Raw genomic sequence first — 49,934 nt, 5'->3', positions numbered from 1 at the left:
TCACAGTATGCCAGCACAGACTTCCAGTCGTTACTGGTCAAGCATGGCATGCGCTGCAGCATGAGCCGCAAGGGCGATTGCTGGGACAACGCCCCGGTTGAAAGTTTCTTTGGCAGCCTGAAGCAGGAGGTGGTATTTCACCAGAGATATCCGACCCGCTTCCACGCTCGCCAGAGCATTTTTGAGTACATCGAGCGGTTCTATAACCGGCGCCGTCTGCACTCAACGCTGGGCTATAAAAGCCCGGCTGAATACGAGGCGGCCTATTTTGAACTTGCAGCCTAACCCGGTGTCCACTAAACCGGGGGAAGGTCAGAATCAGCTTGCGGTTCGGGTCGGTTCGGCGGGCGATCTGTTGCAGGATGTCGTCCAGTTGCTGCTGGTTGATGGGGGTCTGCAGAAAGCGGCAGCCGAGTTCGCGCGCCATCTCTTCTTCGTGCGCCGACCAGGGTTGGCAGACCAGAAACATGTTGCGCACCAGCCCGTGACAGTTGCCATGGAGGCGCTGGCGGATGAACTCGATGCCGCGGGTGCCGGAGAGGTGCTGACCGATGAAGAGGACGTCGGCGCAGGTGTGGCCCCTTGGACAGGCACAGACGTTGTCGCGAAAGCCGGAGCAGAAATCGGGGGCGGCGCAGGGGACGACCTCGTGGCCGAGGGTGTAGAGCAGCATCGCGAGGGATTCGCGGGTGCTCTCGACAGGATCGATGACAATGACGCGCAATCGGACCATGGCCCCCTCCGGGATGCGCTTTGGTCTATCTGAATCAGCGTTTTATTTTTTAAATAGCATGAAGCTCTGTTCAATGTAAATAAAATAAACTCTTGTTAATTTTATGGTGGTCCCGGTGTGGAGTCACTATTTCGGTTCATTCCGGTTCGGCTGACCGGCATCCGGCGCCAGATAGCGTGTTACACTGAATGAAAATGCCTGCCAAGGGGGTCTGGACCATGCCTGTATCGATTCGTCTGTTCTGTTTCTGTCTTTTGCTGTTCTTGCTGCCGGCCTGCGAGCAGCCGTCTCCGGAGCCGGCCGGCAAGGTCAATGCCGATGCCGCTTACCGGGAGTTTTTCGGCGCGGCGCCGAAAGTCCGGGCCGGCACCGCCTGGGCGCGGGTCGGTTTTCTGCCGCGCACCGACGGATCGGGGCGTCTGCAGCCGCTTCCCTTCTTTCTCTACCGGCAGGACGGCCAGCTGCAGCTGCTGCTCGACCAGCTGACCGGCCCTTTGCTCCGTCCTTCCGCTGCCAGCGGCCTGTTCAACCCCTTTCCGCCGGGTAGCCGGGCGGTGACGGCCAACCGCGTGGGAAACAGCCGGGAGATCAACCTGACCCTGCCGGCCGGGGCAAGTGGAGATCTGGATGCCATGGCGGCGGTGCTGATCGAGACGGCGGCGCGTTTTGCCGGGGTCGAACGAGTCGCCCTCACTCTCGACGGTCGACCCTGGCCGGGGATGCCGGAAGGCGGGTTCGTGCCCCGTCCCGACCGCATCGCCGATCCGGGTCCGCCCCGGCCGCTGGCGGCCTATGCCTCCCTGGCGGCGGGGCAGGGGCATCCACCGGAGATTCTGGTCTATTTCGACCGGCCGGTCTCCATCGAACGGTTCCGGCTGTTCGATGCCGACGGCGCGCAGGTAACGGGGGATTCTTTTCAGTCGGTCTTCGACATGGCGGTGGTGATCCATACGAAACAGCCGTCGAGGCTGCAGGTCGGAGCGCCGCTGAAGATCGGCTGGCAGGCGCGGGATGCCAAGGGCCGCCAGGGGCGCGGCGAGGTTGTGTTGCCGCTTCAGGGGCGCGGCGGGTAGCAGGGCGATGACGGCCACCGCTGGCGGCCGTCATCGCCCCAAAGACTTATTGACGAAAGGTTATCCGGTATTTGAATGTCGCCGGATCGAGCCAGTCGAGGGTCTCATTGCCAATCTGGGCGAAGGGATACATCAGGTAGTTGACTGCCGGTCCCTGCTGCGGAGGGTTGAGCTGCAGGTCGCGCCCTTCCGAGAGACGGATGCGGTAGGCGTCGACGCCACCCCAGAAATATTCCCGCAGTTCGGCCACCTTCGGGTCGTCCAGAGAGAGGTTCTGTTTCAGCATTGCCTTGCGCACGTCCGCCGGATCGACCGGAATCCAGCCGGTTCCCGGCAGGTAGAACTCGGCCCAGCAGTGCTGCCACTGGCTGATGTCCTGCCCGTCCTTTTTGCCCAGGCGCAGTCCGAGGATGTCCCGGGCTGGCACGCCGGCGGCCCGGGACAGGGCGACGAAGAGCGAGCTGATGTCGGCGCACTTGCCGCCGGGGCGCTCGAGCAGATGCGGTACGTCGCCGAGGCCGCAGCCGCGGGTTTGCGGATCACGGAAGGTGTTGTCCACCGTCCAGTCGTAGATGGCGCGGGCCTTCTCCAGAATGGTCTTTTTGCCGGCGGTGATCTGTTCGGCCAGGGCCCGGACCGGACCGTCGACCGGACCGAGGGAGGTGGCGGCCAGGTAGGGAGCGGCAAAGGCCGGATCGAGAGGGATGTTGCTGTCCGCGAGGTCGCGTCGCGCCTGTTCGCGTCGCTCGGCGCGGAAACGGAAGGTCAGCTGGCGGCTTTTGGCGTTTTTGTCCCAGCGGACGAAAAGCATGCTGACGCCGTGCCGCCGGTCGGTATAGACTGCAGCTTCGCTGTAGTCCCCCTGCCAGGAGATGTCGGAAATCAGCTGGTTGGCGTCCGATACCGGGTAGGGAATCCAGAGTCTGGCCTCGGCTCCGGGCTGGTGGGCCGACAGGTCGAAGCTCCAGGTGACGGTTCCGGCGGCATTGGCTCCCAAGGCGGGAGTGGCGAGCAGCAGGATGAGAAGGCTGAGCAACAGGCGGTACATGCTATCCTCCGTGAATTTGTTGTTATCGGCAAGGTACGACAAAAAAGCCGGCAAGTCCAATAAGTTAAATCGAAAAAATCAATAAGACAAATCGTAAAATCCTATTCATTGTCGACTCCGGAGTTGAATTCATGCTGAAGCGTCTGTCCCAGCATCTGGCTGTCGTTCTGGTCGAACCGCAGCAGCCCGGCAATATCGGTATGGTCTGCCGGGCGATGGCCAACTTCGGCATCCGCGATCTGCGTCTGGTCAATCCCTGCCAGTATCTGCATCCGGAGGCGCGCAAGTTCGCCGTCGCCGGTCATTCGCTGCTCGGTGATGCTGCCACCTTTTCCGATCTGGCCGCCGCCCTGGCCGATGTGCATCTGGCTGTCGCCGCCACCCGTCGTGGTGGACGGCTGCGTGGAACCCTGCATCCGAGCTGCATGCTGCCGGACCTGGTGGCGGAGCTGCCGCCGGGCGGGAAGGCGGCGCTGGTATTCGGGCGCGAGGATCACGGTCTGACCAACGAAGAGCTGGCCCTGTGCACGGCGGGGGTGAGGATTCCCAGCAGCGAGGATGTCGGTTCCCTCAACCTGGCGCAGGCGGTTCTGGCGCTGCTCTACGAACTGCATCGCCAGCCGGCGCCGGCAGCGGTTCCGGCCCCGGCTGCCGACCTGCCCGAACATGCCGAACTGGAGGCGATGTTCCGGCAGATGGAGGAGGTGCTCGACCGGGTCGGCTTCAGCAATCCGGCCTGCCCGGGAGCCACCTTCTTCCGCCTGCGGCGCCTGCTTGCCCGGGCACGTCCCGACCGGGAGGAGCTGGCCCTGCTGCGCGGCCTGTGGCGGCAGCTGGCCGAGAGCGTGAACGACTGGCCGGGCCGGCGGCGCGGCGAGGGGCCACGGAAGGGTTAGCAGCCGGCTGTCGCACCGGCGGCGGAGAGCTTGACGCGGCCGGCGGCGTATGGTTCATTCCTTGCATCATTCAGTCGGACATTCACCATCATCCCCTGAAGGAGGTTTTTCATGCACGCACGTTTCATGCTGACAATGCTGGCGGCTCTGCTGCTGGCCGCCGGACCGGCGCTGGCAGACGAGATGGTATCGTTCAAGGCCGGCTATCTGATGCTCTCCCCCGAAGGCAAGGTGGCGGTCGACCAGCTCTCCCTGAGCGACCAGATCGACCTGGAAAAGGATCTCGGCTTCGACGACAGCGAAGAGTATTTTGCCGAGGCGGCGCTGCAGTTCGGTGATTTCCGGCTGGGGCTGGCCTATGTGCCGCTCGAGTTTTCCGGCCAGGGAACGCTCAACCGCTCCATCAATTTCAACGGCCAGACCTTCGATGCCGGCGTGCCGACCAGCAGCGAGGTCAGCATCGATCTGCTCGACGCCGGTCTGACCTGGTACCTGGTCAATGTCGACGATCTGCCGGTGCGGGTACAGGTCGGCCCGGAAGTGTCAGTGAAGTGGGTGCAGGCCGAGGCGACTCTGAAGGGCGAGGTCGGCGGGGTGTCGACGACCGAGACCGAGTCGGTCGATGTGCCGGTGCCGACGATCGGGGCGCGGGTGCGGATCGGACTGGCCGATTTTGTCAGCGTTTCCGGGCGGGTCGGCTATCTTGAGTACGATGACAACAGTTTCCTCGATGCCGATGCCCAGGTCGAACTTTCGCCTCTGCCCCTGGTCGGCATCTTCGGCGGCTACCGCTACCTGGAACTGGACGTGGACGATTCCGGCGTCTTCGTCGACGCCACCTTTTCCGGTCCCTATGTCGGGGCGTTTGTCCGCTTCTGAGTGAAAAAGGCGCCCATCCCCCGGGGGATGGGCGCCAGGCTGCAAAAAAGCTTGCTACCGGGTCTTTGGGCGACCTGTTTTGTCGCCGGGCCCGGTCTTTTTACGAAACCGGGCCGTCGACCTGCCGGATTTCGTCCCCCGGGCGGATCGTCCCGCCTTCGATCACCCTGGCGAAAATTCCTTCCTTCGGCATGACGCAATCGCCGGCCTGGTAGTAGATGGCGCAGCGGTTGTGGCACTCCTTGCCGATCTGGGTCACTTCGAGCAGAACTTCCCCGATTCTCAGCCGCGCTCCCACCGGCAGGCCGACCAGGTCGATCCCCCGGGTGGTCAGGTTTTCAGCGAAATCCCCCTTGTCGACATCGAGCCCGAGGGCGCGCATCTTGTCGATGCTCTCCTGGGCCAGCAGGCTGACCTGGCGGTGCCAGTCGCCGGCGTGGGCGTCGCCGACGATCCCGTGATCCGGCCGCAGTTCGACCCGGTCGACCGGGGTCTTGCGTTCTCCCTTGTTTCTGCTGATGCAGGTTGCGACGATCGTGGCTGGCATCATGATGCTCTCCTTGCTTTCAGACATTCATCACCCGCGCCTCCTGCGCCTTGAAGACGGCGTGAAGCCGGGTTCCTTCCCTGAATCTGCCCATCTGCTCCCAGGAGCGCAGGCTGATTTCGGCGACGATCTTCTCGCGGCCGGTCAGGGTGACGCGCACCCGGTCGCCGAGCACCACCAGCTCCTGTACCTGGCCGGCAATGACGTTGCGCGGGCTGCCGCCGGGGGGCTGGTGGAAGAGGGCGACCTCCCAGGGGGCGACGGCGAGGGTCGCCGGTCCCGGTTCGCCGGTGCAAAAGTCTCCCTGCAGGCGCAGGCCGTTGTCGCTGACGAAACTGCGACCGTCACCGTTGTCGACCACCCGGCCGGCGATGACGTTGATGCCGGCGAAGCGGGCGACGAAATCGCTCTGCGGTTCGCGCAGCAGCTGGTGGTAGCTGCCGTGCTGGACGATGCGTCCCTGCTCCATGACCGCCACCCGCTTGCGGAAGTGGGCGACCTCCTCGGCGTCGTGGGTTACCAGCAGGGTCGGAATCCGCAGACCGAGAAGAACGCCCTGCAGCCAGCGGCGGATTTCGCCGCGCGCCGCCGGATCGAGGGCGGCGGTCGGCTCGTCGAGCAGCAGCAGCTGCGGGCCGGTGGCCAGTGTCCGGGCCAGGGCGACCTTCTGCCGCTCGCCGCCGGAAAGGGTGGTGACCCGGCGACCGGCCAGGTGGGCGATGCCAAGCTGCCGCAGCAGTTCCGCCACCTTTTCCCGCCGAGGTCCTCCACCGATGCCGCGCAACTTCAGGCCGAATTCGATATTACCCCTGACGTCGAGATGGGGGAAGAGGGCCAGGTCCTGAAAGACCATGCCGACAGCGCGTCTTTCCGGCGGCAGGCAGATCCCCCGCTCGGCGTCGAACAGGATCCGCTCCCCGAGCCTGATCCGTCCATGCCGGGGCCGGTCCAGCCCCGCCAGCAGGCGCAGCAGGCTGCTTTTGCCGGCGCCGTTCGGTCCGAGCAGGACGGTGACGCCCGGCTCGATCTGCAGCTCGACATCGAGCACGAAGTGCGGCAATGGCCGTTGCAGCTGGCAGAGCAGGCGACTCATGGCTTCGGCCCCCGCGGGGTGACAAGGCGCACGGCGCCGAGCAGCAGCAACGATATCAGCAACAGCAGGGAACCGAGGGCGAAGGCCCGCGGCGGGTCCGACTCAAAAGCGCTGTAGATGGCCAGCGACAGGGTCTGGGTGCGTCCCGGCAGGTTGCCGGCGAAGAGGATGACGGCGCCGAACAGGCCGATGCCCTGGGCCTGGGCCATGATCGTTTCGGCGACCAGGCCGCGACGCGCCAGCGGCAGGCTGACGCGGAAGAAGACCTGGTGCGGCGTGGCCCCCAGCAGCAGGGCCGCCTCTTCCAGCCGGTGATCGAGACTGTCGAACAGCAGACTGCAGCGCCGCACGAAGGAGGGGGTGACGATGAAGAGGATGGCGATCACCACCGCCGCCAGGGTAAAGGGAAGGCGCAGGCCGACGCCGGCCAGCAAATCGCCGAGCAGGCCGCGGCGGCCGAAGGCGAGCAGCAGCGCCAGGCCGGCGACCACAGGCGGCATCACCAGCGGCAGTTCGAGCAGCATCTCCAACCCCCGGCGCCGGCGCCGGTCGAGGCGCGACAGGCCGTAGGCGGCGGGGAGGCCGAACAGCAGAATCGGCGGCAGGGCCAGCAGCGAGGCGAGCAGGGTGATCCGGATCGCCTGCAGCACCTCGTGATCGCCGAGCAGGTGCGCCAGTTCCATCGGCGAGCTGGCCAGCAGCAGGGCACCGATCGGCAGCAGTATCAGCAGGGCGATCAGCATCCCGCTGCCGGCCAGGTAGAGGTGGAAGGGCCCCGGCCGTCTCATGGGCCGTCTCCTGGCGGCAGGAAGCCGTGGCGTCGCATGATGTCGGTCCCCGGTGGCGTGGCGAGGAAGGCGAGAAACTCTCTCGCCGGCCGCCGGTTGCCACCTGTCAGCACTGCCGCCGGATAGCGGGCGACGGGCAGGTCGCCGCAGGGAAAGGCGCGACCGACCAGGCGTCGGGCCGCGGGGGCGGTCAGATCGCTCTGGTAGACGATGCCGGCATCGGCCTCGCCGAGCAGCAGCTTGGCGACGATCGCCTTTACCTGGGTCTCTTCGCTGACCACGTTGTTGCGGATGGCGGCCACCCGGGCGGCGCCGAAACCGGGATCGCCGGCAAGACGCTCGAACAGCCGGCGGGTGTAGGCGCCGATCGGAACCTGCGGATTGCCGACGACGAGCAGCAGCCCGGGGCGGGCGAGGTCGGCTGGTGTGCGGATCTGTTCCGCCATGTCGGCTGTTACCGCCAGCACCAGGCGGTTACGGGCGATGAAGGCCGGCTGCTCGACCAGGCCGGCCCTTTCCAGGCGCGCCATGGCGTCCTGACTGGCGGCGATGAAGAGATCGGCCGGGGCTCCCTGCTCTATCTGGGCGGCGAGGGTCTGGCTGCCGGCGAAGTGGAGCCGGATGCGGACGCCGGGGTGTCTGTCGCCGTAGACGGTCGCCGCTTCGCCGAGGGGTTCGGTCAGGGACGAGGCGGCGAAGATCCGCAGCTCGTCCGCGCCGGCCACCGTCGGCGCCAGGAGCAGTATCAGGCAAACCAGAAGCCGTTTCATTCACCGTCTCCGAACCGTTCGTCGACCAGCCGCTGCAGTTCGGTCCTGATGCGGGCGTAGCGGTCCAGCAGCCGTTCCGCTTCGCCGGTCAGCCGGGTCGACCCACCCCCTCTGCCGCCTTTGCTGCGCACCACCAGCCGGAAGGGCGCGTGCTCCTCCATCTGTTTCAGTTGTGCCCAGGCCTTGCGATAGGAGAGGCCGAGGCGGGCCGCCGCGGCGTTGAGGGAGCCGGTGTCGCGGATCGCCAGCAGCAGCCGTTCCCGGCCGTCGCCGAGCAGTGGACGGCCGTCGAATTCCAGCCAGATCTTGCTGCGCACGCGGATGGTTTTCATGGTTTCAAATCATTCAGCCACAAAGAGGTCTAACGCAAAAAACGCTCCTCAAGAAAATCGGCGACGGCCGCCGGGTCGTCGAGGTCGAAACAGGGAACGTCCAGTTCGAGCCGGACGTCGCTGGCAACGGCGATCAGGGTCGGGTCGTGTGTTTCACCCCGGCAGAGCAGCGGTTCGCCGCGCGCCTTGCGATGCACCTCGATCTTCGGCATCTCGCTGCGTTTGAAACCTTCGGTAAGGACGATGTCGACATCGCCGCAGTAGGCGGCGATGCATTCGGCGAGGGGCGGCTCGACGCCTTCGGGATTCTGCCGGACCATGGCGATCTGCTGCGGCGAGGCGATCAGCATGGTGTCGGCGCCGGCCCGGGTCAGCCGCCAGGAATCCTTCCCCTCGTGATCGATGCTGAAGCTGTGCGCGTCGTGCTTGATGGCGGCGACCCGGTAGCCGCGTCGTTTCAGTTCGGCGATCAGTTTTTCCAGCAGGGTGGTCTTGCCGGTGCCGCTGCGGGCGACGACGGTGACGACGGGCGGCATCATGACTCTTCCTCCAGCAGCCGGGCCAGCTGTTCGGGGGTGTTGATGTTGACCAGGGAACGCTGCCAGCCGTCCGGCAGCTCCGGCGGGTCGAGATAGCGGATGTCGATGCGCCGGTAGAAGTCGTAGATGCGGTACTGACCCTGCCGCAGCATCTCTTCCATCCGGCCGAGGCAGTTCTTGTGATAAAGGGCGAAGACCGGCTCGTATCCGTCCGGCGTGCGCGGGACGACGGCATCGTGCCCCTGGCGCACGGTGAGCATCCTTTCGACGATCCGTGCGTCGGGCCAGGGCATGTCACAGGGGGCGACCAGGATCCAGTCGGTTGTCGCTGCCAGCAGCCCGGTGTACAGACCGCCCAGGGCGCTGCCGGGGTAGCGGTCGGGGAGGGATGGCAGCCCGGGTCTTTCCAGGTCGGGACGGCTGCCGGCGATCAGGACATGGCGGCAGAAGCGGTGCAGCAGCTCGAGGGCGCGCTGGTAGAGAGGCTGGCCGGCAAAGAACAGCCGCGCCTTGTCGCGGCCCATGCGGCGGCTTCGGCCGCCGGCCAGCAGCACGCCGGTGAGGTCGGCCTGCCGGGGAGTGCTTTCTTCGATATGCGGATTGTGCATAACGACAGAAAGTTTACGCGGCCGCGTGGAGGTTGACAAGAGAAATGCACCGGTTTTTCGAGCGTCAACCGGGGAAGAGCCCTGTCCGGATGGAGAGTGTGCAGACCGGCGTCGTTGATGCGGCTTTTTTGACCGGCGTCAAGGAACGGAGTCAAAAACTATTTTAGAAAACATTCTTGATTGTTTTTCTATTCAATCAGGTGGCGAACTGTTGCACAGGTGAAAAAACGTGGTTTGCTTGGAACAGGCCAATCTCGGGACATTCCGTTGCCGGAGTGGGTCGGTGATGAATCCGGGTGGATAAAACTATGTTTTAAGCAGCCTGGTGGTTCGGCGGCTGGCAGCTCTGGTGGTAAGTGTCCGTTCTGGATGGTCTTTTTGGAACTGTCGGCTTCGATTGTGGTGATGGTTGACTCTTCTCCCGAAAGGAGATGCGCGATGGACAGACGACGTGGAACGAAGCAGTGGCAGCTGCTCGCTCCCTTCCTGGTGTTGCTGGTTGTGCTGGCGGCGGGGGAGGTTTTCGCCGTCGCCGGTGACGCGGCGCGCGGCGCGCGCCTCTTTGCCGGCGGACAGGCGCTGGCCAACGGCGGTGCCGCCTGTATCGCCTGCCACGGTTTTGCCGCCAGCGGCTTCGGTGCTGCCGGCGGGGCGAATTTCGGCCCGGATCTGAGCGGTCTGTATGCCGACTTCGGTGATGAAGGGGTGGCCGAGGTGCTGGCCGAACTGGCCTTTCCGAGCATGGAGCCGATCTATGCCGAACGGCCCCTGACCGAGCAGGAGCAGGCCGATCTCGGCGCCTTCTTCGCCGCGGTGCAGCCGGGCCCGGCGGTGGGCAGTGGGACATTGCTGGTCATGGCGCTGGTCGCCCTGGGTATCTTCATGGGCCTCATCGGCCTGCTCGGTCAGCGCCGGCTGCGGGCCGTGCGGCAACCTCTGGTGGAACAATCCCGGAAACAGGGAGGGAATCAGGTATGAGCTGGATCAAGGATATCGTCGACCCGAAGTCGCGCGCCTGGGAGGAGTTCTATCGCAACCGCAACCAGTGCGACAAGGTGGTGCGCAGCACCCACGGGGTCAACTGTACCGGCAGCTGCTCGTGGAACGTGCATGTCAAGGACGGCATCGTCGGCTGGGAGCTGCAGGCGACCGACTATCCCGAACTGGAAGAGGGGATTCCCCCCTACGAGCCGCGCGGCTGTCAGCGCGGCATCTCCTTCTCCTGGTATCTCTACAGTCCGCTGCGGATCAAGTACCCCTATCTGCGTGGGGTTCTGGCCGATCTCTGGCGCCAGGCCAGAGCCGAGCACGATGATCCGGTCGCCGCCTGGGCCTCGATCGTCGAGAACGAGGCGAGCCGCAAGAGCTATCAGCAGGCCCGCGGCAAGGGCGGTTTCCGCCGTTCCAGCTGGGACGAGGTCGAAGAGATCATCGCCGCATCGTCGATTTATATCATCAAGAAGTACGGGGCCGACCGGATGGTCGGCTTCTCGCCGATTCCGGCCATGTCGATGCTCAGCTTTGCCGGGGGGGCCCGTTTCATGCAGCTGATGGGCGGCGTCAACCTGAGCTTCTACGACTGGTATTGCGATCTGCCGAACGCTTCCCCGGAGATCTGGGGCGAGCAGACCGACGTGGCGGAGAGCGCCGACTGGTACAACAGCAAGTATATCGCGGTGATGGGCTCCAACCTGGACATGACCCGGACCCCGGACGCCCACTACCTGACCGAAGCCCGCCACAACGGTTCCAAGGTCACGGTCCTCTCTCCCGATTTCAATATCACCGCCAAGCACGCCGACTGGTGGCTGCCCGCGCATGCCGGTCAGGACGGCGCCTTCTGGATGGCGGTCAATCATGTCATCCTCAGCGAATTTCATCACAAGGCGCAGACCCCCTATTTTCTCAATTACCTGAAGCGCTACACCGATACCCCCTTCCTGATCGAGATCGAGCAGAAAGGGGAGGTCCGCACCGCCGGCCGGATGGTGCGGGCCGGGGATCTGAAGCGTTACGCCGGGGAAGAGAACGCTTCCTTCAAGTTTCTGGTCTGGGACGAAACGGCGGATCAGCCGCGTATGCCGCTCGGCACTCTCGGCTTTCGCTGGCAGCAGCAGAAAGGACAGTGGAACCTGCAGATGAAGGATGGCCAGGACGGCAGCGACATCGTTCCCCGGCTCTCTCTGCAGGCAGGCAGCGATGCGGTGCTGCAGGTCGCCTTCGACGATTTCGCCGCGGGCAAAAGGGTGCAGCGCGGAGTGCCGGTCCGTTACCTGGAGACCGTCCGGGGGCGAATTGCGGTGACCACGGTCTTCGATCTGCTGATGGCGCAGTTCGGCGTCGATCGCGGCCTGGCGGGGGACTATCCGCTGAACTACGATGACGACGCCCCCTACACCCCGGCCTGGCAGGAGAAGTTCACCGGCATCGACCGGGCCAACGTCATCCAGTTCGCCCGCGAGTGGGCCTCGACAGCCGAACGGACCGAAGGCAAGTGTTCGATCATCATCGGCGCCGGCATCAACCACTGGTATCACGCCAACCTGACCTACCGGGCCGGCATCGTCGCCCTGATGCTTTGCGGCTGTGTCGGCAAGAACGGCGGCGGCCTCAATCACTACGTCGGCCAGGAAAAGCTCGCTCCGGTGGCGCCCTGGGCGACCATCATGGGCGCCCTCGACTGGTCGAAGCCGCCCCGCTTCCAGAACTCCCCCTCCTACCATTACGTGCATACCGACCAGTGGCGCTACGAGCGCACTTCCGACGAGGCGCGGATCAACCCGGTGGCCGAGGAGAGCCCGATCACCCAGGGGCACACCATCGACCATCAGATCCGGGCGGTGCGCAACGGCTGGCTCCCCTTCTATCCGCAGTTCGACCGCAATCCCGCCGAGGTGGTCCGGCAGGCCGAGGCCGCCGGCGCCGGCAGCAATCAGGAGATCGTCGACTGGACGGTCAGACAGTTGGCCGAGAAGAAGATGAAGTTCGCCGTCGAGGATCCGGACGCGCCGGAGAACTGGCCGCGGCTTTGGATCATCTGGCGCGGCAACGCGCTGATGTCGAGCGCCAAGGGGCACGAGTACTTCCTCAAGCACTATCTCGGTACCCACACCAACAGCATCGCCCCGGAGACGGCCAGGGAGTTCGTCAAGGAGGTCACCTGGCGCGACCAGGCGCCCGAAGGAAAGCTCGACCTGGTGGTCGACATCAACTTCCGCATGGATACCTCGGCGCTCTATTCGGACATCATTCTGCCGACCGCGACCTGGTACGAGAAAGACGATCTCAACACCACCGACATGCACTCTTTCATCCACCCCCTGCAGCAGGCGGTGCCGCCCTGCTGGGAGTCGAAGAGTGACTGGGACATCTTCAAGGGCCTGGCGAAAAAGGTCAGCGAGCTGGCCGCAACCCACCTGCCCGAGCCGGTGCGGGAGATCGTTGCGGTGCCGCTGCAGCACGACACCCCGGCCGAGATGGCCCAGCCGGAAATCAGGGACTGGAGCAAGGGCGAGTGCGAGCCGATCCCCGGCAAGACCATGCCCGCCCTGGTGGTGGTCGAGCGGGACTATGTCAATCTCTACAGGCGCTTCATCTCCTACGGGCCGCAGGTGCGCAAGAACGGCATCGGTGCTCACGGGCTCAGTTTTTCGGTCGCCGATTTCTACGATGAACTGAAACGGATTGCCCCGACCCAGAAATGGGGCGGCGAGGAATATCCTTCCCTGGAGGAGGCTGTCGATGCGGCCAACGTCATTCTGCATCTGGCTCCGGAAACCAACGGCGAGATCGCCTATCGTGCCTTCGAGGCCGAGGAGAAGAAGGTCGGATTGCCGCTGACCGACCTGGCGGAGAAGAACCGCAGTGTACGTATGACCTTCGCCGATCTCGACCGGCAGCCGCGGCGGCTGCTGACCAGCCCGATCTGGAGCGGCCTGAGCAACAACGGCCGGGCCTATTCCGCCTTCTGCCTCAATGTCGAGAAACTGGTTCCCTGGCGAACCCTGACCGGCCGCCAGCACTTCTACCTCGACCACCAGGGCTATATCGCCGCCGGCGAGCATCTGCCGACCTACAAGCCGAAGCCGGACCACGGCACCCTGCAGGACTTTCTGGCCACCGGGACCGGCGACGGCGGGAGTATCATGCTCAACTACCTGACCCCGCACGGCAAGTGGAGCATCCACAGCACCTACGGCGACAACCACCAGATGCTGACCCTGTCGCGCGGCTGTCATCCCTTCTGGATCAACGACCAGGACGCCGCCGAGATCGGCGTCGCCGACAACGACTGGGTGGAGATCTACAACGACCACGGGGTGGTGGTGACCCGGGCGATCGTCAGCTCGCGGCTGCCGCGCGGCATCTGTTTTCTCTACCACTCCCCGGAGCGGACCGTCGGCGTACCCAAATCACCGTTGCGCGGCAACAGGCGGGCCGGCGGTCACAACAGCCTGAACCGGGTGAGGCTCAAGCCGAACCTGATGCTGGGCGGCTATGGCCAGTTCACCTACGGCTGGAACTACTGGGGACCGACCGGTGCCAACCGGGACACCTACATCATGGTGCGCAAACTCGACGGCGAGCCGAACTGGTAAAGGAGCTAGGCAATGAACATACGGGCACAGGTGTCATCGGTTTTTCACCTCGACAAATGCATCGGCTGCCACACCTGCAGCATCGCCTGCAAGAACCTCTGGACCGATCGCCAGGGCACCGAATACATGTGGTGGAACAACGTGGAGACCAAGCCGGGGACCGGCTATCCGACCCGCTGGGAAGACCAGGATTGTTACCGGGGCGGCTGGGAAAAACAGAGAGACGGGCTGCGGCTGAAGCTTGGCAGCCGGACGGGACTGCTGGGGAAGATCTTTCACAATCCGCACCTGCCGGGAATGGACGACTACTACGAGCCCTTCACCTTCCGCTATGGCGACCTGACCAGTGCCCCGGCTGGTGACGACCAGCCGACCGCCCGGCCGGTGTCGATGGTCAGCGGCAGGCCGATGAAGATCGAAGCCGGCCCCAACTGGGACGACGACCTTTCCGGCTCCACCATCTACGCTGCCAACGACCCCGGGGTGCTCAGACTCAGTGCCGAGGAGCGGCAGCAGCTGTTCGCCATCGAGAAGATGGTCTTCTTCCACATGCCGCGGATCTGCAATCACTGCCTCAATCCCGGCTGCGTCGCCAGCTGCCCTTCCGGGGCCATCTACAAGCGCGGCGAGGATGGCATCGTCCTGATCAACCAGGACAAGTGCCGCGGCTGGCGGATGTGCGTCTCCGCCTGTCCCTACAAGAAGGCCTATTACGGCTGGACCACCGGCAAGTCGGAAAAATGCATCCTCTGCTACCCGCGCCAGGAGGCCGGGGAGGCACCGGCCTGCTTCCATTCCTGCGTCGGCCGGATCCGCTACCTGGGGGTGCTGCTCTACGACGCCGACCGGATCGAGGCGACCGCGATGAAAAACGACGGCGAACTGGCCGCGGCCCAGCGGGAGATGATTCTCGATCCCAACGATCCGCAGGTGCAGGCCGAGGCCCGCAAGGCCGGCGTTCCCGAGCAGGTTCTCAAGGCGGCGCAGAAATCCCCGGTCTACAAATTCGTCAAGGAGTGGGGCATCGCCCTGCCGCTCCATCCCGAATTCCGCACCCTGCCGATGCTCTTCTACGTACCGCCGCTGCTGCCCCTGCTGTCGATGGAGAACCAGGGGACCCAGAAGATCGCCGCTGATTTCTTCACCACCCTGGAGCGGGCCCGGTTGCCGCTGCAGTACCTGGCAGGCCTGTTCGCCGGCGGCAACGAGGACGAGGTCAAGGCGGTCTACCGGCGGCTGATCGCGGTGCGCATTCAGCGCCGAAACAAGAGCGTTGGCGATCTTTCCGCCGAGGAGCTGCGCAAGGCCTGCGAGATCGCCGGGCTGAGCGTCGAGCAGACCGAGGCGATCTACCGGATGACCTCGCTGACCCGGATCAATGAGCGCATCGTCGTGCCGCCGATGCTGCGGGAACAGGCGATCGAAGCCGGGATGGACCCCGAGCAATACAGGCAGGAGATGGGCTTCGGCAGCCGTCGCCCGCCGAAGAGGCGCTGGTAGCCATGAGCGGACTTCGCCAACACCAGGATCTCTGCCTGCAGTTTGCCAGCCTGCTCGACTATCCCGGGCCGGATATCGCCGGGCGGAGCGCGGCCTGCGTTGCGGCCCTGCGACAGGTCAGCTCGGCGGCGGCCGCCGCCCTGGAGGAGTTCGCCCGCTTTGTCGAGCAGGGCGAACCGAACCGGATCGAGGAAACGTTCATCGCCACTTTCGAGCTGCAGGCGCTCTGCCAGCCCTATGTCGGTTACCAGTTGTGCGGCGAGAGCCAGCAGCGCACCCTGTTTATGATCAGGCTGCAGCAGCTCTACCGGCAGCATGGCTTTACGCCGGGGAAGGAACTTCCGGATCACCTGGGTGAAATGCTGCGCTTCATCGGTTCGATCGATGACCGGAGCTGTCGGGACGAAATCATCGCGGACGGCCTGCTGCCGGCGCTGGAAAAACTCGTCGACGGGGGCGAGGCCGACGCCCACCCCTACCTGGCCCTGCTCCGGTCCCTGCGGATCTTTCTGGCCGAAACGGTCGTTGCCGGGGACGAGCGACCAGCCGCCGACCCGCCAAAGGAGTGTGTATCATGATGGACCTGATTCTGTTTGGCATCTTTCCCTATGTCGCCGTCGCCCTGGCGGTTGCCGTCGGTATCTACCGCTATGCTGTCGACCGCTACTCCTGGTCGTCCCAGTCATCCCAGTTTCTCGAGAACCAGACCCTGTTCTGGGGCTCGGTTCCCTGGCATTACGCCATTCTGCTGATTCTGCTTGCCCACCTGCTCGCCTTTCTGGTCCCCGGTGCCTGGGATGCGCTGCTCGGTGCTCCGGCGCGGCTGCTGGTGCTGGAGGCGACCGGCATCGCCCTGGGGATCTGTACGGTCTTTGCCCTGCTGCTGCTGATCAGCCGCCGGGCCGGCAGCCCGCGGGTTGCCGTGGTCACCACGAAAGTCGACTGGCTGCTGCTGGTTCTGCTGCTGATTCAGGTGATCTCCGGGGTCGTCATCGCCCTGACTCTGCGTTGGGGCGGGCTCTGGTACACCCACACAGTCTCCCCCTGGCTCTGGTCGCTGGTACGGCTGCAGCCCGATGTCCAATATCTGGCGGTGATGCCGGCGCTGGTCAAGCTGCACGCCTTCAACGGTTTTCTGCTGCTGGCGGTTTTCCCCTTCTCGCGCCTGGTGCATGTGGTCAGCGTGCCCGTCACCTACCTGAGTCGTCCCTACCAGGTAGTGGTCTGGTATCGCCGTCGCATGCGCCAGGGCTGAGGGAGGCCGGCCGCTGCGCGAGATCGACGACTCTGTTGATTACAGACTAAAAAGGTTTTTTTTATGATGGAGCAAAAGGCAACGGCCACATCCCACAAGGTCCTGTTTCTCAACACCCTGGCGTTTACGGTCTGTTTCGCCGCCTGGATGTTCAACGGCGTGCTGGTCACCTTTCTGGCCGACAACCAGGTTTTCGACTGGGGGCCGGTCGAGATCGGCTGGCTGATGGGGATTCCGGTGCTGACCGGTTCGATCTTTCGCCTGCCGGCCGGGATGCTGACCGACAAGTTCGGCGGCAAGCCGGTCTACGGCACCCTGCTGTTTCTCTGCGCCATACCAATGTTTCTGCTGTCGAAGGTCGACAGTTTCTGGACCTTCGCCCTGTGCAGCTTCGGTTTCGGTCTGGCCGGGGTCAGCTTTTCCATCGGCATCGCCTTCTCCTCGGTCTGGTACCCGCGCGAACGCCAGGGAACGGCGCTGGGAATCTTCGGCGCCGGCAACGCCGGAGCGGCCCTGACCACCCTGTTCGCCCCGACCATTCTCAACCGGCTGACCGACAACGGCGCCAATCTCGAAGCCTGGCGGCAGCTGCCGGTCTACTACGCCATCATGCTGGCGACAATGGGGGTGATCTTCTTCATCTTCTCCGAGAACAAGAAACCGGCCTCGTCGACCAAGACCTTCACCCAGATGCTGACTCCGCTGAAGAATGTCCGGGTCTGGCGCTTCGGGCTCTACTACTTTCTGGTTTTCGGCTGCTTTGTCGCCTTCTCGCAGTGGCTGGTTCCCTACTTCGTCAACGTCTACTATCTGCCGCTGGTGACCGCCGGGCTGTTCGCCTCGGCCTTCAGTCTCCCTTCCGGGGTGATCCGGGCCCTGGGCGGCTGGCTTTCCGACCTGTTCGGCGGCCGGACCGTCATGTACTGGGTGCTGGGTGCCTCGGTGGTGATCAGTTTCCTGGTGATTATCCCGAAGATGGAAATCTATTCGCCGGGCCGTGGGGTGATGGCCAAGCGGGCCGGTGTAGTCACCGCAGTCAGTCCGGAAGCGATCACGGTCGACGGCATGACCTACCGGCTGAAACTCAAGCCGCGGGATCTGGAGACCTACGACGATCAGATGCTGATCCTGCCGACCAAGCAGGCCTGGCATGAGCCGGTGGTCGAGGTCGGTCAGAAGGTGAAGAAGAAGGAGCTGCTGGCCAAGGGGGTCACCCGGATCTTCTTTCAGGCCAATGTCTGGATCTTCGCCATCCTGATCATTCTGCTCGGCAGTATCTGGGGGATCGGCAAGGCGGCAGTCTACAAGCTGATCCCCGACTATTTCCCCGACGAGGTCGGCGTGGTCGGCGGTATGGTCGGGGTGCTGGGGGGACTGGGCGGCTTCTTCTGTCCGATCATCTTCGGCTACCTGCTCGAATGGACCGGGCTGTGGACCAGCTGCTGGGTTTTTATGTGCGCTCTGTCGCTGTTCTGTCTGCTCTGGCTGCATCTCACGGTGCAGAAACTGATGCGCGAAAAACACCCTGAAGATATGAAGAAAATCGAACAGGACAAATTCACCGTTATTGAAGACGCCTTCAAGGAGTAACCATCATGCCAATCAATCTGGACAAGTGGGATGTCGAGGACGAACAGTTCTGGAATTCCCAGGGCAAGAAGATCGCCAACCGCAACCTGTGGATCTCGATACCGAGCCTGCTCTGCGGCTTCGCTGTCTGGCTCTACTGGGGGATCATCACCGTTCAGATGATCAACCTCGGCTATCCGTTCAGCCAGTCGCAGCTCTTCACCCTTTCGGCCATCGCCGGTCTGACCGGAGCCACCCTGCGGATTCCGAGCTCTTTTCTCATCCGCATCGCCGGCGGCCGCAACACCATCTTCCTGACCACGGCGCTGCTGATGATTCCGGCGATCGGCACCGGACTCGCCCTGCAGAACCGGTCCACACCGATCGAGGTCTACTACCTGCTCGCCCTGCTGTCTGGGATCGGCGGCGGCAACTTCGCCTCGTCGATGTCGAACATCAGCTTCTTCTTTCCCAAGCGGGTTCAGGGTACCTCGCTCGGTCTGAACGCGGGACTGGGCAACTTCGGCGTCACCACCATGCAGATCCTGATTCCGCTGGTGATGACCGTCGGCATCTTCGGCGGCGAGCCTCAGACCCTGATCAACACCAGCGGCACCCTGATCGGCAAGATTCCGGCCGGCACCGAAACCTACATTCACAACGCCGGCTTCGTCTGGCTGCTCTTTCTGGTGCCGCTTGCTTTCGCCAGTTTCTTCGGCATGAACAATATCACCACCGAAACCGTGTCGCCGAACCTGGCCTCGACGCCGAAGTGCTTCGCCATGATCCTCGGCCTGCTGGGAATCGCTTTCGTCACCGCCTCGGCCGGGCTCTATCTGATGCTGCCTCCCCCGGTTGGGCTGGGACTGCTGAGCAAGTGGATCGTGCTGCCGCTGGTGATCGCCGCCACCGTCTACGGGATGAAATTCCTGACCACCGGCGGGCTGCGCGAGAACCTGAACCGCCAGTACCGGATCTTCCGCAACAAGCACACCTGGGCGATGACCATCATCTACACCATGACCTTCGGCTCCTTCATCGGCTATTCGGCGGCCTTCGCCCTGTCGATCAAGGTCATCTTCGGCTTCTCGCACATCATGGTCGACGGGGTGATGACCCACAACACCACCAATCCGAACGGTCCCAGCGCCCTGATGTTCGCCTGGATGGGACCCTTCATCGGCGCCCTGATCCGCCCGGTCGGCGGCAAGATAGCCGACAAGCTCGGCGGCGCCATCGTCACCCAGTGGGTGTCGATCGTGATGGTGGTTTCGGCCCTGGGCTGCGCCTATTTCATGAAGGCCGCCTACGCCTCGCCGACCCCCGAGGACTATTTCGTGCCCTTCCTGCTCCTGTTCATCGTGCTGTTCGCCGCCACCGGAGTCGGCAACGGTTCGACCTTCCGCTCGATCGCGATCATCTTCGACAAGGAGCAGGCCGGGCCGGTGCTGGGCTGGACCTCGGCGGTTGCTGCCTACGGCGCTTTCATCATTCCCAAGGTGTTCGGCGAGCAGATCAAGGCGACCACGCCGGAGTACGCGCTCTACGGCTTCGCGATCTTCTACTTCATCTGCCTGGTCATCAACTGGTGGTTCTATACCCGCAAGGACGCCTACATCCAGAACCCGTAAATGAAACCGGAATCCGTAAGCCTCCGCCTCAAGCGCGCCGGCGAGCCGCCGGCACCGTCGGACGGCCTGCGGATTCTGGTCGACCGACTCTGGCCGCGCGGCATCAGCAAGGACGCTGCCCGGCTCGATGCCTGGGTCCGGGAGATTGCGCCGTCGCACGAATTGCGTAAATGGTACGGGCACGACCCGGCGCGCTGGGCGGAGTTTCGGCGCCGCTATGTCGCCGAACTGGACGCCAATCCGGAGGGCGTGGCCGGACTCTGCCGGCTGATCGCTGGCCGCGAGGCGACCTTCGTCCATGCTTCCCGCAGCCCGCGCAACAACGCCCGGGTGCTGAAGGAATACCTGGAAAGCCGCTGCTTGGGCCTGCTATTGGCCGGGCGGCAAGCCGGAAACGGAGAAAACTCCATGACCGATTTCGATACGAACAAGCTCTGTGAGCGGATCGTCCGGCAGGCCCCGGATGCCATCCTGTTCGCCGACAACCGGGGCATCATCCAGCTCTGGAACCAGGGCGCGGAACGGATTTTCGGCTACCCGGCCGCCGAGGCGATCGGCCAGTCTCTCGACCTGATCATTCCCGAGAAGCTGCGTAACCGGCACGGAGAAGGCTATGCCCGCGTGATGGAGAGCGGCGAGTCAAAATACGGAACTGACCTGCTTTCGGTGCCGGCGATGCACCGCGACGGCCGCCGTCTGTCGGTCGATTTCTGCATCGTCATGCTCAAGGACGATCAGGGGCGGGTCGAAGGGATCGCCGCCGTCATGCGCGACGTCAGCGAGCGGCACACCGAAATGCGCCGGCTCAGGGAGAGAATTGCCGAACTGGAGGGGACTCCGGAATAGTTCCGGGCGCAACCGATAGCGACCCTGCGGAGGCGACCGCTTGTCGCGCAGGGGCGTAGTGGCCGGTCAGGACGTGGAAACGAGCAGTCCTTCGGCCAGGGCGAAGGCGAGCATTTCCTGTCCCTGTTCCGTTTCGATGCCGCCGGCGAAGATTGTCTCCGGGCTGTGGATGCCGTCGCTGCCTTTGAGCAGGCGCTGAAAATCCTCCTCGAGCGATTCGCACCAGACCTCAGAGCCCCGGCGGATGAACAGGGCGACCGACCCGACCGGCCGCAGCATGGCGGCGATCTCCTCCAGCTCGGCGCCTTCCATGTCGAGCAGGTCGACGATTTCGTAGTGAAAGGGAATCAGCCGGGCCCCCGCCGCCAGGCGCCAGGGGCGCCGCCAGGCTTCGGCCGGCTCGGGAGTGCTTTCGGCCGGCAGGACTTCCGGGCCCAGGCTGGTTTCGGCATGATGAAAATGGTAGCGCAGCAGGTCGAGGGCGGCCGGCAGCAGGTCGAGCCGCTGCCGCTGCATGAGCAGGTGCTGGATGTAGCTTTCCTGCATGGCCAGCACCTCGGGACTGGTCCAGGATTCGGTGTCGAGCAGCGCTTCACGGAAAATCCCCTGTTCTTCTTTCAGCCAGCGGGTGAAGTCCTGAAAGAAATCGACCGCCTCGACGCCGAGGCTTTGCAGCAGTCCCGGCAGCAGGCCGACGGCCCGCCCGGTGTTGTAGAACAGGTCGACGGCCGCCGCCAGCTCGCGGCAGCGTTCCAGGTCTTCTTCCGGCAGCTGTGGTGTCGCCCTGATTTCGTAGGGCGGTTCCTGCTGCCAGACGATCCCTTCCCGTTCGGCGCGGGATGCCAGGTCGGTTCCCGGCAGGATGGCCAGGGGGAAGATGTCGAGATGATTGGGGGCGAAGCCGAGGGCGAAGTCGAGGCTGCGGCAGAAGCCCGCGAAATCGTCTCCCGGCAGGCCATAGATGAGGTCGAGGCCGTAGGTGACCTGTTCGCTGTTGAGCAGATTCATCGCCTGGACGAAGACGCGGGGATTGAAGGGGCGGTGAACCCGGCGCAGCACGTCGGGGTCGGCCGATTGCAGCCCGACCTGCACCGAGCAGTCGATCTCCGCCAGCAGGGCGGCGGTCTCACGGTCGAGAAAATCGGCCTTGGCTTCCAGGTGAAAGTGGATGCCGGGCGCTCTGTCCCGCAGCAGTTGCAGCAATTTTTTGCCTCGCTGCGGAGGATGGTTGAAGGTCGAGTCGAGGATCCAGACCTGTCCCACCCCCGCCTCGCAAAACAGTTCGAGCTCCGCCTCCAGGCGTTCATCCGGCAGGGGACGAACCCGGCGCTGGCCGCCGGCGTCGAAGCAGAAATCGCAGCCGAAGGCGCAGCCGCGTGCCGTTTCCCAGAGCACGCCGCCGCCAGGCTGCGGCTTCAGGACGCCGGAAAGCCAGGGGGAAGGGAGCTGCTCCGGAGCGAGCGGGGTCGCAGGGAAAGGATTCACCCGCATCCCTTCCGCCTCCAGCCAGCACAGTCCCGCCATTTGCTGCCAGCCGTCATCTCGGTCGAGTGCGTCCACCAGTTCGGGAAAAGTCGTCTCTCCCTCGCCGCGCAGGACCAGGTCGCAGATCCCTTCCGCCAGCAGAGCCGCCGGCCGGGCGGAGGCCTCCGGGCCGCCGGCCAGAATTTTCAGTTGCGGGCGGTTGCGCCTGATGTTGCGTACCACGGCGGCCAGCTGCCGACGGTTCCAGACATAGACCGGCAGTACCAGCAGGTCGGGATCGGTGTCTACCACCGCCGCGACAATCCGTTCGATCGGGTCCCTGAGGGTGAAGTCGAGCAGCCGGCAATCTCGTTGGCGCTCCGGCGGCAGGGCAGCCGCCAGGCATCCTGCCGCCAGCGGGACGGCCTGGGCCGAGGGCCTGACATGAAGGGTCAGAAATGTGATGCTGCCGATGCCCATCGTTTTCTCCCTGGTGGTCAGACCGTCAGTTCGGCCGCCCGGTCGGTCAGCGGACCGTCCTCGACCGGAATCCGGTGTTTTTCGAGCAGACGCTGCAGCTTCTGGTGACGGTTGTTGAGCTGCCCCAGGGTCAGGTGGTAGCCGTAGTGCATGGTCTGGTTGCGCGCCTGCTGACTCATCGGGCTCTGAAAGAAGAGGAGCGATTCTTCCGGGCCGGGCTCGAAGGTGACGATATCGACATCCGGATGCGCCCGTCGGTAGTAAGCCATGGCAAGTTCGAGCTTCTCCCTGGTTTCGATCCGTTGCGCCTGCTCCCAGCTGACGCTGATGCCCAGTTCGGTGATGCTGGCGCAGTGTCCGTAGGAAAGGGAGGGCAGGCAGATGCGTGCCGGATCGTTGACCATGGGCACCCGCGGGTTGACCAGAAAGATCAGTTTTGCCCCCTGTTCGATGGCGATGTCGATGTGGCTGATGCGACCGATGTTGCCATCGATGTAGTAGCGGCCGCCGACCTTCTGCGGCTGGAAGAAGAAGGGGATGGCACTGGAGGCGGTGATCGCCTCGCAGATATGGACGTTGCTGTGTTCCTTGTCGCCGAACACCACCCGCCGGCCGCTGTCGAGATCATAGCTCGGGATGAAAAGGGGGCGCTTAAGCCGGCGAAAATCGTCGCACAGTCCTTCTTTCTGGAAGGAGCGGCAGAGAAACTGCTGCATCGGCCTGAGCGAGAAGATGCCTGCGGGAAACTGTTCCTGCAGAATGTAGAAGAGGTCGTGCAGGCTGAAACGGGAACGGTTGCGGCGATAGCTGCGCCAGATGTGCCAGCTTCTGGTCAGTACCCGGCCGCAGCAGGCGAGCAGGCCGAGGGTGTCGAGGCGGTAGATGTCGCGTCGCTGCCAGTTGAAGACCGTTTTTTCGTCCCGCGAAATGGCCCGGAACAGGGTGGCTGGCGGAATGTCGTTGGCGATGAGGCTGGCGATGACCGAACCGGCGCTGACGCCGACGTAGAAATCGAACCGGTTAACGTTGAACGGCTCGGCGAAGAGCTGGTCGAGCGCGGTCAGGCAGCCTATTTCGTAGGCTGCGCCCATGATGCCGCCGCCGGCGAGCACCAGCGCTGTTCTGCTTGAACGTCGGAACATCGTTCAGGTCGCTTTTTTCGCCCGGACCTTCAGTTTGGGTTTGCCGCCGTCGGTGACGACGATGAAGTCGATTTCGCGGTCGCCGAATTTCTGGCGGATTTTCTCCTTCTGTCGTTCGAGCAGGGCCTGGACCTGTTCGCGGGTGGGAATTCGACCGCTGCCGGTCTGCTCGTAGGCGGAGACCAGTTCCCGGTAGACGCGCTCGGTCGGGTCGGATGTCGTTTCCGGCTGCGACGCCCGGGGCGGAGCCGGAGGCGGGATGCGGCCGGTGCCCCGTTCGAATTTCCCTTCGTCCATCAGCCGCAGGATGCGGTCCCAGTAGTTGGTGTAGGTGTGAAAGCGGGTGGCCAGGCCCTGCAGGCGAAAGCGTACGTCCGTCTGCACCACGTGGCGGCTGGTCAGCTGCCGGATGCGCCGGGCCAGGGCGTCCCGCTGTTTCATCGGTTCCCTTTTTTCGATGCCGCTGAAGTACTGGTCGTAGCGGATTTCGAGTTTGCGCATTTCCTGCTCCAGCTCGTCCAGCTGCAGCAGCATCTTCCGACGTTCGTCCATGGACTCGCTATCCTCCTTGTCCAACTATACTGGACGGACCTGTTATTGAAAAGAAAAAGAGTGGTTACGCACCCTTGGCTGCGGCCGGCCGGCGGCGCTTGACTGCCTGCGGCGGGGGCGTATAATAAACCGTTTCTCGACCTTTTCAGGGGGTGAACATGGAGCAGCAAACTCTGGCGGCGGTGATTCTTGCGGCGGGACAGGGCACCCGCATGAAGTCCTCCCGGCCCAAGGTCCTGCATCCCCTTGCCGGCCGGCCGATGGTTGCCTTTCCGCTCGGCCTGGCCGAGGAGCTGGGCTGCGATCCGACGGTTCTGGTCGTAGGCCATGGCGCCGACCGGGTCAGGGAGGCCATGGCCGAAAGAAACTGCCTCTTCGTCGAGCAGCGGCAGCAGCTCGGGACAGGGCATGCCCTGCTCTGTGCCGGGGAGGCCCTGGCCGGATTCTCCGGCGACCTGCTGCTGCTTTGCGGCGATGTCCCCCTGCTGCGCACGGCAACCCTGCGTGGACTGCTCGACCTGCATCGCCGGCAACAGGCGCTGGTGACCGTGCTGACGGCCCACATGGAAGACCCGACCGGCTATGGCCGCATCGTGCGCGATGCCGAAGGCAGCGTGCAGGCCATTGTTGAGGAGAAGGATGCCAGCGAGGCGCAGCGGGCCCTGCACGAAGTGAACACCGGTATCTATCTCTTCCGGGCGCCCTTTGTTTTTGAGGTGTTGGCCGGACTCGGCTGCGACAACGCCCAGGGTGAATACTATCTGACGGACGTCGTCGCGGCGGCGGTCGATGCCGGCGGCCGGGTGTGCGCGCTGCAGCTGACGGATGCCGAGGAGGCGATGGGTGTCAACGACCGGCGCCAGCTGGCGGTCGCCGAAGCGGTCCTGCGCCGGCGCATCAATGAGGCACTGATGCGCTCCGGCGTCGGCATGACCGACCCGCAGGCCACCTATGTCGATGCCGGGGTCGAAATCGGGCCCGACACCCAGCTTCTGCCCGGCACTGTCATTCGCGGAGCCACCCGCATCGGGGCCGGCTGCACCATCGGCCCGCATGTCGTCATCGACAACTGCCGTATCGCCGACAACGTGCGGATCAAGGCCGGTTCGGTACTGGCCGAAAGCGAGGTCGGGCCGGAAACAGATATCGGTCCCATGGCCCACCTGCGGCCGGGAACGGTGCTGGCGGGAGAGAACAAGATCGGCAACTTCGTCGAGACCAAGAAGGCGCAGATCGGCCGGGGGAGCAAGGCGAGCCACCTGACCTACCTGGGGGACTGTGAGCTGGGAACCGGGGTCAATATCGGCTGCGGCACCATCACCTGCAACTACGACGGGGTCAACAAGTATCGCACCGTCATCGAGGACGATGTCTTCGTCGGTTCCGACACCCAGTTCATAGCGCCGGTGACCATCGGCCGCAACAGTCTCATCGGCGCTGGTTCGACCATCACCAAGGACGTTCCCCCCGACTCCCTCGCCCTGTCGCGGGCGGAGCAGAAGGTGATCGAAGGCTGGCGTCTGCGGCGCAGAAAGAAACGGAAAAACGGATAAGAATCGTCCAGCCAACGGCCTGATGGCTGCTAGATACGGAGGGGTTTTTTCTTCTTATGTGTGGAATCGTCGGTTATATCGGCAGCCGGGAAGCTGCCGGAATCGTTCTTGACGGGCTGCGGCGGCTCGAATATCGCGGCTACGACTCGGCGGGGATTGCCGCCCTCGACGGCGGCGTTATCGAGATCCGCCGCGCCGAGGGCAAGCTGGTCAACCTGGAAAACCTGCTGCGCAGCAGGCCGGTCAGCGGCAGCCTCGGTATCGGCCACACCCGCTGGGCCACCCATGGACGCCCCTCCGAGACCAATGCCCATCCGCACCATGCCGGCGGCATCGTGGTCGTGCACAACGGTATCATCGAAAACTACCTCGAGCTCAAGGCCCGCCTCAAGAAACAGGGACACACCTTCCGCTCCGAAACCGACACCGAGATCATCGCCCACCTGATCGAGCAGTACCGCAAGGAAGGGTGTGATTTCGAAACGTCCGTGCGCCGGGCACTGGGGGATGTGCGCGGCGCCTATGCCGTCGCCGTCATCTGCGAACAGGAGCCGGATCACCTCATCGCCGCCCGTTACGGTTCGCCCCTGGTGATCGGTTGCGGCGAGGGGGAGTTTTTCGTCGCTTCCGACATCCCGGCCATGCTGAGCCACACCCGCGAGATGATCTTTCTCGAGGACGGGGAGATGGCGGTCTTCGACCGGCAGCGGATGCGGCTGTTGACCCTGGCCGGCGAGCCGGTGGAGCGGGCACCGAAGATCATCACCTGGAGTCCCACCATGGCCGAGAAGGGTGGGTACCGGCACTTCATGCTCAAGGAGATCTACGAGCAGCCGCGTGCCGTCGCCGACACCATCGCCGGGCGGCTCAAGGATGACGAAGGGGACGTCTATCTCGAGGACCTGGGGCTGGAGGCCGAAGAACTGGGACGGATCCGGCGGATCTTCATTATCGCCTGCGGCACCTCCTGGCATGCCGGCCTGGTCGGCAAGTTCTACATCGAGAAGCTGGCCCGGGTACCGGTCGAGGTCGACATCGCCAGCGAGTTCCGCTACCGCGACCCGATCATCGGCGAAGGGGACCTGGCGGTGCTGATCAGCCAGAGCGGCGAGACGGCGGATACCCTGGCCGCCCTGCGCGAGGCCCGCGCCAAGGGGGGAAAGGCGGTCAGCATCTGCAACGTGGTCGATTCATCGATCGCCCGGGAGAGTGACGGCGTCATCTACACCCATGCCGGGCCGGAGATCGGGGTCGCCTCGACCAAGGCCTTCACCACCCAGCTGGTGGCGCTCTATTTGCTGGCCCTGCGTCTCGGCCGGGTGCGCGGTACCCTGAGCGCCGAGGACTGCCGGCGACAGGTCGCCGAACTGCTCAGCCTGCCGCGCAAGATCGAGACGGCGCTCGAGCTCGACAGCGCCATCGAGGAGATCGCCCGCACCTTCGTCAGCGCCCGCGATTTTCTCTATCTCGGCCGTGGCAACCAGTACCCGATTGCTCTGGAAGGGGCGCTGAAGCTGAAGGAAATCTCCTATATCCATGCCGAGGGCTATCCGGCCGGCGAGATGAAGCATGGGCCGATCGCCCTGATCGACGAGAATCTGCCGGTGGTGGTGCTGGCGCCACGCAACGAAACCTACGAGAAGGTGGTCTCCAACATGGAGGAAGTCCGGGCCCGGGGGGGCCGGGTGATCGCCGTCGCCACCCGCGCCGACGAGAGCCTGCGCCGCTCGTGCGACGCCCTGGTCGAGCTGCCGGAGACGACCGACGACCTGATGCCGGTGCTGACCTCCATTCCCATGCAGCTCATCGCCTATCATGTCGCCGTGCTCAAGGGGACCGACGTCGACCAGCCGCGCAATCTGGCCAAGAGTGTAACCGTGGAGTGACTCAGGCAGGCTGCTGAAAACGGCCCGTCCAGCTGTGCTATCCTTATTTCTCGGCATTCGACGCACGAGTTTACAGGTACGCCGCATGCCTTGAAATTTCGGATGCCTTGTATCTGCCATTTTCAGCAGCCTGGCTTGTTGGCAAACGCAAATACTGTCCGCCGCGTCTTGGGCGCGGCCACGAGGAGCTGTTTTCCGTTTTGTCCCTCGCCGCTCGTCTGTTCAGGCTGATTCAGAAACTGCTGACCGCCGCCATCCCCCGGCTGCATATCAGCGAGAACACCTTTCTCATCGCTCTGGCGGTGATCATCGGGGTGCTCGGTGGACTCGGCAACTACCTCTTCCGCCAGACCATCGAACTGGTTCACCTGCTGGTGGTGGAACAGGGACTGGCGTTTTTTCACATCGCTTTCGACCAGTGGGCACCGCAGCGCCTGCTGCTGGTTCTCTTTCCGGCTGTCGGCGGCCTGTTGGTGCTGCCGCTGTGGATCTTTTTCGGCAAGGACCTGAAGAGCGGGTTCGCCGGTTTTCTGGTCAAGGTCAACCTGCAGGGCGCCAAGCTTCCCCTGCGCCCCATCTTCACCCGCGGACTCGGCGCCGCCATCACCCTGGGAACCGGCGGCAGCGCCGGACAGGAAGGGCCGATCGCCGTCATCGGCGGTACCATCGGCAGCCAGTTCGGCAAGCTGTTCCGCATGAGCGGCGACCGGCTCAAGGTGCTGGTCGCCTGCGGCGCCGCCGCCGGCGTGGCGGCGACCTTCAACGCGCCCATCGCCGGGGTCTTCTTCGCCACCGAGATCGTGCTGCTCTCATCGTTCGAGCTGGCCAGCTTCACCTCCATCGTCATCGCCAGCGGCATGGCGACGGTGGTGTCTCGCGCCCTGCTGGGCAACATCTCCGAACTGACCGCTCCTCCCTACTTCATGCACAGCTTCTGGGAGCTGGTGCTCTATCTGCTGCTCGGCGGCCTGATCGGCGCCTTGGCGACGGGCTTCATCGAGCTTCACTTTCGCATCAAGGACCTGATCGACGCCGTCAGGATTCCCCGCCTGGCCAAGCCCGTTCTCGGCGGCCTGGTCGTCGGGGCGATCGGCGTCGGTTTGCCACAGGTGTTCGGCAACGGCTACGAGTTCATGGAGACGGTGCTGCACGGCGAACACGCCTGGGCCCTGCTGGCGCTGCTGGTGCTGGCCAAGGCGGTGGCCACCTCCATTACCCTCGGCTCCGGCCTGCCGGGCGGCATGTTCGCCCCCTGTCTCTTTCTCGGTGCCGTCGCCGGTGGCGCCTTCGGCCACCTGGCGGCCCTGGCCTTTCCCGATGTCGGCCTGTCGCCGGGCGCCTACGCCCTGGTCGGCATGGGGGCCTTTCTGTCGGCCGCCACCCATGCGCCGATGACCGCCATCTTTCTGCTGTTCGAGATTACCGACAGCTACCAGGTCATCATTCCGATCATGCTGACCTGCGTCATCGGCACCTCCATCGCCCGTCATTTCAAGAAGGACAGCCTGGAGACGGTCGAACTCTCCCGGGCCGGCATCGACCTGGAGGCGGGCAAGGAGCGGAACATCATGAAGGCGTTGCTGGTCCGCGACGTCATGGCCCGCGACGTCGAGACGGTGCCGGAAAACATGACCCTCGGCCAGTTCGCCGAGTTCACCGCCAGTACCCGGCATACCAACTTTCCCCTGGTCAACGCCGAGGGGGAGATGACCGGCATCATTTCGGTGCAGGACTTCATGGGCGTGGTCTTCGAGCGGGAGCTGAAGGATCTGGTGGTCATCAAGGAGCTGGCCACCACCGATGTCATCACCGTCACCGAGGAGGAAAATCTCGACCAGGCGCTGCGCAAGATAGGCTACCGCAACATCGAGCAGCTGCCGGTGGTCGCCGCGGACAATCCCCGGCGGCTGGTGGGCATCATCTCCCGCAAGGACATCATTTCCGCCTACAATCGCGCCCTGATGTCGCGCAACCTGGAGGACGAGGATGAGTGACCTGCTGGCCGGACTCAACCCGCCCCAGCGGCAGGCGGTGACCCACGGCGACGGCCCGCTGCTGGTGCTGGCCGGTGCCGGCTCGGGCAAGACCCGGACCCTGATTCATCGCATCGCCTGGCTGGTCCGCGAGCACCGGGTCGAGCCCTGGCGCATTCTGGCCGTCACCTTCACCAACAAGGCGGCCGCCGAGATGAAGGAGCGGCTCGAGCGGCTGCTGGGAACGGAAGAGCTGCCCTGGGTGGCGACCTTTCACGCCACCTGCGTGCGCATCCTGCGGCAGGAGATCGAGGCCCTGGGTTACTCGCGGCAGTTTCTCATCTACGACGACCAGGACCAGCGGCGGCTGATCCGCGACCTGCTGGCCGAGAGGAACATCAGCGAAAAAACCCTGAAGCCGGCGACCCTGGCGGCGGCCATCGACCGGGCCAAGAACCACGGCCTGCTGCCCGATCAGCTGCCGACCGACGGCTACCAGGAAGAACTGATTGCCGATCTCTACGGTTTTTACCAGCAGCGGATGCGGCAGGCCGACGCCGTCGATTTCGGCGATCTGCTGCTGCTGACGGTCTACCTGTTCGAACATCGTCCCGACATTCTCGACCGCTGGCGGCAGCGGTTCCGCCACATTCTGGTGGACGAGTTCCAGGATACCAACGTGGTGCAGTACCGGCTGGTCAATCTGCTGGCGGCCGAGCATCGCAATCTCTGCGTGGTTGGCGACGACGACCAGTCGATTTACGCCTGGCGCGGCGCCGAGATCGGCAACATTCTCGGTTTCGAGCGGGACTATCCCGGCGCCGCGGTCGTCCGGCTGGAGCAGAACTACCGCTCGAGCGGCAACATCCTGGCGGCCGCCGGGGAAGTGGTGGCCCGAAACGTCGGCCGCAAGGGCAAGACGCTCTGGACCGACAACCCGCCGGGCGAACCGCTGGTGCTGCAGGGGCTGCCCGACGATCTGGAGGAGGCCCGCTTTGTTACCCGCGAGATCGCGCGGCTGCGGGATGAGGGACGGCATCTGCGGGACGTGGCCGTCTTCTACCGCACCAATGCCCAGTCGCGGGTGCTGGAAGAGGCGCTGGTGCGGGAGAAGATTCCCTACGTCATGTTCGGCGGCCTGAAGTTCTTCGCCCGCATGGAGGTCAAGGACATCCTGGCCTATCTGCGGCTGCTGGTCAATCCGGCCGACTCGGTGTCCGCCCGCAGGATCATCAACGTGCCGGCCCGCGGCATCGGCAAGACCACCGTCGGCCGCATCCAGCAGCTTCAGGAGCGGGCGGGGGGCTTTCTGCCCGCCTGCCGGCTGGCTCTCGAGGAAGGAGAGCTCGGCACGGCGGCCGCCCGCAAGGTGGCGGCCTTTGTCGAGATGATGGAACAGTTCGGCAGGCTGGCCGAACGGCTCTCCTACCCGCAGCTGGCGGCCGAGATCATCGAGCGGACCGGCTACGGGGCCGGGCTGCAGCAGGAAAAGACGCGCGAGGCCGCCGACCGGCTGCGCAACCTCGAGGAACTGCTGCGCGGCATGGAGGAGGCCCAGTCGCAGGCGCCGACCCTGGCCGACTACCTGGAGCAGGTGTCCCTGGTGACCGACATCGACGCCTACGACAGCAGCCTTGACCGGGTGACCCTGATGACCCTGCATGCGGCCAAGGGACTGGAGTTTCCCGTGGTCTTCATGACCGGTATGGAAGAGGGCATCTTCCCGCACGGGCGGGTCGAAGCCGAGGGAGGTGATCTCGAGGAGGAGCGGCGGCTCTGCTACGTCGGCATGACCCGGGCCATGGAGCGGCTCTACCTGACCCATGCCCGTCGCCGGCGGGTGTTCGGCAGTTATCAGTACAATCCGCGCAGCCGGTTTCTCGACGAGATTCCCGAACATCTTCTGGCCGGAGACACCGGCGGCCTGCGGCGGACATCCGGACACAATCTGGCCTCGATTTTCGAGCAGATGCCGCAACCGGAAGCCGATGCCGACGTCAACGCCGACGAAGATCAGGACGAGGTGCGGCTGGTGCCGGTCGCCGAAGAGGGGCTGCGCCTCGGCATGCGGGTGCGGCACGTGCGTTTCGGCGTCGGCGTGGTACGGCGTATCGAGGGGCGGGGGGACAACCAGAAGGTCATCGTCTATTTCAACAGCGTCGGTCCGAAGAAGCTGCTGCTCAGGTTTGCCGGCCTCGAACCGGCCTGAACCGGTCTCGGCCAGTCGTCATTGACAGTCGTCGGCGTCCGCGTGCTATAAACGTAGAAAGTTGAACGATCTGTTGCGTTTGGCCGCACCGTTGCTGTTTGCATCCGGGTCTGTCGTTGACGGGGCCGCAAGCCGGTCGACCGCCAGAGCCTGAAAGAGGAAATCGACCGCCTGCTCGCCTCGCCGGCGGTCCGCCATCATTCCCAGATCCGCCACCGCCAACTGGAAAGGCAGCGAGCCATGAACGATTTCAGCCGTTCCGTCCGCCAGCATACCGGCCGCGACCTGACGGCCGCGGCGCCGTCCCTCATTCAGGTCAACATCGGTTTCAGGTGCAATCTGGCCTGCCGCCACTGTCATGTCGAGGGGGCGCCGACCCGGAGCGAAAACATGGACTGGCCAACCATGGAGTCGGTTCTGCGGCTGGTGGATGCCTTCCCCGGCATCCAGGTCGATATCACCGGCGGCGCTCCCGAACTCAATCCGCATTTCCGGAAGTTTGTCGGGATACTGCGCGAGAAGGGGCATCCGGTGCAGGTGCGGACCAACCTGACGGTTTTGTTCGAACCGGGGCAGGAGGCGACGGCCGCTTTCTTCCGGGAGCAGCAGGTGCAGCTGGTGGCCTCCCTGCCCTGTTATCTCGACCGCAATGTCGATACCCAGCGCGGGCAGGGGGTCTACGAACGCAGCATTGACGCCATCCGGCTGCTCAACGAGCTCGGTTACGGCCGGCAGCCGGAGCTTCCCCTCAGCCTGGTCTACAATCCCGGCGGGCCGTTCCTGCCACCGGCCCAGCAGGCGTTGGAGAAGGACTACCGCGACCATCTTGGACGGGAGCACGGCATCGTCTTTACCCGGTTGCTGACCATCGCCAACATGCCCATCGGGCGTTTTCTGGAAGATTTGCAGCGTCAGCAGAAGGCGGAGGCGTATCGCGCCCTGCTCGAGGAGGCGTTCAATCCGGCCACGGTCGAGGGCCTGATGTGCCGCCACCAGATCTGTATCGCCTGGGACGGCACACTGGCGGATTGCGATTTCAACCTGGTGCTCGGCCTGGGGCTGGCCGAAGGCCTGCCGCGGCATATCGACCAGCTCGATCCGGCGCAGCTCGCCGGGCGTCCCATCTCGACCGGAGGGCACTGTTTCGGCTGTACCGCCGGTTGCGGTTCGTCCTGCGGCGGGGCGCTGGTCGCCTGAGTCCGGCATGATTTTCGTCTTGTGGGAGGGTTTGCCATGACGTTGGTCCGAATGTTTCGCGGCTGCGGCCTGCTCTGTCTCATGCTTCTGCTGGTCGCGGCCTGTTCGTCCCGGCCGGAGGTGCACAAGAAGAGCACCTTCACCGTCGTTCCTTCCGAGGAAACCCTCTACGTGGTCCCTTTCACCACCATCATGGTGCCGCAGGCGGTCAGCGAAGGCATTTTCGACCGCTTTGTTGATGCCCTGATCGAAAAGGGTGTCGACAGAAAATACAACGTCGTCATTCTCAAGCAGGGGCTGAAAGAGATCGCCCCCGACTGGCTGGCGTCACACTATTACATCACCGGGGATCTCTTCGCCTACGTCGAGGAATCGGGGTGCTGCAGCACCACCATCCGCTCGCGCAGCCGGATCAGACTCTTTCAGCCCGGCAGTACAGAGCCCGTACTGATGATGGAATATCCCCGTGAGGTCTTTTTCGACCACGATTACTCGACCATCGAACAGCAGCGCCGGCTGCTTGCCAGGGACATCGCCGATACCCTGGCCGGCTACCTCATCGACGCCCTGTCCAAGGGCTGATTTGCCCCAAATCCACTCCCCATTTCGGGATTCGGCTGCCGCAACAGGCCCATCTGCTGCGTTGCCGGCGTCGCTTCGGTGCTCGACGTGGCTCGTGCCGCGCCTGCGCCCGAATCGGCCGGTCGCCTTGCATCCGGACCCGTTCCGGCATCCTCGGTCCACAAAACAGGTGATGGATTTGGGGCCGTCCGAAAAACCCTTGACAATCAGAATTGCCTGATTATATTTAGCCCTGTCCTTTGTTAGCACTCATCTATGGTGAGTGCTAACAAAGGACTGCCCTTTTTCCGGTCGGCGGGCAAGGGCGATCTGCTTTTTTTCGCTGAACACTGGCGAGATGCCAGTCATAACGCATTGCAGAAAGGAGTTGAGAAGATGAACATCAGACCTCTGCACGACCGTATCATCGTCGAGCGCCTGGAAGAGGAGACCAAGACCGTCGGCGGCATCATCATTCCCGATACCGCCAAGGAGAAGCCCCAGCAGGGCAAGGTCATCGCCGTCGGCAACGGCAAGAAGACCGAGGACGGCAAGGTGCTGCCCCTGGATGTCAAGGTCGGCGACAAGGTTCTCTTCGGCAAGTACGCCGGCACCGAGGTCAAGATCGAAGGCAAGGAATACCTCATGATGCGCGAAGACGACATCATGGGCATCATCGAGTAAGAGCGACCAACCCGATTCGAGGAGGTAACAGAATATGGCTGCCAAAGAGATCAAGTTCGGACAGGAGGCCCGCGCCCAGATCCTCGCCGGGGTCAACAGCCTGGCCAATGCTGTCAAGGTGACTCTCGGTCCCAAGGGCCGCAACGTCGTGATCGAAAAATCCTTCGGCGCCCCGCTGATCACCAAGGACGGCGTCACCGTCGCCAAGGAGATCGAGCTCGAGGGCAAGTTCGAGAACATGGGCGCCCAGCTGGTGAAAGAGGTCGCTTCCAAGACCTCCGATGTCGCCGGTGACGGCACCACCACCGCCACCGTCCTGGCCCAGGCCATCTATCGTGAAGGCGTCAAGCTGGTCACCGCCGGTCACAACCCGATGGAAATCAAGCGCGGCATCGACAAGGCCGTGGAAGCCGCTGTCGCCGATCTGAAGGAACTTTCCAAGCCGGTCAAGGATCACAAGGAGATCGCCCAGGTTGGCACCATCTCCGCCAACTCCGACGAGACCATCGGCAACATCCTCGCCGAGGCGATGGAGAAGGTCGGCAAGGAAGGGGTGATCACCGTCGAGGAAGCCAAGTCGATGGAAACCACCCTGGAGACCGTCGAGGGGATGCAGTTCGATCGCGGCTATCTCTCCCCCTACTTCGTGACCGACGCCGAGCGCATGGAGACCGTGCTCGAGGACGCTCTGATCCTGATCCACGACAAGAAGATCAGCAACATGAAGGACCTGCTGCCGGTGCTCGAGCCGGTCGCCAAGCAGGGCCGTCCGCTGCTGATCATCGCCGAGGACGTCGAGGGCGAGGCCCTGGCCACCCTGGTGGTCAACAAGCTGCGCGGCACCCTCAACATCGCCGCCGTCAAGGCTCCCGGCTTCGGTGACCGCCGCAAGGCCATGCTCGAGGACATCGCCATTCTGACCGGCGGCCGGGTGATCTCCGAAGAAGTCGGCTTCAAGCTGGAGAACGCCACCATCGACATGCTCGGCCGCGCCAAGCGCATCGTCATCGACAAGGACAACACCACCATCATCGACGGTGCCGGCACCGAGGCCGACATCGAGGCCCGGGTCAAGCAGATCCGTGCCCAGATCGAGGAGACCACCAGCGACTACGACCGCGAGAAGCTGCAGGAGCGGCTGGCCAAGCTGGTCGGCGGCGTTGCCGTGATCAAGGTCGGTGCCGCCACCGAGACCGAGATGAAGGAGAAGAAGGCCCGTGTCGAGGACGCCCTGCACGCCACCCGCGCCGCTGTCGAGGAGGGCATCGTCCCTGGTGGTGGTGTCGCCCTGCTGCGCGCCGGCGCCGTTCTCGACAAGCTGGAAGTCGAAGGTGAGCAGAAGTTCGGCGTCAACATCGTCAAGCGCGCTCTCGAGGAGCCGCTGCGCCAGATCGCGGCCAATGCCGGTCTCGAAGGCTCCATCGTCGTCAACCAGGTGGCGACCGAGAAGGGCGCCTACGGCTTCAACGCCGCCAACGGCGAGTACGGCGACATGCTGAAGATGGGCATCATCGACCCGACCAAGGTGACCCGCAGCGCCCTGCAGAACGCCGCTTCGGTCGCCGGCCTGATGCTGACCACCGAGGCCTGCATCGCCGAGCTGCCGAAGAAGGAAGAGGCTCCGGCCGGCATGCCCGGCGGCATGCCCGGTGGCATGGACATGATGTAACACGACCTCCTTTTCCTGTCCCTGCCCGAAGCCCCCGGCGGTTTGCCCGTCGGGGGCTTTTTCAATTTCATTTTATTGCTCCGGATTCTCTGTTCGGTGCCGTTCCAGTTCCGGTTTCATGCTTGGTGGTTTTCTCCGGTGCCGCTCTTTGCGTTCCCCCATGTTTTATTTGCTAGAAATTAATCGCCACATTCTTGACCAAGGTGGTCTTTATTGTAGAGTTTAGTCAGCAAGGGTGGGTATTCGCACAGTGTGAAACTGATCATCATGCCGGTTCCCGAGTGAGGAGTCGCGGGTTTCCTGTCCAAAAAGTAGAGACTTATGTAAGAGAAAAGCGCAGAAAATCACCGATGCTGCATCCGGAAGGTGATTTTGCCCGTCACAGACAGACCAGACGCCCTCCGGCCCAGGCAGGAGGAAGGAGGCAGGGAATGAGGAGCAAGACAATGTTGGCTTCAGGAAACGTTCTGAAAGAAGTCTCCTGGCGATGGTTGATTTTCGTGGTTCTGCTGGGCTGTCTGGGCTGGGCCGGACCCTCGCTGGCTTTTACGGTGACGGTGGTTGATGGCAATGGAACAGCCATAACCGGCGGTTTCCGCTGGCTTGTTGAAGCAGACAACACCAATCAGACGCCAGCCGGTGTTTCGACTGCCTTTTCCAGCGGTCTGGACATTCACAAGAGTTACACGCCGGTGGTGGCCCAGGGAGAATCGGCAACCAGTACGGCGGACATCGGTGTACCTGATGGACGTTACGTGATTTCCGTACGTCCCTTCGATGGCTACACCATGGGCGGAACCCTGGTTGCCAGCGGTCAGACCGACGTCAAGGTGGTGGTTCACCGGTTGCCGATTCCGACAACGCAGATATCGGTTCTGGTCTTTCAGGATCATGGACCGATAAACAATGCTCCCGACCTCAATGTCGATGAGCCCGGACTGGCCGGGTTCAGCATACAGGTCCACGACATGGCCGGCCTTGTCATGCAGGATGCTTTTGGCAATCCCCTGGGCACCGACTACGATCTGGCCTGTATCGATGCCGGCAACGATCCGTCGGCTTGCGTGACCACGCTCGGCAACGGTGCGTTGCAGACCGACGCCAGCGGTGAGGTTCAGATCAAGTTTCTTGCGCCCGGCAAGTATGGAATTCTTGTCTCGGCTCCGCCTGATCAGGCCGACCAGTGGATACAGACGGCGACCATTGAAGGGACCCGCACCATCGATGTTTGGGTCAAGGCAAATGAGCCGAAGCGGTTTATCGAAGGCTTCGGTCCCGGCTTTTACCATGTTTTTGTCGGTTTCGTGAACAAGGACAAGCTGCCCTGGCTGGATCCGTCTCATCCTGACTGGATCGATCGCAGCGGCTACACCGGAGAGATCCGCGGTGTCAACCGGTTCAACCATTTTTCCCGGCCGCCGAATCTGCAGGGTTTCTATGCCGGCCCTCCGGTAGATGGCTGCTGGGTGGGTCTGAACGATCCCCTGACCGGAAAAGGCCTTTATGCCGCGTCGTGCGCTGCTGACAGTTCCTTTGTCATCAGCAATGTACCGCCGGGAACCTACGAACTGGTGACCTGGGATGAAAACCTTGACGCCCTGTTCGGTTTCAATACCGTTGTCGTCCCTCCCGGTCCCGGTGGTACCGGCGATGTGGTCGATCTTGGCAACGTCCTTTCTTTCCGCTGGTTCGGGACCCTCAAGGGCAGCGTCTTTCTCGATGTCGACGAAGATGGTTACCGGGATCCCGGTGAAGTCGGCCTGCCCGGTCGCGATGTTCTGCTCCGCTTCCGCAACGGCACCATCTACCAGCTGCAGCCTTCCGACATCAACGGCGACTACGAATTTGCCGAGGTTTTTCCCTTCTTCAAATGGCTGGTGGTAGAAGTTGGATTCGCCACTCTCAAGGCAACCGGCCTGACCGCGGTGGTCGACAATGGTGGTCCGGTCGATCCGGTGAACGATCCGCTGGCCGCGGGGCTCGATGTTTCCGGCTGGCCTGCTGAAGCTGTCGGAACGCTGCATCCGCAACCGCAGTTTAGTAGCGGAACCCTCAGTTACGATCCGGCCACCGATACCTTCTCGGGAGTGGAGAGAATCAATCCCAACACCGGCAACAACCTGTCCCGTACGGCCACGGGTGAAGTCCTGACCCAGGCCATGCATCTTTTCCTCAACCAGACCAACATCATCGACTGGGGCAAGAACAATTACAGTCCGGGAGAGAATGGCGGAATTGCCGGCCTGGTTATCTACAATGTCACCCGCCCCAACGACGATCCCCGTTTCGATGCCCAGGAAGGCTGGGAGCCGGGGATCCCCTATGCCCAGGTCAATCTCTATCTCGACGACGATGGTGATGGTGTCATCGACGACATCAACGGTGACGGAAAAGTCCAGCGTGCCGATGTCGACAATTACCCCCAAGGGAATTTTCCTGGCCCCGAGGATGTCGACCGGGTACCGAAGGGTGTTTTCGACTGGGGGGATGCGGTCAACATTACTTGGACCGATGCCTGGGACGCGAATCTGCCGCAAAACTGTCTGCAGAACCTGCCGGAGATCAATGGCCAGCAGGCCAAGGAGTGTTTCGACAATTTTGGCACCTGGAACCAGGTACGGGATGGTGTCTTTGACGGTGGTTTTGCCTTCACATCCTATTTCCCTTCCGGTCCGAACGGTCAGGAAGTGTCCCCGTTGCCAGAGGGGAAGTATATCGTCGGGGCGCCGGCTCCGCCCGGTTACGTCCTCTCCAAGGAAGAGGACAAAAATGTCGACTTTGGCGAAAGCTACACGCCTAGCCCTTTGGCATTGCCCTTCGTCTGCGTTGGCAAGAATCACACCGTGGCCGATTATCTTGCCTTCCAGCTGGACAAGAACGGCCAGCCCTATTCGGAAATTGACCCGGCCAATCTGGTTTCGTCCATCTATGCCGGCCAGCAGCGTCCCCTGTGCAATCTGAAACAGGTCTCCCTGGTTGAGGGCCAGAATACAGGAGTCGAGTTCTACTTCCACACTCGGGTACCCAAGGCAGCCCGTAATGTCGGATTCGTCAATAACGACCTGGCGGCGGAGTTCGATCCTTCCAGCCCCATTTTCGGCGAGAAGGCCGCCCCCAAGTGGATTCCCATCTCCTATCGCGACTGGGCCGGGAATGAGGTAGCCCGGGTCTACACGGACGAGTTTGGATCCTACAATGCCCTGTTGCCGTCCACTTTCAGCAACAATCTGCCAAGCCCTTCCGGGTTTTCGCCCAACATGCTGACCCTGGTGTTGAATGATCCGGGTCCCATTCCCGATCCTGACAACCCCGGCCAGATGATCATCGATCCGAACTACAAGCCCGAATTTGCCGTGGCGCCCTGGACCTTCCAGTTTACTCCCGGACAGGTGACCTATACCGACACGCCCATCGTGCCCCTGGCCGGCTTCGCTACCCTGCCGGCTGATGCCGAACTGAAGGCAGACCCGGTCCGGGGGACGCCGATTCCGGCTTCAGTTGAGCGCAACGACCCGGCCACCGGTGCCAAGATGGGTCCGTTGATCTGTGCCGCCGGAGACGAACTGATACTCAAGTCTGGCATTGGAACTGGTGACCTGTCAGGTTTCGGCCCATTGCCACCATCGACCGCGACCGGTACCGTCGAGCTGGTTGACCTGACTACGGGAACCAGCTATCCACTGAATGTTACCTCCTGGTTTCCTCAGGAGGTCAAGGTAACGGTGCCGCAGGCGGTGATCGATGCCGGTATCAGTGAGGCTCACCTGGTGATTACCCGGGGAGATACCGGGCTCAGCTCACAGATGGCGGTCACCGTACATATCCGCGATTGCGTTGCCAATCCCCCCATTATTGTCGCCCAGGACGGCAGTGGTGACTACACCAAGATCCAGGATGCCATCGATGCTGCCAATGCCGGAGACCTGATTATCGTTCGTCCCGGTGTCTATAACGAAAACGTCATTCTGCACAAGGAAGTGATTCTGCAGGGTTCCGGAGCCGGATCCAAGACTGGCGCCAATACCACGACCATCAACGCCGCCGCGGTCCCGCGGAACAATCTCGACGCATGGCACGCCAAAGTGCTGGCGATCACCGGTGCCGATCCTTTCCAGGTCAACGAGGCCCCGGGAATCATGGTGCTCGGCAATGCTACAGCCACCCCCTTTGCCCCGGGTGAACCGCACGCTTGGATCGACGGTTTTCACATCATCGGCGGTATCTCCGGAGGTGGTATCTACATCGTCAGCGACACCTACGATGTCGAGATCAGCAACAACAAGGTCGCCGGCAACCGGGGCTCCTTCGGTGGCGGTATCACGGTCGGTACTCCTAACACCGGAATCGATGCCAACAACGACGGTGTGGATATCCACCACAACAACGTCACCAGCAATGGAGGAGTCCAGGGTGGCGGAGGCATCAATCTCTACAAGGGGAGTGACAACTACCTGGTGGAGAAAAACCTGGTCAGCGCCAACTTCTCCCGTTACAGCGGTGGTGGCATCAGTCATGTCGGCTACAGCGATGGCGGTGTCATTCGCAACAACCAGATCCTGTTCAACGAGGTTTTCTTCGGTGCCCGGCTGCTGGGAGCCGGCGACGGTGGCGGCATCTATGTCGCTGGTGAGATCGTCGAAGGCGAGGGGGCCGGTAGCGTGACGATCGATGGCAACCTGATCCAGGGCAACCTTGCCGGTTCCGGTAACGGCGGCGGGATCATGGTCTACGCTTTCAACTCCACCGCCGAACTGGGCACCAGCAGTCTGACGCTGACTGACAATATAATTGTCAACAACGTCGCCGGTATGGCGGGTGCTGGTCTCTACCTGCAGGATGTCGCTCATGCCGACCTGGTGAACAACACCATTGTCAACAATGACTCGACGGCGACGGCCGCCTTGGCCTTCGGTGCCGGGCAGATCCATTCGACTCCCCAGCCTGCCGGTGTCGTGATCCGTGATCTCAATGCCGCACTCATCACCGCGGGCAATGACCTGAGTGGTGTAACCTTGCTGAACAACATCCTTACCGGCAACCGCTCCCTCTTCAACAATGCCGGGCTGAACAACGGTGCCGGCGGTTTGTCGCCGGGAAGTGAACATGCGGCGGTCATGGCCGATGCCACACTCGACTACCCCGATGTCTGGGACCTGCAGGTCGACGGCAGCAATGCCAATGTCAGTGGCAACATGCTCAGCAGCTTGACCCGGACACTGGGTGTTGGTGCCACCACCGGGCCGACCTGGGATTACAGCGGCGGCACCAATATCGCACCGGCGACGGCGACGCTGCCCTACCAGTTCGTCAAGCCGTACCAGAACAGCCTGAGTATCGCTATTGTGCTCGATGAAGGCGGTAACGCCATCACCGTGCGCTTTACGCCGCTTGACGCAACTGCCGGCGACTACCACCTGTTGCCGAGCAGTGACGCCGTCGAAGCCGGTCAGCCCGTTGGGGCCTACTTGACCGCTTCCAAGGACGTTGATGGCAACACCCGTCCACAGGGGGCGGCGGTCGACATCGGGGCCGACGAGTTCGTTGCCCCGGATGCTGCGGCGGTGCGGGTGATCAGTCCCAACGGCGGTGATGTGCTGGCCGCGGGTTCGGTCTTCCCCATCTGCTGGGAAGCCCCGGCCTCAGCCACCAACTTCAAGGTTAAATATTCCCTTGACGGCGGCCAGAGCTGGAACACCATCAGCCTGACCGCGAGCGGGCCTTGTCTTGATTGGACGGTGCCGACCACCATTCTCAGACAGAGGAATGTGCTGGTGAAGGTACGTGGCGAAGCGGGGGTCAACGGACCGAAGGTGGGTGTCGACTTTTCCGATGCTCCCTTTACCATCGAGGTGATCAGGTTGCTCTCACCCAACGGGGGTGAAACCCTGCTGTCGGGAGGCAGCACCACCATCAGCTGGCAGTCGTATGATCCTGCCAGTTTCGATCATATTGTTGTTGCCTACCGTAAGAAAGCAGACCTGTCGTGGCAGACGATAGCCATCCTGAGTGGCCTTGCCGGTACCGATCCGGGCAGTGTGACCTGGGATCCGATTATCTCAGTGCTGAAGCCCAAGAACGATCTGCGGGTGCGTGTCAGTGCCTACGACAGCAACGGCGTCCTGCTCGCCCGCGACAAGAGCGATAGCGGCGTCATTCTGCAGGCGGTGGCCCCATGAACAAGAAACGGAGTGTCGCTATAGAAGGGAAAGGAGAAGGGACGATGCGCACGAGATGCAGGTACCTTCTGATGCTGCTGGTGACATGGCTGGTGCTGGCATTTGCCGCCCCTGTCACGGCCAAGGTTTACTTCCAGTGCCCGGGGTACGACCCCGCAAGTGACAGTGATATCAATGGTGACGGGCTGCTCAGGGCGGATGATGGAGAGATCTCCAATCCCCTTTACAGCAACCAGGTCTGTCTCCACCTTGTCGCTGGTGACGGTTTTTCCACCATGGCCGATGTCGCCGATACCTCGATGTACATCTTTGGTTTTCACAACGTCACCGGTCTGTCCGATGACCAGGTCATGAATACCTGGGATGGTGGTGGTGGCGTGCTGGCCGCCAACTGGCCGGCCCCGACCCTGAAGTTCAAGCAGGGGGATTACGTCTACCTGACCCTGACCAACGTCGGCATGATGATGCGGCCCGACCTGTTCGATCCCCATACGGTTCACTGGCATGGCTTCCCCAATGCCTCGGCCATTTTCGATGGTGTGCCCGACAACTCCATTTCCATCAACATGGGATCGAGTCTCACCTATTTCTACCATGCGGTCGAGGCGGGAACCTTCGTCTATCACTGTCATGTCGAGGCGACCGAGCACATGCAGATGGGCATGTTGGGCAACCTCTACGTCACCCCGTCCATGGGTGCCAATTACGTCTACAACGACGCCGACACCCAGTTTACCCTCAGACGGGACTATCCGATCCAGATCCAAGCCTTCGATCCCCGCTTCCACGAGCAGCATATTTCGGTGCAGCCTCTGCCCTTCGCCGACATGAAAGACACCTTTCCCATGCTCAACGGGCGGGGTTATCCGGACACCATCAATTCCGGCAATATCGCCAACGAACTCGGATATGACGCCCAGGACATACCTTCCCTGATCGAGGCGGTTCCCGGAGATACGATCCTGATCCGTTTTTCCAGCCTGTCGACAACGTCTTTCCATACCCTGGCGACGACCGGGATTCCGATGAAGGTCGTCGGCAAAGGAGCCCGCGTTTTCAAGGGGGGAGGCGTTCCGACGGGTGTGAATATTTTCTACCAGACCACGTCCGTTACCCTGGGAGGAGGAGAGACGGTTGACGTTCTGGTCGACACGACCGGCATCCCCGAAGGGACCTATTTTCTCTACACGACCAATCTCAACCATCTGAGTAACGACACCGAGGATTACGGAGGGATGATGACCGAAATCCGGGTGCAGACAGGGCTCTAGAGAGACGGGAGGAGCATGATGAAAAGAACGATCCGAAGATCTCCGTTCCGGATTCTGGTGCCGGTTCTGCTCATGATTCTGACAGGGGTTGGTTCGGCATCGGCCTTCATCTCCGGTGACAGGGGAACGACTTTCAACCTGACGGCGAAGCATGGCCACATCACGACCGGTGATGGCGGCAGCATCCCCATGTGGGGCTTCGCCCTCGACAGCCGGCCGATGCAGTATCCCGGCCCGACCCTGATTGTCAATGAAGGCGCCACCATAACCGTGAACCTGACCAACCAGCTGCCGGAACCGGTTTCCATCGTCTTTCCCGGTCAGGATGTGACGGCCAGCGGCGGGATTCCCGGAACTCTGACCCGGGAGGCTCCTCCCGGTGGCAGCGTCACCTATACGTTCGTATCCAGCGCCCCCGGGACTTTCACCTATTACAGCGGTACCCACGTCGATTTCCAGGTGGAAATGGGGCTCCTCGGGGCCCTGATCATCCGTCCGTCCGGTTTCAATGAGGCCAATCCCGCGACCTACACCGCCTACGGCGATGCCGGCAGCGCCTACGACTACGAGTACCTCTTTCTGCTGACCGACATGGATCCGCGGTTTCATGAACTCTACGAGTTCAACAAGTTGTTCGAGGTTGACACGACCAATTTCAAGCCGGCCTACTGGTTCATCAACGGGCGTACCGGCCCGGATACGCTGGCACCGGCCAATGCTCCATGGTTGCCGGCCCAACCCTTCGATGCCCTGGCGCGCATGCATCCCGGAGACCGGGTGCTGATCCGCATGATCGGCGCCGGTCGTGACCTGCATCCCTTCCATACCCACGGCAACAACTATCTGGTGATTGCCAAGGACGGAAAACGTCTGTTGAACGGAACCACCGAGCTGGGCTGGTCCGACTTTACCCAGACGGTGGTTCCCGGCAAGACGGCTGACGGCATTTTTACCTGGACGGGGGCCGGCATGGGCTGGGATATCTACGGCCACCAGCAGGATATTGACAACCCGCCGACGGGGAATTTTCCAAACAGCGAAGATGTCGATCACAACGGCAACGGCATTTTTGACAGTGTTGCCGCGGAACCGAACGAAGATCCGGCGGACCATGGCCTGCCTTTCCCGGTGACCATGCCCGACCAGCTCGACCTGACCTTCGGCCAGTTCTTCAGCGGCAGCCCCTATCTTGGTGCCATGGGAGCGCTACCACCGGGTGAAGGTGGCTTCAACGCCTTTGGCGGCTACTTCTACATGTGGCATTCCCACAACGAAAAGGAGCTGACCAACAACGATATCTTTCCCGGCGGAATGCTGACCATGATGATCGTGGAGCATCCGGGGGTTTTTATCCCTCATTACGAAAATGAGCCAGCACCCTGAGGAGGTTGCCATGAGAAAGAGCAGGATTTCCTTCACCTTCAGGCTGGCCGCACTTCTGATCGGGACTGTTATGGCTCTGCCGGTGGCGGCTTTGGCAGGAAGCTTCAGCCTCTGTGCTGGCGAGGGTACGGTCACCATGCCCGATGGCAAGGTCATCTCCGTCTGGGGGTTTGCCCAGGGAGGAGCGACCGGTGGTGTCTGTGACAATCCGGTTTCCGTGCCGGGGCCGGAAATTCGCGACAACGCCGGTGGTACCCTGTCCATCATCCTGACCAACACCCTGGCGGTTCCGGTATCGATCATGATTCCCGGGCTTGTGCCGGATGCTGCCGACGTGACACCGACATGGATCGATGCCAGTGGTAACGTGGTTGCCAAAAACCAGCAGTTTCGACCGGCCGACGTGACCAGCCGGGCCAGATCCTTCGTCAAGGAAGTTGATCCGGGAACGTCGGCTACCTATACCTGGCCTGCGCCACGCAATGGTACTTTTCTCTACGAGAGCGGTACCCATCCTCAGGTTCAGGTGCAGATGGGGCTTTACGGGGCACTGATCTATGAATCCACTCCGGGGACGGCCTACGCCGGTATCGGTAATGATGCCCGGACTGTCACCTATGACGCCGACCAGGTCCTGCTGTTCAGCGAATTCGACGTGGAAACCCACGAAGCCGTGGCCGGCGGCAACTATGGTCCCGGCGGCGCCATGACCAGCACCATCGATTACGAGCCCGACTACTATCTGATCAACGGCCAGCCCTACGCACCTTCACGGGCGCCAATGAACATTGCCGCCATCGCTGGCCAGACTGTTTTGCTGCGGCTGCTCAACGCCGGTCTCGACAATGTCGTGCCGACGGTGCAGGGGGCTGGCTACCTTGCCCAGCAGGCCGAAGACGGTTTCGGCTATCCTTATGCCCGCTCCGAATATTCTGTCGACCTGCCGGCGGGCAAGACCGTTGATGCCACCTTCACAGCTCCGGCGTCCGGCTATATTGCTGTCTACGACCGCAGGCTGAATCTGGCCTGGAAAGGCGGTGGGGCCAAATCGGGCGGCCAGCTGGTCTATCTTGGGTTTGGAACCGAGGATGCGATCCTCAATGTCACCAAGGTGCCTGCCCCCACTGGCACTCTGGGTGATGGCACCGTCAAGGTCGCCAGTATGCCCGGCGGTTTCGACTGCCCGGTGGGGCAGACCGCCTGCAGTGCCAGCTACGTCGACGGTACCATGATCCGCCTGACTGCCCAGGCCGTGCCGGGATCCGCCTTCAAGGGCTGGTCCGGTGCCTGCAGCGGCTTTGACGACTGTGTCGTTACCCTGAGCAATGCTGTGGCAACCGATGTTAGTGCCATCTTCAAGCAGTTCACTAAGGTCAAGGTAATGACCCACAATACTGCCGGAATCAAGCTGACCGCAGGTGACGGAACCGTCATTCACGTCGGTGCTCCGGCCAATGCCGTCTATTACCGCTACCTCTACTCCACCAACAACGGTGCAACCTGGAAGCGTATCACCCGCAAGGTCACCGACAGCCATGTTGCCTGGCTGATTCCAGATTTGCCAGCCAAGGCCACCCAGGCGCGCATCAGGGTCGATGTCTACGACGCCAGCAAGACCACACTGATCGCGAGTGATGTCAATAATCAGCCAATGATCATTAAGGTGGTCAAACTGCTCACGCCAAAGCCGGGCGACACCCTGGTCGGCGGTGGTTCGATCGACTTCGTCTGGTCGACCCATACCACCACCAAGGTCGGAGCCGTCAAGCTGCAGTATCGCAAGCGGGTCGGCAAGCCTTGGGTCGATATTGTCACCCTGAATGGCAACCCCGGGTCCTACACCTGGTCGGGGATACCGACCGTGGTTATCCCCAAGACCGACACCTCGGTGCGGGTGCGCCTCTACGACACCAACGGCAACCTGATTGATGGTGACCAGCCGGACGGCTTTCTCAATTACAACTGAGCGCCGCTTTCGAAACTGGGCGGCTCAGACAAAAGCTGATATGATTTGGGGCGGGCTCTACCCGCCCCATTCCTTTGCCCGGAGATAACGATGCGAAAGATCTGGTGTCTGATTCTGTTGCTGTCACTGACTGGCGCCTGTGCACAACGCCCGTCGGCAACCCGGACTGATCGGCTGAAAGCTGTGCAAACCGAGGAAACTGTACAATCAGTGGAAGCTGCACAGGAGCTTTCCGAAGCGGAAAAGGCTCTCGGTGTCCGGGTGGAAACGGTGCGGCTGGCAGCTGCCGGGTATATGCTCGATTTCCGCTATTATGTCTATGACAGTGAAAAATCCCGTCCGCTGGCCAGCAAGAAGTTTTTCCCCTACCTGATACATCAGCGAACCGGTGCCTATCTGGGGATCCCGGCCCCGGCCAAGGTCGGGTCCCTGCGACAGAAGCCGCGATCCCATTACCCGGATCGCAGCTACTTCATGCTCTTCGCCAATCCGGGTGGTCTGGTGAAGCGGGGCGATCGGGTGACGATCGTGGTCGGGAAGTACCGGTTTGAGAATCTGGTTGTGCAATAGCGGGTTGGTGATGTTGTCGAGATCGTGTCTGGGCGTCGTTCTGCTGCTGGCAGGTCTGCTGGTTCCGTTTTCCGGCTGGTGTACCGGCATCGGCCCTTCTCTTGCCGACAGGCTGGCTCTGTCGGCGCCGGAGGAGAGAATCCCGGTCATTGTGCAGATGAAACAGTCTCCCCGGCCGCCGCTGCCGGCTGACCTGACGACCGGCCAGCGGCGCCTGGCGGTCGTGCGGGCGTTGCGGCTGGCAAGCGAAGAGCGGCAGCGGTCCGTACGCCGTCTGCTGCAGGACTGGCGGCGGCGCTACCGGGAGTTGTGGATCATCAACGGTCTGGCGCTCGAATTGACCGCGGCCGAGATCGAGGCCCTGGCCGCGTTGCCGGAAGTGGAGAGCATTCGTTATGACACGCCCTTGCTGCTGGCTGCCGAGCCGGTGCAGCCGATGGCGACGGTGACATCCAGCAGCTGGAACCTGACGTCGATTGGTGTCGATCAGGTTTTTGGGCTGAGCGGCCAGGGCAAGGTGGTGGCCGTGCTCGATACCGGCGTCGATCTGGGGCACCCGGAGTTTACCGCCGGCAGCTGGCGAGGCAATGCCGGCGACTGGTACAATCCCTTCGTTGCCGACTGCACGGCCGATCCGACGAATTGCGGCGCCTGCGACCTGGAGGCGACCCAGCCCTGCGACATTGATGGTCACGGTACCGGCGTCGCCAGCCTGATCGTCGGCCAGTCCCTTGGCGTGGCACCCGGTGCGCAGTGGATCGCGGCCAAGATCTGGCGGGACGACGGCTGGACCACCAACAGTCGTATTCTAGGCGCCCTGCAGTGGGTGCTCGACCCGGACAACGACCCCGCCACCGACGACGCGCCGGATGTGGTCAACGGTTCCTGGGGATTCGAAACCCTGCCCGGTGTTTGCGTGACGGATTTCGAGAGTGCCGTCCAGCAGTTGAAGGACGCCGGCATTCTGGTCGCTTTCGCCGCCGGCAATATCGGACCGTCGGCCAGTACCAGCATCAGCCCGGCCAACAATCCCAACAATTTTGCCGTCGGTTCCGTGGGAGTAACACAAACCGTTTCCCTGTTCAGCTCCCGTGGACCTTCGCCCTGTGACGCGCCGGACGAGGTTTTTCCCGAACTGGTGGCGCCGGGAGAGTCGATTACCATCGCCCAGCCGGGTGGGGGATACGCCGTCGCCAGCGGCACGTCCTTCTCCACGCCACATGTCAGCGGCATCATGGCGCTGCTTCTGGAGGGGTTTCCGCAGACGCCGTCGGTGCAGATGGAGACGGTGCTGAAAACGACGGCGAAGGATCTCGGTGATGCCGGTCCTGACAACGACTACGGTTACGGCCTGGTCGATGCCCTGGCGGCCTACCAGTACCTGCTGCCGCCGGCGCCGGAGCTGATCGCTCCGGCCGATCAGGACAGCGGGCTGGCGGTTGACCTGACCCTGAGCTGGCGGCAGTCGCCGGACCCGCTCGGTGCGGCTGTGACCAACAGCGTCTGGCTGAGTACCGATCCCGGTTTTTCCGGGGCGGTGCCGGTCCAGGTGACACGGGCATCGGCGGATTCTGCTGTTTCTCCGGTGCCGCTTTTTCTGCTGGCGGTGCTGTTGCCGCCGGGATTGTTCTGGCGGCACCGAAACCGGAGCGTGGCAATCGGCTTGCTGCTGCTGGTCGTTCTGACGCTTCTGTCCTGTGGCGGCGGCGGGGGCGGCTCTTCAGCTCCTGTCACTGATCCTGATGTCCGCCAGCTGGATGTCACCGGCCTGACTCCGGCGACCACCTATTACTGGAAGGTCCAGGCCAGGACGGCCCGTGGCGACCTGGCGAGCGAGAGTCCGGTCTATTCTTTCACCACGCAGTGAGGTATGCTTGATGTGGTCCGCATTTTGCTTGGCTGAAAGTCCATCGCCATGACTGAAGACCCGACACCTGTATCGCTCGCCGACCGCTTCGGTCGTCATCTCGACTATCTGCGGCTGTCGATTACCGATCGCTGCAATCTGCGTTGTCGCTACTGCATGCCCGAGGAAGGGGTTGCATCCCTTGGCCACGATGCGGTGCTGCGCTACGAGGAACTGCTGCGCATCGCTCGGGTGGCCTGCGGACTGGGAGTGCGCAAGATTCGGGTGACCGGCGGCGAACCGCTGGTGCGCAAGGGCGTGGTCGGCTTCATCCGTGACCTGGCGGCGTTGCCGCAGAAGCCGGAAATAACGCTGACCACCAACGGACTGCGCCTGGCGGAGCTGGCGGAGGAGCTGGGAACGGCGGGAATGAGCCGGGTCAATGTCAGTCTCGACACCCTGCGTGCCGACCGTTTCCGCGACATCACCCGCCGTGACGGCCTGGAACGGGTGCTGGCCGGCATTGCCGCCGCCGATCGGGCCGGGCTGGGGCCGGTGAAGATCAACATGGTTCCCATCGCCGGCGTCAACGAGGACGAGATCGAGGAGTTCGCCCGGCTGACCCTGGCACACCCCTGGAACGTCCG

General features: G+C 63.0%; 39 protein-coding genes (1 of these 39 cut by a window edge). 28 read left to right on the top strand and 11 right to left on the bottom strand.

Annotated elements, in window-relative coordinates:
• From EDC39_RS12695 to EDC39_RS12685, 3 genes are all read left to right on the top strand, one after another.
• On the top strand, positions 1–285 hold a 285-nt coding region (locus tag EDC39_RS12695; protein WP_148896770.1), incomplete at its 5' end, for an integrase core domain-containing protein.
• Complete coding sequence (locus EDC39_RS12690; protein WP_187426796.1) at positions 269–766, top strand: hypothetical protein; 498 nt, start codon at positions 269–271, stop codon at positions 764–766. The genes EDC39_RS12695 and EDC39_RS12690, both read left to right, overlap by 17 nt.
• A 185-nt stretch (positions 767–951) precedes the next feature.
• Complete coding sequence (locus EDC39_RS12685) at positions 952–1,806, top strand: GerMN domain-containing protein (RefSeq protein ID WP_187426795.1); 855 nt, start codon at positions 952–954, stop codon at positions 1,804–1,806.
• A gap of 46 nt (positions 1,807–1,852) precedes the next feature.
• Here EDC39_RS12685 and EDC39_RS12680 read toward each other — a convergent pair whose 3' ends face one another.
• Positions 1,853–2,854 (bottom strand): transglutaminase-like domain-containing protein, encoded by a 1,002-nt coding sequence (locus EDC39_RS12680; protein ID WP_148896767.1) that lies wholly within the window; start codon positions 2,852–2,854, stop codon positions 1,853–1,855.
• Between the two features lie 131 nt (positions 2,855–2,985).
• Between EDC39_RS12680 and EDC39_RS12675 the strand changes: the two genes are divergently transcribed.
• Positions 2,986–3,750: an RNA methyltransferase gene (locus EDC39_RS12675; RefSeq protein ID WP_148896766.1), complete on the top strand. Its 765-nt coding sequence runs from the start codon at positions 2,986–2,988 to the stop codon at positions 3,748–3,750.
• Positions 3,751–3,861: 111 nt separating this feature from the next.
• Positions 3,862–4,629 (top strand): porin family protein, encoded by a 768-nt coding sequence (locus EDC39_RS12670; RefSeq protein ID WP_148896765.1) that lies wholly within the window; start codon positions 3,862–3,864, stop codon positions 4,627–4,629.
• A gap of 100 nt (positions 4,630–4,729) precedes the next feature.
• On the opposite strand, the gene EDC39_RS12665 is transcribed toward EDC39_RS12670, so the two are convergent.
• The 7 genes from EDC39_RS12665 to mobA are packed head-to-tail and all read right to left on the bottom strand — an operon-like array spanning position 4,730 to position 9,306.
• Positions 4,730–5,176: an MOSC domain-containing protein gene (locus EDC39_RS12665; protein WP_148896774.1), complete on the bottom strand. Its 447-nt coding sequence runs from the start codon at positions 5,174–5,176 to the stop codon at positions 4,730–4,732.
• A 19-nt stretch (positions 5,177–5,195) separates the two neighbouring features.
• Complete coding sequence (locus EDC39_RS12660; protein ID WP_148896764.1) at positions 5,196–6,269, bottom strand: ABC transporter ATP-binding protein; 1,074 nt, start codon at positions 6,267–6,269, stop codon at positions 5,196–5,198.
• Positions 6,266–7,057 carry a molybdate ABC transporter permease subunit gene (locus EDC39_RS12655; RefSeq protein ID WP_148896763.1) on the bottom strand — a complete coding sequence of 264 codons (792 nt, stop codon included), beginning with the start codon at positions 7,055–7,057 and terminating at the stop codon, positions 6,266–6,268. Before EDC39_RS12655 ends, EDC39_RS12660 begins: the two co-directional genes overlap by 4 nt.
• On the bottom strand, positions 7,054–7,827 hold the full coding sequence (gene modA / locus EDC39_RS12650; protein ID WP_148896762.1) for a molybdate ABC transporter substrate-binding protein: 774 nt from the start codon (positions 7,825–7,827) through the stop codon (positions 7,054–7,056). Before modA ends, EDC39_RS12655 begins: the two co-directional genes overlap by 4 nt.
• Positions 7,824–8,159, bottom strand: a complete 336-nt coding sequence (locus tag EDC39_RS12645) for a winged helix-turn-helix domain-containing protein (protein ID WP_148896761.1) — start codon at positions 8,157–8,159, stop codon at positions 7,824–7,826. The genes modA and EDC39_RS12645 overlap by 4 nt, the downstream gene beginning before the upstream one ends.
• A 29-nt stretch (positions 8,160–8,188) precedes the next feature.
• Complete coding sequence (mobB, locus tag EDC39_RS12640; protein WP_148896760.1) at positions 8,189–8,698, bottom strand: molybdopterin-guanine dinucleotide biosynthesis protein B; 510 nt, start codon at positions 8,696–8,698, stop codon at positions 8,189–8,191.
• Positions 8,695–9,306 carry a molybdenum cofactor guanylyltransferase gene (gene mobA, locus EDC39_RS12635; RefSeq protein WP_148896759.1) on the bottom strand — a complete coding sequence of 204 codons (612 nt, stop codon included), beginning with the start codon at positions 9,304–9,306 and terminating at the stop codon, positions 8,695–8,697. The genes mobB and mobA overlap by 4 nt, the downstream gene beginning before the upstream one ends.
• 438 nt (positions 9,307–9,744) lie before the next feature.
• Between mobA and EDC39_RS12630 the strand changes: the two genes are divergently transcribed.
• The 8 genes from EDC39_RS12630 (at position 9,745) to EDC39_RS15780 (ending at position 20,705) form a co-directional block, all read left to right on the top strand.
• Positions 9,745–10,284 (top strand): c-type cytochrome, encoded by a 540-nt coding sequence (locus EDC39_RS12630; RefSeq protein ID WP_148896758.1) that lies wholly within the window; start codon positions 9,745–9,747, stop codon positions 10,282–10,284.
• Positions 10,281–13,904 (top strand): nitrate reductase subunit alpha, encoded by a 3,624-nt coding sequence (locus tag EDC39_RS12625; protein WP_148896757.1) that lies wholly within the window; start codon positions 10,281–10,283, stop codon positions 13,902–13,904. Before EDC39_RS12630 ends, EDC39_RS12625 begins: the two co-directional genes overlap by 4 nt.
• Before the next feature lie 12 nt (positions 13,905–13,916).
• On the top strand, positions 13,917–15,404 hold the full coding sequence (gene narH / locus EDC39_RS12620; protein ID WP_148896756.1) for a nitrate reductase subunit beta: 1,488 nt from the start codon (positions 13,917–13,919) through the stop codon (positions 15,402–15,404).
• A gap of 2 nt (positions 15,405–15,406) precedes the next feature.
• On the top strand, positions 15,407–15,982 hold the full coding sequence (gene narJ, locus EDC39_RS12615) for a nitrate reductase molybdenum cofactor assembly chaperone (protein ID WP_148896755.1): 576 nt from the start codon (positions 15,407–15,409) through the stop codon (positions 15,980–15,982).
• Positions 15,979–16,659: a respiratory nitrate reductase subunit gamma gene (narI, locus tag EDC39_RS12610; protein ID WP_148896754.1), complete on the top strand. Its 681-nt coding sequence runs from the start codon at positions 15,979–15,981 to the stop codon at positions 16,657–16,659. Before narJ ends, narI begins: the two co-directional genes overlap by 4 nt.
• A 63-nt stretch (positions 16,660–16,722) precedes the next feature.
• The gene (locus EDC39_RS12605; protein WP_148896753.1) at positions 16,723–18,249 is read left to right on the top strand and encodes an MFS transporter; all 1,527 of its coding nucleotides are present in this window, start codon (positions 16,723–16,725) and stop codon (positions 18,247–18,249) included.
• Positions 18,250–18,254: 5 nt separating this feature from the next.
• Positions 18,255–19,859 (top strand): MFS transporter, encoded by a 1,605-nt coding sequence (locus tag EDC39_RS12600; RefSeq protein WP_148896752.1) that lies wholly within the window; start codon positions 18,255–18,257, stop codon positions 19,857–19,859.
• Positions 19,860–20,705 carry a DUF488 family protein, N3 subclade gene (locus tag EDC39_RS15780; protein WP_281289760.1) on the top strand — a complete coding sequence of 282 codons (846 nt, stop codon included), beginning with the start codon at positions 19,860–19,862 and terminating at the stop codon, positions 20,703–20,705. It begins immediately after the preceding gene.
• Between the two features lie 66 nt (positions 20,706–20,771).
• Here EDC39_RS15780 and EDC39_RS12585 read toward each other — a convergent pair whose 3' ends face one another.
• The 3 genes from EDC39_RS12585 to EDC39_RS12575 are packed head-to-tail and all read right to left on the bottom strand — an operon-like array spanning position 20,772 to position 24,343.
• Entirely contained in the window at positions 20,772–22,649 is a 1,878-nt protein-coding gene (locus EDC39_RS12585; RefSeq protein WP_148896751.1) for a B12-binding domain-containing radical SAM protein, read from the bottom strand.
• Between the two features lie 17 nt (positions 22,650–22,666).
• Complete coding sequence (locus EDC39_RS12580; RefSeq protein WP_148896750.1) at positions 22,667–23,791, bottom strand: patatin-like phospholipase family protein; 1,125 nt, start codon at positions 23,789–23,791, stop codon at positions 22,667–22,669.
• 3 nt (positions 23,792–23,794) lie between these two features.
• The gene (locus EDC39_RS12575; RefSeq protein ID WP_148896749.1) at positions 23,795–24,343 is read right to left on the bottom strand and encodes an MXAN_5187 C-terminal domain-containing protein; all 549 of its coding nucleotides are present in this window, start codon (positions 24,341–24,343) and stop codon (positions 23,795–23,797) included.
• 158 nt (positions 24,344–24,501) lie between these two features.
• Here EDC39_RS12575 and glmU point away from each other — a divergent pair, with 158 nt between their 5' ends.
• The 15 genes from glmU to moaA all read left to right on the top strand — a co-directional run.
• Positions 24,502–25,896 carry a bifunctional UDP-N-acetylglucosamine diphosphorylase/glucosamine-1-phosphate N-acetyltransferase GlmU gene (glmU, locus tag EDC39_RS12570; RefSeq protein ID WP_148896748.1) on the top strand — a complete coding sequence of 465 codons (1,395 nt, stop codon included), beginning with the start codon at positions 24,502–24,504 and terminating at the stop codon, positions 25,894–25,896.
• A gap of 56 nt (positions 25,897–25,952) precedes the next feature.
• Positions 25,953–27,782: a glutamine--fructose-6-phosphate transaminase (isomerizing) gene (gene glmS, locus EDC39_RS12565; RefSeq protein WP_148896747.1), complete on the top strand. Its 1,830-nt coding sequence runs from the start codon at positions 25,953–25,955 to the stop codon at positions 27,780–27,782.
• Between the two features lie 200 nt (positions 27,783–27,982).
• On the top strand, positions 27,983–29,776 hold the full coding sequence (locus tag EDC39_RS12560) for a chloride channel protein (protein ID WP_148896746.1): 1,794 nt from the start codon (positions 27,983–27,985) through the stop codon (positions 29,774–29,776).
• Positions 29,769–31,964, top strand: coding sequence for an ATP-dependent helicase (locus EDC39_RS12555; protein WP_148896745.1), 2,196 nt, complete (start codon positions 29,769–29,771; stop codon positions 31,962–31,964). Before EDC39_RS12560 ends, EDC39_RS12555 begins: the two co-directional genes overlap by 8 nt.
• Before the next feature lie 240 nt (positions 31,965–32,204).
• Complete coding sequence (arsS, locus tag EDC39_RS12550; protein ID WP_148896744.1) at positions 32,205–33,161, top strand: arsenosugar biosynthesis radical SAM (seleno)protein ArsS; 957 nt, start codon at positions 32,205–32,207, stop codon at positions 33,159–33,161.
• 36 nt (positions 33,162–33,197) lie between these two features.
• The gene (locus tag EDC39_RS12545; RefSeq protein WP_148896743.1) at positions 33,198–33,743 is read left to right on the top strand and encodes a hypothetical protein; all 546 of its coding nucleotides are present in this window, start codon (positions 33,198–33,200) and stop codon (positions 33,741–33,743) included.
• A gap of 375 nt (positions 33,744–34,118) precedes the next feature.
• Entirely contained in the window at positions 34,119–34,406 is a 288-nt protein-coding gene (gene groES / locus EDC39_RS12540; RefSeq protein WP_148896742.1) for a co-chaperone GroES, read from the top strand.
• 34 nt (positions 34,407–34,440) lie between these two features.
• Positions 34,441–36,075 (top strand): chaperonin GroEL, encoded by a 1,635-nt coding sequence (gene groL / locus EDC39_RS12535; RefSeq protein ID WP_148896741.1) that lies wholly within the window; start codon positions 34,441–34,443, stop codon positions 36,073–36,075.
• A gap of 431 nt (positions 36,076–36,506) precedes the next feature.
• A complete protein-coding gene (locus tag EDC39_RS12530) occupies positions 36,507–42,251 on the top strand; it encodes a right-handed parallel beta-helix repeat-containing protein (RefSeq protein ID WP_187426794.1) in 5,745 nt (1,914 codons plus the stop codon).
• 44 nt (positions 42,252–42,295) lie between these two features.
• Positions 42,296–43,522: a multicopper oxidase domain-containing protein gene (locus EDC39_RS12525; RefSeq protein ID WP_187426793.1), complete on the top strand. Its 1,227-nt coding sequence runs from the start codon at positions 42,296–42,298 to the stop codon at positions 43,520–43,522.
• 18 nt (positions 43,523–43,540) lie between these two features.
• Positions 43,541–44,905, top strand: coding sequence for a multicopper oxidase family protein (locus EDC39_RS12520; protein ID WP_187426792.1), 1,365 nt, complete (start codon positions 43,541–43,543; stop codon positions 44,903–44,905).
• A gap of 10 nt (positions 44,906–44,915) precedes the next feature.
• A complete protein-coding gene (locus tag EDC39_RS12515; protein ID WP_148896737.1) occupies positions 44,916–46,871 on the top strand; it encodes an InlB B-repeat-containing protein in 1,956 nt (651 codons plus the stop codon).
• Positions 46,872–46,961: 90 nt separating this feature from the next.
• Entirely contained in the window at positions 46,962–47,441 is a 480-nt protein-coding gene (locus EDC39_RS12510; protein WP_148896736.1) for a hypothetical protein, read from the top strand.
• Positions 47,442–47,451: 10 nt separating this feature from the next.
• The gene (locus tag EDC39_RS12505) at positions 47,452–49,308 is read left to right on the top strand and encodes a S8 family serine peptidase (protein ID WP_148896735.1); all 1,857 of its coding nucleotides are present in this window, start codon (positions 47,452–47,454) and stop codon (positions 49,306–49,308) included.
• Between the two features lie 48 nt (positions 49,309–49,356).
• Positions 49,357–49,934: the 5' portion of a GTP 3',8-cyclase MoaA gene (moaA, locus tag EDC39_RS12500; protein ID WP_148896734.1), read on the top strand. 430 nt of this gene lie beyond the right edge of the window; 578 of the gene's 1,008 nt are visible here — the first part of the coding sequence; its start codon is at positions 49,357–49,359; its stop codon lies off the right edge, out of view.

The sequence above is a fragment of the Geothermobacter ehrlichii genome (genome assembly GCF_008124615.1).
GTDB lineage: Bacteria > Desulfobacterota > Desulfuromonadia > Desulfuromonadales > Geothermobacteraceae > Geothermobacter > Geothermobacter ehrlichii.
Note: the sequence above shows the minus strand (reverse complement) of the source record. Positions and strands in the feature narration are given on the sequence as shown.

Coding starts and splice junctions, on each gene's coding strand:
- narI (WP_148896754.1), top strand. CDS start 15,979: ATGATGGACCTGATTCTGTTTGGCATCTTTCCCTATGTCGCCGTCGCC.
- mobB (WP_148896760.1), bottom strand. CDS start 8,698: ATGATGCCGCCCGTCGTCACCGTCGTCGCCCGCAGCGGCACCGGCAAG.
- EDC39_RS12630 (WP_148896758.1), top strand. CDS start 9,745: ATGGACAGACGACGTGGAACGAAGCAGTGGCAGCTGCTCGCTCCCTTC.
- EDC39_RS12655 (WP_148896763.1), bottom strand. CDS start 7,057: ATGAGACGGCCGGGGCCCTTCCACCTCTACCTGGCCGGCAGCGGGATG.
- mobA (WP_148896759.1), bottom strand. CDS start 9,306: ATGCACAATCCGCATATCGAAGAAAGCACTCCCCGGCAGGCCGACCTC.
- arsS (WP_148896744.1), top strand. CDS start 32,205: ATGAACGATTTCAGCCGTTCCGTCCGCCAGCATACCGGCCGCGACCTG.
- EDC39_RS12580 (WP_148896750.1), bottom strand. CDS start 23,791: ATGTTCCGACGTTCAAGCAGAACAGCGCTGGTGCTCGCCGGCGGCGGC.
- EDC39_RS12525 (WP_187426793.1), top strand. CDS start 42,296: ATGCGCACGAGATGCAGGTACCTTCTGATGCTGCTGGTGACATGGCTG.
- EDC39_RS12505 (WP_148896735.1), top strand. CDS start 47,452: ATGTTGTCGAGATCGTGTCTGGGCGTCGTTCTGCTGCTGGCAGGTCTG.
- EDC39_RS12515 (WP_148896737.1), top strand. CDS start 44,916: ATGAGAAAGAGCAGGATTTCCTTCACCTTCAGGCTGGCCGCACTTCTG.
- EDC39_RS12545 (WP_148896743.1), top strand. CDS start 33,198: ATGACGTTGGTCCGAATGTTTCGCGGCTGCGGCCTGCTCTGTCTCATG.
- EDC39_RS12605 (WP_148896753.1), top strand. CDS start 16,723: ATGATGGAGCAAAAGGCAACGGCCACATCCCACAAGGTCCTGTTTCTC.
- EDC39_RS12530 (WP_187426794.1), top strand. CDS start 36,507: ATGAGGAGCAAGACAATGTTGGCTTCAGGAAACGTTCTGAAAGAAGTC.
- EDC39_RS12600 (WP_148896752.1), top strand. CDS start 18,255: ATGCCAATCAATCTGGACAAGTGGGATGTCGAGGACGAACAGTTCTGG.
- EDC39_RS12675 (WP_148896766.1), top strand. CDS start 2,986: ATGCTGAAGCGTCTGTCCCAGCATCTGGCTGTCGTTCTGGTCGAACCG.
- glmS (WP_148896747.1), top strand. CDS start 25,953: ATGTGTGGAATCGTCGGTTATATCGGCAGCCGGGAAGCTGCCGGAATC.
- EDC39_RS12660 (WP_148896764.1), bottom strand. CDS start 6,269: ATGAGTCGCCTGCTCTGCCAGCTGCAACGGCCATTGCCGCACTTCGTG.
- modA (WP_148896762.1), bottom strand. CDS start 7,827: ATGAAACGGCTTCTGGTTTGCCTGATACTGCTCCTGGCGCCGACGGTG.
- narH (WP_148896756.1), top strand. CDS start 13,917: ATGAACATACGGGCACAGGTGTCATCGGTTTTTCACCTCGACAAATGC.
- EDC39_RS12575 (WP_148896749.1), bottom strand. CDS start 24,343: ATGGACGAACGTCGGAAGATGCTGCTGCAGCTGGACGAGCTGGAGCAG.
- EDC39_RS15780 (WP_281289760.1), top strand. CDS start 19,860: ATGAAACCGGAATCCGTAAGCCTCCGCCTCAAGCGCGCCGGCGAGCCG.
- EDC39_RS12555 (WP_148896745.1), top strand. CDS start 29,769: ATGAGTGACCTGCTGGCCGGACTCAACCCGCCCCAGCGGCAGGCGGTG.
- groL (WP_148896741.1), top strand. CDS start 34,441: ATGGCTGCCAAAGAGATCAAGTTCGGACAGGAGGCCCGCGCCCAGATC.
- EDC39_RS12685 (WP_187426795.1), top strand. CDS start 952: ATGCCTGTATCGATTCGTCTGTTCTGTTTCTGTCTTTTGCTGTTCTTG.
- EDC39_RS12670 (WP_148896765.1), top strand. CDS start 3,862: ATGCACGCACGTTTCATGCTGACAATGCTGGCGGCTCTGCTGCTGGCC.
- EDC39_RS12625 (WP_148896757.1), top strand. CDS start 10,281: ATGAGCTGGATCAAGGATATCGTCGACCCGAAGTCGCGCGCCTGGGAG.
- EDC39_RS12585 (WP_148896751.1), bottom strand. CDS start 22,649: ATGGGCATCGGCAGCATCACATTTCTGACCCTTCATGTCAGGCCCTCG.
- EDC39_RS12520 (WP_187426792.1), top strand. CDS start 43,541: ATGAAAAGAACGATCCGAAGATCTCCGTTCCGGATTCTGGTGCCGGTT.
- EDC39_RS12665 (WP_148896774.1), bottom strand. CDS start 5,176: ATGCCAGCCACGATCGTCGCAACCTGCATCAGCAGAAACAAGGGAGAA.
- glmU (WP_148896748.1), top strand. CDS start 24,502: ATGGAGCAGCAAACTCTGGCGGCGGTGATTCTTGCGGCGGGACAGGGC.
- groES (WP_148896742.1), top strand. CDS start 34,119: ATGAACATCAGACCTCTGCACGACCGTATCATCGTCGAGCGCCTGGAA.
- narJ (WP_148896755.1), top strand. CDS start 15,407: ATGAGCGGACTTCGCCAACACCAGGATCTCTGCCTGCAGTTTGCCAGC.
- EDC39_RS12680 (WP_148896767.1), bottom strand. CDS start 2,854: ATGTACCGCCTGTTGCTCAGCCTTCTCATCCTGCTGCTCGCCACTCCC.
- EDC39_RS12510 (WP_148896736.1), top strand. CDS start 46,962: ATGCGAAAGATCTGGTGTCTGATTCTGTTGCTGTCACTGACTGGCGCC.
- EDC39_RS12645 (WP_148896761.1), bottom strand. CDS start 8,159: ATGAAAACCATCCGCGTGCGCAGCAAGATCTGGCTGGAATTCGACGGC.